Genomic DNA, 57,671 nt, shown 5'->3' on the forward strand with positions numbered 1-57,671 from the left:
AGGTCGGCTTCAATACGCAATAACTCCACGGTTTGCACCTACGTGTTCAACAGAACAATTGAATGAAGCAGGGCGTTTACTTAACGAATACCCTAGCGTTTATTTACATACACATTTGTCTGAAAATAAAAATGAAATTGAATGGGTAAAGTCATTATTCCCAGACAGTGAAAACTACCTAGACGTTTACGATAAAAGTAACTTACTCGGCAGGCGCAGCGTTTTTGCACACGGTGTACATTTACATGACGATGAATGTCAGCGTTTATCTGATACTGAATCAGCTATCGCATTTTGTCCAAGCTCAAACTTATTTTTAGGTAGTGGTTTATTCAATTTAAAACAAGCTGAAGAATTTAACGTTAACGTGGGGTTAGGTTCAGACATTGGCGCAGGTACAACTTTTTCTATGTTAAGCACCTTAAACGAAGGTTACAAAACGCAGCAATTACGTGGCGATAAACTTAGCCCGTATAAATCGTTTTATCTCGCTACTTTAGGTGGTGCAATCGCATTAGATTTAGAAGGCACCATAGGTAACTTTGTAAAAGGTGCAGAAGCCGACTTTATTGTAATAGACACAAAAGCTACACCATTAATGGAAAGACGAATGCAGCATTGCAAAACACTAACAGAAGAATTGTTTATTTTAAGTATGTTAGGCGACGAACGTCACGTAATAGCAACACACATAATGGGTGAACGAGTATGTTAATTTTTACACCACATGTTTTACTCTATTTAAGAGGAAATAGTTAATGGATCCTTATATTACGGAATGGCTGAATTTAATTATTCGTTTCGCCCATTTAATTACAGGGATAGCGTGGATAGGCGCATCTTTTTATTTTGTATGGTTAGATAATCACTTACAAAATCCACCTGAGTGGAAAAAAGAAAAAGGTATCTCTGGCGATTTATGGGCCATTCATGGCGGTGGCTTTTACGAAGTGGCTAAATACAAATTAGCACCAGAACAAATGCCAACAACATTACATTGGTTTAAGTGGGAAGCCTACACTACATGGTTAACGGGATTTTTATTACTTTCATTAATGTTTTACGTAGGTGCTGATTCATACCTTATTGATAAAAATGTGGCGGATATTAACCAAACCCAAGCAATATTATTAGGTTTAGGCTCTATCGTTATAGGCGTAGGTAGTTACGAAATATTAGTAAGAACCAAACTTAAAGATCATAGCTTAATACTTGGTGCTATTCTTATTGTTTTAGCCACCGCTTTATCTTATGGATTAACGCAAATATTTAGTGCTAGAGGCGCTTACATGCATATGGGCGCGATTATCGGCACTATTATGGCGGGTAATGTGTTTTTCGGTATTATGCCTTCACAACGTGCTTTGGTTAAAGCGGTTGAAGAGGGTAGAAAACCTGACGCTAAATATGGGCTAAACGCCAAGTTACGTTCAACACATAATACATACGTTACGCTACCTATATTATTTATTATGATCTCTAATCATTACCCTATGACCTACAACCATAGCGCTAATTGGTTAGTACTTATGGCTATTGTGTTAATTACAGCAGCAATAAGACAATACTTTGTATTAAGACATTTTGGTAAACAAAAACCAATGATTTTTGTGGGCGCTATCGTGGCTGTTATTGCCTTAGCTTACGCGATTGCACCTAAAAAAATGGAATTTACAGAAGAACAAAAAAGCACTCAAATATCAGATGCGACAATTACTCAAATAATTGAAAAACGTTGTTCTAGCTGTCATTCAGCATCACCGACAGATGATATTTTTAAAGTAGCACAAGCTGGCGTCAGTTTAGATAACATTACAGCTATAAAACAGTGGTTGCCTCGTATTAAAGCGAGAGTGGTTGACAGTAAAGACATGCCGTTTATGAATAAAACTCAGATGACAGATGAAGAAAGACAGCAACTTGCTTTATGGATTGAGCAAAGCAAATTAATAACACAGTAGAAGTTGTAACGCGTTGGTTTTAATTACATATATTAAATTTAAATCAACGCAATATGTGATATGGAATCGCTTATGTTGTATATTAAGTATTAGACAAAATAGTGAAGAATCTTAATATAAACGTAAAAATAAAGGGGAGTTAAGTGACAGATAAAAAAGCAGTTGATGGAAGCATAAGAAAAAAAAATAAAGCCATTATTTTAAATGCCGCTAAAAATGAATTTGTTGAACATGGTTTTCAAGGCGCATCTATTAAGCGTATTGCTGAAAGAGCAAATATTCCAAGAGCAAACATACATTACTATTTTGAAGACAAAACTGATATTTATAGCCAATTACTCGATAGTATTCTTGATATTTGGAACACTCATTACGACACCTTAAATGCTCAAGATGATCCTAAAACCGCGTTAACTGCTTATATTCGCTCTAAGGTTATGTATTCGAAAGAAGATCCCGATGCATCTAAAATATTTGCCAGCGAAATTATTCATGGCGCTCCGGTTTTAAACAGCTATCTTTCAGGTGTGTTCAAAACATGGGTTCAAGAAAAAGTAGAAGTTATTGAGTCGTGGATCACAAGTAAACAAATCGACCCGATAAACCCATATCATCTACTGTTTCTTATTTGGGGAGCTACACAGCATTATGCTGATTTTAATGTGCAAGTTGCTGCTGCCATGGATAAAACTGAAATATCATCTCAAGATTTTGACGAGGTTGTTGATTCATTAACTGCAATTATTTTAAAAGGCGTTGGTATAAGCGCTTAATATACCTTTGATACACCAGATGTTTTTGCTAAAATTTGTTTTTAAATATAATGTTAGCGCGAGAAAATACGTTAGTGCATATTAATAGCGCTAAACACATCGGTAAATATTAGGTAAATTATAAAAATGGCAAAGCCTAAAAGAGCAAGGATCCAAGACGTCGCAGAAAGAGCAGGCGTATCAAACATGACAGTATCTAGAGTGCTTAATGAAGACTCTAAAGTCAGTGATGCTAAAAGAGCGTTAGTACTTGATGCAGTTAAAGCTTTAAATTACCGACCTAATGTTTCAGCAAGACGATTAGCCAGTAATAAATCATTCTTTTTAGGTTTACTCTACCTTGATACGCGTAATGCTTACGTGAGTAAATTTTTATTCCAAGCATTAAAAAGCAGTAGAGCAAAAGGTTATCACATAGTAGCTGATGGTATAGATGACAACGGTGAAACAGCGCTACATTCTATACAAGAACTTATTGATGTAACTCAAGTAGATGGCGTAATACTTTTACCCCCTGTGTGTGATATGCCAGAAGTGTTGAATTTACTACAAGCGTCTAAAGTTCCTTTTGTACGTATAGCGCCAGACAGTCAACTGACCTTGTCGCCCTATATTTGTATTGACGACTATCAAGCGGCTTTTAATATAACTGAATTATTAATTAAAAAAGGCCATACAAAAATTGGTCATATTATTGGTAATGCACCTGAAGGGGTAAGTCGTTTACGTTATCAAGGCTATTTAGATGCGCTAAGATCAAATCAAATTAACGTACCACCAGAATATATTGAACAAGGTGATTTCAGTTACGACTCAGGCGTTATTGCTGCCAGAAAAATGCTGGCGTTAGAAGATAAACCCACAGCAATATTTACCAGTAACGATGAAATGGCAGCTGCCGCAATTTCTGTTGCACATATTAATGGCATTGCCGTACCTGAAGAACTTTCTATTGTAGGTTTTGATGATACGCCATTAGCAACAACAATTTCTCCTCACTTAACTACTATCAGACAACCTATCCAAGAAATGGCAGAACTTGCTATTACCATTTTAACGTCGGGTAAGTTTTCAGATTTATCTAAAGCGAATAGCCACGATTTTAGAAACGTTTTAGGTTTTGATGTGATTGAAAGAAACTCTGTTACACAATTAAAATAGGGTGTTGATCTTTCAGGATTAAAATTTGTTCAATCTAGGGAGATAACGTCTTTTAAAACACAAGATCAACCACAGAGTACACAGAGGGACTACGTCCTACACCGAGAAAAGATTAGTAAAGAAAAGGGTTTTGACCTTCTCCGTGTTCTTCTCTGTGTGTGCGAAGCACAGCTCTGTGTCCTCGGTGGTAAAATTTTTTTAGAAAACCTTGTCAGCTAATTACACGAATTCCCCTAATTAAAAGATCAACCACAGAGAGTACTAGGGGCTCCGTTCTTCACCGAGAAGACTTTTTCTTTTTTTAATCATTCGTGAAATTAGCGTAATTCGTTAATAACGTCTTTTAAAACAAAAGATTAACCACAGAGAACACAGAGGGACTAGGTTCTAAACCAAGGAACGATTAATAAAGAAAAAAGGTTTTATTGTTTTGTTCTTCTCTGTGTGTGTGAAGCACAGCTCTGTGTCCTCGGTGGTAAAATTTTTTTAGAAAACCTTGTCAGCTAATTACACGAATTCCCCTAATTAAAAGATCAACCACAGAGAGCACGAGGGGCTACGTTCTTCACCGAGAAAAGATTAAGTAAATAATTTCTCTGTGCTCTCAGTGGTAAAGTTTTTAAACTAAGCTTTCACCAAGGCGTAAACAATTTTAAAGCTTAACGGTGTTTCAGGTCCGGTTAACTCAAAAGGGAAATGTGGTTTATTTGGGCTATCAGGAAAGAACTGAGGCTCTAAACATATGCCTTGAAATGAGTTGAAAGGCGCTTCTAAATAACGCCCCGTATACACTTGAACACCCGGTAAATTAGATGAAACATGTAATGCTAATGTATTATCAGGGCTGGTTAAAACACCTTGTTTATTTAACACGTTTTCTGCGTGTGATTTATATCCGTGATCATCAATAATAAAGTTATGATCTAAATCGTCTAAGCCTACACCTAAATTTAACGCTCGTGTTTCTCTAAAATCAAAGGCTGTTCCTTCAACAGAAGCAATCTCACCTGTCGGTACATTTACCTCATCAGTAGGAGTGTAGTTCGATGCATTAACTTGCAATGAATGGGCTTGAGCCGATTGTTCAGCGCCCATTAAATTAAAGTATGGATGCGATGTTGGCCCAATAGCCGTTAGTTGCTCACTCGTCATTTTACCTGAGATAACTAAAGCACCATCATTGGTTAATTCATAGTTAATTTCAGCACTAATAGGGCCAGGGTAGCCATTAAAACCATCATCTAAATAACACGTAAGTGTCAATACTTGATCACTTTTACTGCTTACTTGCCAAAATAATTCACCAAAAGCTTTAGAACCACCATGTAATTGGTTTTTACCTTCGTTAGCTGCAAGGTGATATTTTGTATCGTTTGCAGTAAAAGATGCACCGCCAATTCTATTGGCATAAGGCCCAACAATAGCACCTAAAAAAGCATTATCGTCGAGGTATTTTGTAGGATCAGAAAACCCAAGAACAATATTACGAGTTTCACCTTTTACAATGGTATTCCATTGGGTAATTCTAGCGCCATAATTACAAAGGGTTATTTCGTCACCTTGAGTATTTGATAACTTAAATGTTTCTACTGTATTTGTTGTCATGCGTTTTCTAACCTATTCCTTAGATGATTTATAAAAATCTAATAAACCATGAGTAGAACTATCTAAATTATCACTTAATTTATCTGCCGATAATTCAGCTAATACTTTGTTAGCAAGTCCTTTACCTAATTCAACACCCCATTGGTCGAACGAACAAATTTGCAATAAAATACCTTGTACAAATATTTTGTGTTCGTATAACGCAATTAAACTTCCTAGCGTTTTTGGTGTTAATTTTTGCATTAATATAGTGTTAGAAGGGCGGTTACCCTTATGTACTTTATGCGGGGCTACTTTGTCAATTTCTTCTGCCGACATGCCTTTAGCTGTTAATTCTTCACGTACTTGCTCTTCAGTAACACCTTGCATTAAAGCTTGAGTTTGAGCAAAAAAGTTAGACATTAAAATATCGTGATGATTGTTTACTGGGATCAAGCTTTCTACAGAGCCAATAAAATCAGCAGGAACAATTGTATTACCTTGATGTAAATATTGATAAAAAGCATGTTGTCCGTTTATGCCTATTTCGCCCCAAATTGCTGGTACAGTCGTATAAGTGATTTCTTCGCCTTCCCAAGAAACTGATTTACCGTTACTTTCCATTTCGGCCTGTTGTAAATAAGCAGGTAAGCGATGTAATGATTGGTCGTAAGGTAGAATAACCTGAGATTGCGAGCCTAAGAATGTAGTATTCCATACACTTAACATAGCCATAATAACAGGTGCATTTTTTTCTAAAGGCGTATTACAAAAGTGAGCATCAATTTCGTATGCGCCTTCAAGTAATTCAACAAAATTATCAAAGCCTAAATCAATAGCAATCGGTAAGCCTATAGTCGACCATAAAGAAAAACGGCCGCCAACCCAATCCCACATATCAAATATGTTTTCTTCGTTAATACCAAAGGCTGTTGCTTTTTCTTTGTTTGAAGATACCGCAACAAAATGTTGTGCAATCACGTTTTTGTCAAATGCAGCAGCAACTAACCATTCCATTGCGGTTGTCGCATTTGTCATGGTTTCAGAGGTGGTAAATGTTTTACTTGAAACAATAAATAGCGTTGTTTCTGGATTTAGAGGGCGTAATACATTGGCAATTTGAGTACCGTCTACGTTTGACACGTAATGCATCTGAATATCTTTAGAGCCGTATTCAGTTAAAGCCTCAGTTACCATTTCAGGACCAAGATTAGAACCACCCACACCAATGCTTACAACGTCAGTAATGCATTCGCCTGAATAGCCTAGCCATTCGCCATAACGCACTTTATCGCTAAAAGCTTTAACGTGATTCAACGCTTTTTGAACATCTTCGTTTACATTTTTACCATCTACTAATATAGGTGTATTGCAGCGGTTACGTAATGCGGTATGTAAAACTGCTCTGCTTTCAGTTTTGTTAATACGTTCACCAGAAAACATTTTATTGCGCCATTCTTCAATATCACATGCCTTAACTAAATCTAGAAGTAGGCTAAACGTTTCATCAGACATTAAATTTTTAGAGTAATCAAATAAAAACGCTGGTGTTTTTATTGAATACTTAGAGAAACGTTCACTATCGTTAGCAAATAAATCAACCATATGTTGTTGTTTCATTTCTTCTGCGTGCGAGATGAGTTTTTGCCAGCTTGGGAGTGATGTTCTTGAAGTCATATTGAGTTCCTGTTATTGCAACTAACGCTAATAAATATCAATAATTAAAGAATTAACACATGAATATTAAGTGTGTATTGCAATCATTGAAATAAAATTAGGGAAGTAAGCCTATTAAACGTGTTTACAGTGATAATATTTATTTTGTTTATGTTTTAAAGTAGATAGGTATTTAAAGCATAAACAAAATAAAACCTATTACGCAAAACGTAATAGGTTAGATGTGTAGTTACTTAATTAAATCAGCAACTAGGTCTTCTAAAATGCGTTGATCAACAGCAAATTTACGAATACCTTCAGATAGTTTTTCAGATGCCATAGCGTCTTCGTTATGTTGCCAAGCAAATGTTGCTTCCGTTAATGGAACAATTTCGCTTTGCGATTTAACTTCAATACCGTCTGTAGACAGTTTAGTTTCTAAAGTACCTTCAGTATTTTGTAATTCAGTTAATAAAGCTGGAGATACCGTAAGCAAGTCACAACCTGCTAATTCAATGATCTCACCTGTATTTCTGAAGCTTGCGCCCATTACTACTGTGTTATATCCGTAAGTTTTATAGTAGTTATAAATACCTGTAACAGAAATAACGCCTGGATCTTCCGCACCAACAAAGTCTTTACCTTCGCTTGCTTTGTACCAATCTAAAATACGGCCTACAAATGGAGAAATTAAAGTCACGTTAGCTTCTGCACATGCAATGGCTTGAGCTTTACTGAATAATAGAGTTAAGTTACAAGCAATACCTTCTTTTTCTAATTGCTCAGCGGCTTTAATGCCTTGCCATGTAGAGGCTAATTTAATTAAAACACGTTCTTTAGCAATACCAGCTTCAGCATATAAAGCAATTAACTTACGGCCTTTTTCAATACTTGCTTGTGTATCGAACGACAAACGAGCATCTACTTCACTCGAAATACGACCTGGGATTATTTTTAAAATTTCACAACCAAAATTAACAATTAATTGATCACAAACGTCATCAATATTGCTACCTGCTTTTGCAATCGCATCGTCTATAAGACTTTTATATTGTGGTAATTTAGCTGCTTGTAAAATTAAAGAAGGGTTAGTTGTCGCATCTACAGGGTTCAAGGCTTTAATTGAATCAACATCGCCACTGTCTGCAACAACGGTAGTTACTTTTTTTAATTGCTCTAATAAATTCATGGGAACTCTATCTTATTTGATTATTCTGAATGCATTACGTTGTAATTCATCAGTAATACCAATTGAATTAATAAATTCATTATTTCAGTTGTAAATTGGTGAATTCATTCTTTCAATTGCTATAGTTAAGGCATAGCTGATTAGAGCTATAACCCGCGAAAATAATGAACATATATTATTGCTAATATTTTATGTATAGCAAAGACTTATTTGAACTATTTAACAATGTTTTTTTATATCAAATTTAAAAGGGCAAAGTCGTGGGAAGAATGAACAATTTTAGTGTGTTTTTATCATTTTAGTAATGTTATGAATTTAAACATGGTACTAATATTAGGTTTTGTATAAATAGTGAACTATTCAATTGTTTGTTGTTTTTTGTATGTTTTAATTATTTGCTCTATTTATTTAGTTTGTTATGGAATATCCCTATTTAATACGGATAATTACTTGTATTCACTAAAAGGGTAAAATATTATTCTGTGATTTTCGTCAGTATATTCAAATATCTCACTCATTAAAGGACTTAAAGTGCGCCAATACTTAAATAACAATGAATTAAAAGAGCCTAGTTTTCTTGAAACCAAACTTCCCGTTTTATTTTTAATTGTAAATTTATTCGTTTTTCAAATTATATTTCACATTTCAACAGCAACATTAACGTCAGTTGCCGCCAAGCAAAATTTATTATCGTTTGAAGGATTAACAGAATTTACCTTCGACATGTGGTTTGTTGTTATTTTATTCTCGATTGGGTTATTTAGTTACAGTAAAATAAAAAAACAAACCGAGTTATTATTGGTTATTTTTATTACCATTCCTAGCATCATAGTGTTGCTTTCGTTGGTACGTAATGTATCGTCAATTATTGTATTGGTTTTAGTGGGAGTTATATCTTTTCTTATCTGCCGTTTTAATTATCAAAAGCTTTCAGCTAAATATTTAGAAGATGCAGCAAACGCTAACCAAGGCCAGTATTAATTGTTATGAAACAGTTTTTGTATTTAATCATATGCATTGTTATTTTGAGCTTAGGCAGTTTATTTGTATTAAAAAAGCCTAACGGACAACCTTGGTTAAACTTATCTGATTTTTATAATCATCAAAGCGTTACACAAAAAGTAACGAATTTTAAAGATACAGTAGTTAATAAAACGAATTCGTTATTAAATCAAGAGAGTAACTTATTAAATAGTGGTGAAGATCCGACTATTTATAAATGGCAAGACGAGCAGGGCATTTGGCATTACTCAGACAAAAAAGTTGAGAATGCCAAAGCTTGGGAAAAACCAGAAAATCTAACCATAATTCCAGCCATTCAACCAATAGATAAAAACGAATACAAACGTGTTAAACCTAGCGGTAATAACGAAAATGAAACCTTAGTACCGCCACAATCAAATAAAATAAAAGACTTAATCAATAACGCAAATAATGTTCAAAATATAATGGATAACAGAACAAAAAATATTGATGAGCAACTAAAACAAATACAATGAATCATCTCAAAAATGTATTCATTGCTCTTATCTAGCATTGCTCACTTTAAATGTACCTACTAATTGCTGTAATTTATTAGCGGTTGTATCAACCATACCAGAACTAGCTGCCAGCCCTAGTATAGATTGTTCCATTTGTTGGGTTACTTCCGTTACGGTACGAGCCGTTTCTCCATTGCGCGCACTATTTTGTTCAATAATGCTAATCGTATCAAACATGTTTTCTACAATGTTGTGTAACTCTTGATTTCCGCTAGAGGCAGCTTCTGTCAATTTTAAGCTTTGGTCTACATCTTTAACGCCCGATTCCATAAAGTTTACCGCTGTTTGCGTTTCTGTTTGAAGACCTTGGATCATGTCTTTTATATTCTGTGCAGCATCAGCTGTACGACTAGCTAAACTACGTACTTCATCAGCAACTACTGAAAAACCTCTACCATGTTCACCAGCTCTAGCTGCCTCTATGGCAGCATTTAGGGCAAGTAAATTAGTTTGATTGGTGATATCGGTTATTACATTAATAATATTACCAATTTCACTCATTCGAGCATCAATAGATTGTACAGATTGAGCCGTTGTATCAACAATATCACGAATAGCATGAGTACCTGAACGCGCATCTTCGTAATCTTGTTTAGCTTTCTCAGTCACATTTACCATGCTTAATTTCATTTCTTCAGCAGTGTCTGATGCTCGTAAAATAACCTCGCGTTGACTCTCGATTAAGTTTTGCATATGTAGCATAGATTCATGTACTTGATGTGAACTATTATGTGCTTCTTCATTTTTGTGTAGCATCTGTTCGTTGGTTTCTTTAACGTTATTCGATGCATGAATAACATGACCAACAATGCCGTCTAAATTATCAATAAAGCTATTTATCCAACGACTCATATCACCAGTTTCATCGTGTTTAATATACTTAGGATCAAGGCGTTGCGTTAAATTACCTTCACCTTCAGCAATTGTTCTTAATACTTGCGTCATTTTATTTAGGCGTTTAGAAACTTTATTGGTACCACACATAGAAAAAATATAGCCGCTTAATAGTGCAGATAATCCTGTAATGGTATTAACTAGAACGGTTGAAAAATCGGTATAAGCAGACAAAACTCCATGAATAGTCACAATACTCGTTACCATGAGTAAATAGAGTTTCATTAAGCCTAAATTAATTGAACGTCGTCGGTAAACTTCTTCTAAATCGCCTTCACACATCATGCCCCAGGTATCAGGAGAACCGTGCAATTGAAAGGTAACGCCTTTTCCTATAACGGGAATATGACGATAGTCTGAATAGCCGGGGTAAGTTACAAATAAATTGTTCCCATTTTTAATGGTTTCTCTAATACCAGGATGTAGTTCTTGTGTTGAAGGATCAATAAATCTAATTTCTAATTCAGTATGTCGTTTAATTTTAACTGTACCAAACCCTGTATTAATACCAGACTTTAAATTTTCACCATGGCTAAAAGTGTTATCTTCAAAGCGAGATCGTGACAATGCAGTGCCCTGTTTAATATTAGGGTCAAACACTGAATTGACCATAAACAAGTAGTTGTCGCCAGACTCTGCGTAAATATGCCCAGCTTCACGTTGTATCAAATCACCTAAAACATCGTTGGGTACTCGGCCACCAATAAAACCTATAACTTCATCGTGTTCAATAATAGGTAAATAAAACATTAAGGTAACTTCATCATGAAATTGTGAGCTAGAAGGTCCAATTGCTAAGGTGAGGGGATCCACATAAGGCCCATGTAAAAAAGGTTTTGTTGTTATTTTTGTGAGTACGTCTTCTTGATTGTGGCGATCGCCAATCCTTTTTAAATAACTACTTGCAATAACATTATTTGTGGCATCTAAAATAAAAATTTCAGAAAAATCAGGTGCTACTTGTTGTTTTTGCAACAGCAAGTCTTGGTTGGATTCAAGTGCTTGTACGTTAATTAAGCTACTTAGAGAATTTAAATGCTCCCATTGATTATTTGTCCACATTTGAAGAAGCTTAACGCGAGTAGATGCTATACCTTCAAATGTTTGTTCTACTGCTGAATATGTACTTTTATTTATAAAACAAGACCAACCTAATGCTAACTTACCATTTGTACCGAACCAAGGTAACCAACGTTTTTCTTTTTGTGATAATTGCATTAATTGACTTTTCAATGACATATTATTTCCTTTCACATGGTGCAATCTAGATTGCTTTTTATAATATTTAATTTCTAACTAACCAAAATGAAGCAAAAATAATACCTATATTCTCATTTAGCTAGATACATTTGTGTTTAAAAAAAAGATATACAATTGTTTCAAGTGTTTGTTTCACTTTTTCTATGAATATTTTCAGGTATTTACCTTGTTAACTTAATAAATAATAGTTTTATTAACCATAAGGTAAAGGCTGGTTGCACTGCATTGGGTTGCGTTGAGTTTTGAACGCTCTTTTGTGGTGCGATTGTGGGTGTGGGACTTTATTTTATAAAAATATTGTATTTATCATATATGCAACAAGTAGTTAACTAGTAAAGCCATGTTGTAACTACTTAAAATGTTGTATTAGTGAGTATCAAAATGTGATTGGCGATATTGACGAGAGCCGTAAAAATGTAGATAAACTGTTTGATGAAATTTACCGTGTAAATCAACCTAAAATACATAATTGGCAACTCAGTTTAATAAAATAAATTGTTATATAGCTATTAAGCGCTTTTCTAGGGATCCGTTTAAATGCTTCTTGCTCATTGTTGTAATGAATTTAAACATGAAATGTCAAAGCCTCTAGCTTCATTAAGAGTAAATTTTCTCAATGAGCGGAGACATAATTAAAAGTAAAGAACAGCATAAAAATAAATAAACCAAAACCATAAAAGCGACATGTTTTAACGGGTCATGAGGTTTAGGTATTCCTGATAAATCTTTGAGTCTTGAATAATACTGGGCTGATAGTATTCCCACTAAACAAAATAGATATATGCCAAGCATAGCTAATACTAAATGACTATTTATGCGTATTAGTAATGGAACTGAAAATGGCAATACAATAACAGCACACATACAAAAAAAATAAAGCCTTAATATAGATGCATTCGAAAACCACCTAAATTTATAGGCTAAGTATTTTGGTAAATATTCCATATGTTTTTACCTTGTATTGTCTTTTTCAGCTTGTATACATTGAAAATATAGGCTTGAACTTAATGTTAATAGGTATATCTCTACAATTCCCGACAAACTCATCTAAAAGTAATGACCAATATAGCCATTAAAATGCAAGTGGTAACGGGTATATACTCAAGTGACTTGAGTATATAATACTGCTTGTCTTTTTTAGCATCTTAATTATGTGTTGTTATCGTAATGTTTAAGGAGAGTTTTGTGCAACCAAATAGCAAAATAAGTGCGTTAATATTAGGCGTTTTCATTTTTATTGGTTTATCTGCGTTAGGTTACTTATTGGGTAATGCGGCTATTGAATATAAACAGTACGAGCGTAGCGTAACAGTTAAAGGATTGTCTGAGCGTGAATATGAAGCCGACATTGTTATATGGCCAATACAATTCAGTACAGCGGGTAATAATTTAGAATCACTTTATAACGCGATTGAACAAAATACTGTAAAAATTAGAACATTTCTTGAAAGTTACGATATTAGTTTAGACGAAATATCCTTTTCATCTCCAGCGATAATAGATAAATCAGCTCAACTTTATAACAATAATCTTAAACCCGAGTTTCGTTATTCAGCTTCTCAAACCGTAACCGTATATTCTAAAAACGTACAAGCTGTTCGTAAAATAATGGGAAAACTATCAGAACTTGGCAAACAAGGTATTGTATTTACGGGAGCAAATTATCAAGCGCGCACTGAATACATGTTTACTCGATTAAACGAAGTTAAGCCTGAAATGATTGAAGAAGCGACACGTAAGGCGAGGGAAGTCGCCACAAAATTTGCGTCTGACTCTCAAAGTAAATTAGGTAAAATTAAAAGAGCGTCACAAGGTCGATTTAGTATAAGTGCACGCGATACAAATAACCCTCATATCAAAAAGGTTAGAGTGGTATCTACGGTTGAGTATTACTTGTCTGATTAAAAACTTTTTACTTTACCTAAAGATCTATTTCATTACAGGAATGGATCTCTTGAGTTTTTATCTCAAGTTAAGTACCTAAATTATTCAGGAACCCTATGAACTTTCAATCATTATCAGACCAGCAAATTTTTGATATAGCTGATCCTATTATGGATAACTTAATGGCTGCGTCTACCGAAATAAACCATACAAAACATGTTCTGCACTTTACAGAACGGATGAAAGGTATAGTTACACCTGCTTATCTTCAATCGGTTTGTGAACATTACCAAAATGAAAAAGGTGTATTTCGTGACAGAACACCTGTAGCTGTATTTAAAAGACCAAATGCAGCAGCCATTATTTGGAAGCAAACCTTCAGTAAAGCGGAAGGTGAGTTTGTAGCTGAAATGCTGTTGGTTTATGAAAATGGCCAATACCTTGTTGATCACGTAATGGTGTTTTAGTTTGTAAGCGAAGGAAAGAAAAGTATGCAACTCGTACAACCTCTTAACAAACATTTGATAGAAATGATGAGTTGGTTTTCTAATGAAAAAGACCTTACGGACTGGGCTGGCCCTAACTTTAGCTTTCCTTATAACAACACCTCTTTTGTTGATGATTTACAGCTTAATGATTTAAGTTCTTTTTCTCTTGTATCGAACGACTCTGATTTTTTAGCTTTTGGGCAATATTACCTGCGTTTAGGTAAATGTCATTTAGCTCGACTTATTGTAAATCCTAATTTTAGGGGGAAAGGTTTAGCAAAAGAGTTAATCAATCGTCTTTGTGAGTTAGGTCTTCAAGAATTAAACGTTACTCAATGTTCACTGTTTGTGTTCTCTCATAATGAAATAGCATTAAACACTTATAAGAAAATTGGTTTCGTTATTGCGAACTATCCATCTGAATTAACACTAAAAAATTGCTTATATATGGTTAAATAAGTTTTTTCGTTTGAGCTCAGCACTTATATACGGTAAGTTGACTGCACTTCAATAATCTAAAAATATGTCGTAGGGATTATGCAGCATTTACTATCTACTATTGTTCAACAAGTTGGTTCTATTGTTATCGGAAAAGAGCCTCAAATTCGCTTAGCCTTAGCGTGTTTATTTGCCAAAGGTCATATTCTTATCGAAGACTTGCCGGGTACGGGTAAAACTACCTTAGCTCAGGCGCTTTCTAAAACCTTGGGTTTGTCTTACCAGCGCACACAATTCACGAGCGACATGTTACCGTCAGATGTTGTGGGTATTTCAATATTCGATACTGCTGAAAATAAGTTCACCTTACATAAAGGGCCTATTTTTAATCAGGTTGTGCTGGCCGATGAAATTAACCGAGCTAGCCCTAAAACACAAAGTGCATTGCTTGAAGCGATGGAAAGTGCACAAGTCAGTATAGACGGAACAACTTATCCGTTAACAGAACCCTTTTTTGTAATTGCTACACAAAACCCTTTATTTCATTCAGGAACTTACCCGTTACCTGAGTCGCAATTAGATCGTTTTACCATGCGAATTTCATTGGGCTTTCCGAGTATAGAGGCCGAAAAGCGCATACTCAGTAATAGCAACAACAAGCACGACATTACTAACTTAGCTGCTTGCATAAGCCCTGAACAACTTATTGATATTCAAAAAAGTGTAGAAGACATTCACGTATCTGACGCTATTTTAGAATACGTTATAGCCTTGTGTCGTATATCTCGTAACGGTTTAGGTAATGTAAATCCATTATCGCCAAGAGCAGGTAAAGCACTGTTAGCGTCAGCTAAAGCTTGGGCGTTTATTGATAATCGAGATCATGTTTTACCGCAAGACATTCAAGCCGTTTTTGAAGCCGTTTGCGAACATCGTTTAGACACCAGCGGTACAATTTCTATGAGCAACGAAATAAGCGCAGCAAAAAATATACTGCAGCAAGTTGACCCAACTAACCCATTGTAAATAGTTCGCTGTAATCAATTTTTGTAAATAACTCTTGGCTATTATGTTTAAACAACTAAAACCATTTTTTAAAAAGCGCTTTAATACTTTTTTGAAAAAAAGAATGCCAGCGGCAGCTAAGCAAAACTTAAGTAATAAAAATATTTTTATATTACCCACTAAGTTTGGCTTGGCTTACGTGCTGTCGGTATTCGTTTTATTTTTATTAGGTACTAACTACCAAAACAACTTAATTATTTTAATGAGCTACTTATTTGCTAGCGTGTTTTTAACCACTATGCTGTATAGCTTTTTAAATATGTTTGGTTTGCAGTTTTTATTTAAAAGCCAAGTAAGCGCGTATGCGACACAAACCGTTTCGGTTCCTTTAACCATTATTAGCAACAAGCCACGTTTTGATATTAATTTTGAGTTTGAGAACAACCAACAAACCACTGAAGTAGCGATAAAAGAGGGTGAGTCTGCTACTAAAATACCGTTTCACGCACTAAAGCGTGGTGTAAATAATCCGGGTCGCTTAAAAATATTAAGTGAATATCCTTTGGGTTTATTTGTATGTTGGACACATTTAGATTTTGATTGTGAAGTAATCACCTATCCCGCTAAAAATACCTTTCATCATATAAAGCAAGACTCGTCGCAACAGCATGAAGAAATAAACGGTAATAATGTTGTTGAAGGTGGGGAAGACTTTGGCGAATTACGTGAATACAAACAGGGTGAGTCGAACGCTAAAATTGCATGGAAACAACTTGCTCGCGGCCAAGGCTGGTTAACTAAAACCACACAAATAGAGCTAGGCCATAAAGTTTGGTTAAGCTTAAAGCAACTGCCATCTGCACCTATTGAAACAAAATTAGAAATGCTGTGCTTTTTAATACTCGATCATCATAAAAACAATATTCCGTTCGGGCTAGATTTAGACGCTATTCAAATTTCACCATCAACGGGTAATAAGCATATCAATAAATGTTTAACCGCTTTAGCTTTTTACGGCAAACCACAACATAGCGCCGCGTTGTCTGCATTAAATAGTCATGCTGAATCTGAGGTGGCGCTTAATGTTTAATAAAAAAGCTAAAAATAAAAAAACTCAATTAGCTAATACAAGGCAACAAAACTTTAAACTACGCGCTAACAGCATTTTGTTACTGATTGCTTGTCAGTTTTTTAACTTAATCACCTTGTCGTTAGAATTGTCGTGGTGGATGTTATCTATTATTGGTATTTGTTTAGTTTGGCAAATACTCATCACCAAAAATAAAACGCCACAACCCAGCAAAATATTAATAGGTGTACTCTCAGTAATTGGTTGTTTGTTATTAGCTTTTACGGCAAAAAGCTTAGGTTTGCTATCAACCATGCTGCATTTACTGTGTTTATCGTATATTTTAAAAAGCTTTGAACAAAACAAACGAGCCGACTTTTATCAAATTGTTTTATTAGGATTGTTTGTTGCGGTATCGTCGTTAATTTTTCAGCAATCTTTGTACTTTTCTCTTATTATATTTTGTATTCTTATTGTTAACTTTACGCTTATCATTGGATATTTTGCGCCAACTAAAAACTATATAAATACCCTTAAGCTTTCAAGCAAAGTGTTTATGCAAAGTATTCCTTTAGCTGTTTTTCTGTTTGTTGTATTTCCTAAACTCTCGCCATTATGGGCAGTGCCTACGGCAAAAAGTGCTAAAACAGGGTTGTCTGATTCTGTACAAGTGGGCGATATAGCTAACTTAGCATTGTCTGACGAATTGGCGTTTAGAGTTAAGTTTGAGCAAACCGTACCTAATTATTCACAATTGTATTGGCGTACTATAGTGATGGAAAATTTTGACGGACGCTCATGGAAAACCAACATAAACCCAAGTGTTATTTATCAATACCCATTTGATCAAGCTAGCGCGAAGGGTAAACGTGTAAATTACCAAGTTATAGCCTCGCCTACGTATCAAAACTGGCTGTTCGGGTTAGATCTTGCGCGTATCGACAGCACTAAACCGCAAAGTACCAATATTGTGTACCGACAAGATTATTCGCTGTATAGCAAAAAAGAACTCACACAAAACACCAGCTATAATGTAACCAGCTATGTAGAAGCGCCGCTAGCGTTAAATATTAGCCAACGCTCTTACCAAAGAAACTTAGCAGTACCCGAACAAAGCAATCCAAAACTGGTTGAAAAGGCAAAAGAATTACGTGCAAAGTATCAAAATAACGAAACCTTAATTAACGCCGTTCTTGCTACTTTTAATCAAGATACTTATCGTTACACCCTAAATCCACCGCGATTAACGAATAATAGTTTGGATCAATTTTATTTTGAAACCAAAGCCGGATTTTGTGAACATTTTGCGAGCAGCTTTACCTTTTTAATGCGAGCTGCAGGTATACCTGCTCGACTTGTTACCGGTTACATGGGCGGAGAATATAACGCCCAAGCCGACTACTACAGCATTTACCAACGCGATGCTCACGCATGGAGCGAAGTATGGTTACAAGGCAAAGGCTGGACAAGAGTCGACCCAACCGCTGCTATAAACCCTGAACGAGTAGAACGTGGATTTTCAGAACAACTATTGCGAGAACAAGCCGCCACCTCAGAAAACTTTTCGCTATTACGTTTTAGCAACAACAACGCTTTTATTAACAGCATTCGATTACAACTTGAAGCCATTGACTATAACTGGACACGTTGGGTAATAGGCTACACCGCCGACAAGCAAAACAAGTTTTTACAAAACATAGCACTCGCTTTTAAATCAATGCTCGACCTACATTGGCTGACCTTAATTTATTACGCACTGGTATTAATAAGCGCCATTGTTTTATGGTGGGTAGTACGCCAAATAAACCAAGCACGTAAACCACAAAATATTAATTACTACTACCAACAAATACTTGAACACTTAGCTAAACAGGGCATACAAAAACCAACAGACATGACCCCGAAAGACTTTGTCTTAGTGATCAAAAATGAATGGCCAACACTCGCCATTGAATTTGCTAAATTTACCCAACTGTATACCTCGCTTCAATATCAGCAGTTAAACGAAAAGCAGCAGGCATCAGTGGTTAAAGCATTGAAGAAGAGCTATCGAGAGATAAAGGGTGAGGTGACATAGTTGAGTAACTATGAATTTAAATAAATGAAAGCCAAACATAAAAGGATTGTTTGGCTTTCGCTGTAGGGTTTTTAACTTAAGGCTTCACGCGCTAAACGGCTAACGACTTCAAGCGTTTTTTTAAATACCCAGCTTATAAATTCAAAACTGAGTTCTTTCACTTCGCGACCAATCTGGCCTGAAAACACTAGCATATGAGCTAATAAACCTTGTAATTGTCCTGTAGACGTTGCGTTATGTATACTTACGTCAGATAGTACCATCGCGATTTGATCGTAAAAATTTAGACCATTTGATATACCACTTTGAATGCGGTTTGCGATGCCACCACCTAATTGTCTTAATAAAGTGAGTAAAGCTTCACTCAGGCGGTTCATCCAAAATAAGTCTCTACTGACTTGGTGACTAAAGCGAGCATCTAATGTGACTCTTTTAAAGCTATTAAAACTCACTATTCGTTGATAACTTCCCCAATCATTGCCAAGCATGTTTTGTTTGTAATATTTTACACGATGTTTTAAAGGGTTGATAAAACCGCTATTATCAACCCTATACTCATAACCATTATATGGTGCGTGAACAAAAGGCCATACAGGTACCATAGGGACAGGATCACAGCCTTTAGTACAGCGAAAAATGTTTTCTTGGCCTAGGGAATTTGTATTTTTAAGTGCAAAGTCAGCAAATCCTACTTTGGGCGCTCCTATTGTATAAAGCTTAACGTTCGCAAGTTTTTGTTTTGCCCAATCAGCTATAAGGTTTGCAATGGCACCACCTAAACTATGGCCTACGCAATGTAGTGTAGCACCTGCCGGAACTAGGTTAATATAGTGAGATAATTCGTTTTTCATTGATTCAAAAACAGAATTAAACCCTGCGTGGACTAATGAACCCCGCTCAGTAGAACTTGTGGCAGCACGAGCGTCGGTAGATAAGTCATTTAAACTAGTAAAGTTAGTGCCACGAACAGCGATAACAATATCATTTTTGTATTGTACGCTTTTACCTTGACCAATTAATGCAAAACCAGTTTGTTGACCTTTAGCATGGGCTACATAACCTCCAGAAGTTCCAGCTACGGGTTTAGAGGATAAATCAAAATTAAAATGGTTTGCTAGATTTTTACTTACAGCTATTTCAAAAACGCCTACTGAATTAGCTTTTGTAATTTGGTAGGAAACATCAGATAACTCTACTGCTAAATTTGGTGTTAATAAACTCATTTTACTTCCTTATAATTTTTACCATCTACAGATAGAATGAATTTGATATGATTGTGTGGGATCTTTAATGTCATCAATCCAAAAGCTTTCTTTTTCATTTGAAATGTCAGCATTAAGGTTGTTTAGATAGCTACAATATAAAGGATTTATGTGTAAACCATCTTGGTTTGAAAACCAAATTAAATAGACTTTTTCTTCAACTTCCATGCAAACTATTTGTTGCACTTTTGGCTCGTGAAGTGGATTTCCAGGTAATCTTGATTTTATATTTTTTGAGGGAAATTGAAACTTACCGTAAAAATCGGTAATTGCTTCATCAATATACTCCTCATCACCATAGATAAGGCAACGTTTTATTTTATGGTTTGATATAGGTGTTTTATTATTTGATAATCGCCCATGTACTTCGGGACTCAATTCGACGGTGTGTTTTTTTAGCATTCCTAGCATATGTATAGCTCCAAGCAAGTCAGAATAGAATTATAAGTTTAGATAGATTATCTGTAAACTTATTAATATTCATAATCCCGTTAATTATATTTGTTGGGGCCCATTTTATTTTTAAGCAAAGCTAGCTTTTAGAATGTTTTACCTTGTTAATAATGGTTATAGGTTACATGGGAAGGGAATCTAACGCATAAAGCTCTTTACATTATCGCTTACTCTCGAATGAGATATCTTGTTGATATGAGTCTTAAATGAGACTTGTGTTGCTTAATATATTCACAATTACATCCTTGTTCATATTTACCAGTTACAAATAGAAAATATTTTATAACTTTTATTGTTGTTAGATTGACTTGTAATTCTAAAGTCTTTTTCCGGAGTGCTAATATCAGCGATAAGGTTTTTTAATTTAGGTTGGAACTCTACAATTATTTCTATTCCATCTTGAAATGCATGCCATAAGAGATAATTCTTACCTTCGAAGTCGACATAAATGGCCTGACGAACAATAGGTTCATGTAAAACATTTCCTGGTAAGCGTGATTTTATTGTTTTTAGGTTAAAACTAAATTCACCATTGGAATCTGTTTCACAGCTATCTATATATTCTTCGTCAGCATAAGTTAAACTGCGTTCAATTATTTGGTTTTTGATCGGAATTCCTTGGTTAGTTAATCTTCCAAATACTTCGGGACTCAATTCGACGGTGTGTTTTTTTAGCATTCCTAGCATATGTATAGCTCCAAGCAAGTCAGAATAGAATTATAAGTTTAGATAGATTATCTGTAAACTCATTAATATTCATAACCCTGTTAATTATATTTGTTGGGACACATTTTATTTTTAAACCAAAGCTAGGTTTTAGAATGTTTTACTTTGTTAACACTAGTTATAGGCTACATGGGTAGGGAATCTAACGCATAACGCTCTTTACATTATAGCTTACTCCCGAATAAGACACCTTGTTGACATAAGTCCTAAATGAGACTAATCTAATGTTATCGTCTAATTTGGGAGTAAAGCAATGGCAACGATAGCAGAAGCTCAATATGCACCAAGTATCAATCATAGTGCAGCTTTTACCATGGGTAACAATATTCTTGATAAATGGGGATGCTCTGCAGCTCAAAAACAAGCGATTTTAGGGATCCCAAAAAGTACTTTTCACCGTTATCAAAAAGATCCTAGCTCTGCCTCTTTAAGCAGCGATCAGCTTGAGCGTTTAAGCTATCTTGCTAATATTCATCAGGCATTAAGAATCATATTCTCAAACCCTGATAACGTATATGGCTTTATGAGTATGGCTAATAACAACCCATACTTTAATGGGAAAAGTCCGCTATCTATTATTAGCACCGGAAACTTTGGCGCTTTATATGAAGTATTTAAGCGAATCGACAGCATGAGAAGCGGACAATGGTAGAGCAGAAGCGCGTATCTTTCTCTAAACAAGCCTCTTATCGCATGGTTAACTCAAAGTTTCCGCCAATTACCTTGTTCGACGATGTAATAGACGAAACCGACTTTGAAACGGCATACGCTCTGCAAGCATTAACCAATCCCAGACATCTTGATGAACTTGGTGATCTAAACCTTATTCCAACCAATGAAATACCTTTTGGTATAACAGGGGTAAACTATGTTACGGCGCCATTTACCCATGTTACCCCCGACGGCTCTCGTTTTAGTGATGGCTCATTCGGTGTCTTGTATCTTGCTGATACTGCGGAAACCGCGATAGCAGAAACTCGATACCACCAAGAAAAGTATTTTCGTAATGTTGAAGGGCTCCACTACGACACTGTTGATATGCGATGCCTTAAAGTAAAGTTCTCAGCAGAACTTATTGATGCTGTTTCACTTGATGATATTCATACACCTGATGATTACACCGCCTCTAGAATTTTTGGCGCTAAAGTAAAAAAAGCAGAAGAAGCAGGTATTCAATATCGTTCAGTTAGACATAAAGGCGCTGTTTGTTGGGGACTCATGTCTCCCGTACATGTTGAGTCAGCGGTTCAAACGCAACACTTTGAATTTGTATTTGATGGTAAAGGTATTTCAAAGGTTCGTGAACTGACTATGGAGTGTTAACGGTTGGGGTTGATTAATCAGAACTACCAGTCATTATCATTCAACATTGCTATATAACAAGACATGTAAGATCACTTTGTGCACATTGAAGACATTAGACTAAAATTTTTAGCTATATATTTTCTAATGAGTTGTAAAACGTATTTATGACCCAATAGTGATATTAATGTGTATCTGCCCCCTTTTACTTTAATGATATGCGTTATAGGGAAAGTGAGCATGATCGAAATATTTAACTCAAATCTTAAAAATTACATAGCAAGCGAGTTGGAAAAGCAGTGTATTCATTATTCTGAAGAATTAGGTCTTCGGAGTAATTTTATGCTCCTCATTAACCGTCTTCGTAGAACTCCAATCGCTCAAAAGCGAAATGTAATTGAGTCATCGGTATTTAACTGCCCTCAAGAACATATGATCGAATATCAAAAGTTTATCCATCTAGTTGAATCTGGCAGCCCTCTTTTAAAATTTTGCAGTAGAAAAAACTTTAAAAAATCTGGCGGAGGAAATGATCCATTATTTGATGATTGGGGTATCGTTCATTTTCACTTTGTCGAAGGTGGAACTAAAGAGTTAATGTTTGCAATAATAGAGCCAGAAACTATATATTTGTTGGCAGTCTTACCCCACAATGACGTATGGCATAATACGCAATTAGTTGAAATTGTTCATAATGACTTTCCCTTTCTGATTGCTCACTTGAAGCTAAGTGACCAAAAAGAAGTAACTACAGCTGAAGATCATAAACAGGCTCGTAAATTAGGGATAAACCATCCTATCGTACTTAGTGATGGTTCCTCATATTACCCTCCAGGGCTAGGTGTTTTGACTAAAAAAGAGTCAAGCCATGACACTATGGCTTGGATGGGTCTTTCGAGACAAATAAAAGCGTATGCTCAATATATTAACATTACATATGGTCATGATGTTGAAAGTCACAAGTTAAGTTTTGCTTTAGGTTTTTCTTACGATCAACACCAACAACTGTTTCTTGTACAGTGCAAGACGAGCTGCGGTATGATAATTCCGTTTCAAGGTTTTTAACGGAACAAAACCTAATCCACATATCAAGTTTATAAATGGCTAATGTCTTGTTTGTGGCGTTAGTTACAAGGAATAAATATAAAGCGAATGAGTAATATTAATCTAATTGATTTGCGAATTGATATAATGCGAGAAGTTTTAAGTTTATGCGCAATAAACACTTCAGATGATTTCGATTATCAAGTTATTTCAATATTCGAATTAGAAAATATACGTGACTATGGATTTGTAATAGATTCTTTGTATTTGCTCGAAGACACTCAACTAGCTAAGGATGACTTCTACAAAAATGGAATTAATGTACATGAATCGAGAAACGCAAAATTTGGTGAAGCATATTTGCGTATGTACGGAATATTCAATGCTTGTTATCTACAGCTACAGGCTTTAATAGCACTAACTTCTAAATTGAAAATACCATTTTCAAAGAGTGAAGCAAACCAGTTACCAATTTTTCAATTTAGGACATATTACGCTTCACATACTGTAAACACAGGATATAGCTCTGACAGACGTTCTTATATTATTAACCGAGATGCTCTATTGGGTGGTTCTGTTGAAGGGTATTCGTCAAATACAAATGGCGAAGATCATTTTGCAAAGGCAAACATTCTCGAACTCTTACATGAGTGGGATCAATTCTTAGCCAAAAATCTTAAATCCATTTCATCAAAGTTTACTGATAAAATCGAATTGATTCCTCACGATGAATTCGATTTATCAGAGGTCATAAAGCTTATAAAGTTAGAAGCTGAAACAGAATCAAAATACACCTAGGAACTTCAAACTGAAAAATACAGTTGGCTTTTGCTCCTGCAATAGCTTATTTTAATAAGCTATTATTTATCTCTTAGTAAGGCGCTATCGATACAAAACCTAATCCAAATTAACGCTACAGATTAAATGATAATGTCTCAAAAATGATAAAAATCACTCTGGGACGATCCTTATTTAGTCGAAATTCCTGCTAATACGAGCGATGAACCGCGCTTTGTTATTATTGCATTTTATAATGGTAAGCACTGGTCAGCTGTTATTACATATCGAGATAATAATATCCGCATAATTTCAGTTAGGCGTTCTAGAACAAACGAGGTGAAATTTTATGAAAGCTTCTGATTTCGATAAAGAGTTTGATGATGGTAATGATGTGCTTGCCAACTTAGATTTATCTAAAGCTAAACGAACAACGCAAGTGACCAAAAGGGTAAATGTTGATTTTCCTGAATGGATGTTAGATTCACTCGATCGTGAAGCAAGCCGTGTTGGCGTCACCAGACAATCAATTATTAAAGTGTGGTTGGCTGAACGTATTGAGAGTTTAAATAAGCATCAATTTAAGCATGAGTAATGAGTGCTATTTATCAAGTAAAACGACTTGGTTAAGAGTGAGGTTATTGTTAAAGCCTCCTCTTAATCAAAAAACATACAACGCCTTTAAACTATCCTCAATAAATCCTTATTTTAACTCGTATTATCCCTATGCTTATGGTTAAATTTACTTAATTAAAATCCATAAGAAAGGTATCGTGTGATCTATCTTTATCCCGCTAATAAAATGGAAAATTTGTTAGTACTTTTAGATAAAATCCAACAGGTTTCACCACTTCCTATTTTCTCCAAAGACGTTATTGTTGTGCAAAATGCGGGTATGCAGCATTGGCTTAACATGTCGTTGGCAAAACAACGTGGTATCAGTATGAATATTGGTTACGCGTTACCGTCTCAGTTTTTATGGAAGCTAGTCAGGTCAATAGCTAGCGAAGAAGATGTGCCTGATCAATCGCCTTTCTCTCGTGAAGTACTCGCATGGCGAATTTTTACGTTATTTGCTCAGCCAGAAGTGATGAATGATGCTGATTTTGATACAGCAACTCAGTATTGGCGATCGCACACTTCACCTTCAAAAAAACAGTCATCGAACAATCAAGTAAACGCCAGTTCAACTACTGATGTAGAACAGGGCGTAGATTTGCCACCTGAGTTTGCAGACAAAATAACAAATACAGAACAATTAAAGCGTTATCAGCTTGCTTGCCAAATGGCCGATTTGTTTGAACAATATTTAATCTTTAGACCTACCTGGATTGATGCTTGGGAAAACGGAAACTTTACTGAGGGTTTTGTGCAAGGCGAACAATCAGACGCGGCTGAAATTGCTCAATGGCAAGGTAAGTTGTGGCACTTGTTAACACGCGAGCAATCGTATAATCCTATTACCTTAATTGAACAAGCCATTACTCAACTTAATGCGGGCTGTTTTGATCAACAACAGTTAAAAAACAGCTTACCTAAACGTATTTCGTTTTTTGGTATTAATATTATGGCGCCTATGTGGTTGTCGTTTGTTAATGAACTTAGCGAATATGTTGATGTACACTTTTTTCATTTAAACCCGTGTTATGCCTATTGGGGCGATGTAATTACTGAAAAACAAGCGATTAAGTCTATTCAACAATGGGTAGACGGTTTCGACGATATTACTCAGTCGGTGGGTAATCCGCTATTGGCTAATTTAGGTCAGCAAGGCCGCGAGTTTATGGCCTTGTTGCACGGTTACAGTACAATTAATATTGATGCTTTTGAGGATATTCACGACGAGTTAAATAATGAATCGAGTGATACCTCAGATAATACATCAAGTAATAACACCCCAACACAAGCCAGTGTTTTACAGCAAGTACAGCACGACATTTTAACGCTAACAGATGCGCGTAATGCACCCGTTGAACAACGCGATAACTCTATTGTATTTACCAGTTGTCATAGTGCTTTAAGAGAAGTACAAGGGTTGCACGATTGGTTGTTGCATCAATTTAATAACGACAGCACGTTAACACCCAAAGACATTTTAGTTATGTGTCCGCAGGTAGAAGAATACGCACCTTATGTAAATGCTGTTTTTGCCCGAGGTTGGCAAGACTTTGACGATAAAGTACCGCCGTTGCCTTGTTCAATTGCTGATCGTGTTAGTAAAGATTCAGAACCTGTTGTTGCTGCGTTTTCAGACTTGCTTACTTTGCCTGATAGCCGATTTCAGGTGTCGCAGTTGTTATCGTTTCTTCGTATTCCGGCTATGCAAACCAAGTTTGATTTAAGTATTGAAGACATTGATAAAATTTCAGTGTGGTTAGATCACGCCTCTATTCATTGGGGGCTTGATGAAGAGCATAAACAGCACACCCTTAAAACCCATGCCGTTTCAAATAACTTTACATGGCAGCAAGGTTTATCACGTTTATTGCGTGGCTTTGCGTTTGGCGATGTCGAAACCATTTACGATGAGCAATTATTATTACCCACAGTAGAAGGCAACGATGCCGAGTTACTTGGGCAGTTAATGCTGATATTAGAGCAACTGCAACAGTTTTCGTTTAGCTTAACTAAAGAACGTACCGCAACTGAATGGCAAACTTTTTTAACTACCCTGATTAACGAGTTATTTGATACCAGCAATGACGACGGTTTTACCATTGTGACTCATGCGATTGAGTCGTTAATTGATTATTGCTTACACGCTAAATTTGAAGAGAAAATTGATTTACTGATAGTGCGCGATTTTTTAAATCAGCATTTTAGCCAACCAGATCCCGGCAAGCAGTTTATTGTGGGCCAAGTAACGTTTTGTTCTATGTTACCTATGCGCAGTATTCCTTTTAAAGTGATTGCGATATTGGGCTTAAACGATGGTTTATTTCCAAGGCAACGTCAGCCATTAAGTTTCGATTTAATGTCGATAACGCCTGCTATGTTAGGTGATAGATCGCGACGTGGCGACGATAGGTATTTATTTTTAGAAGCAATTATTTCTGCCAGGCAATCCCTTTACTTAAGTTATCAAGGTAAAAACATTAAAAACAACGCGCCTAAACAAGCGTCGTTAGTATTAAAAGAATTAATGGAGTATTTAACTTTAGGTTACGGTTGGGCTTTATCTGAAGAGGGTGCAGAAGACGCTGACGTAAGCGATAATACGTCTCCCGATGGTAAGTTAAGGCATTTACCTATGCAGCCTTTTAGTCATAAAAATTACCAAGGTTTGTTAAAAAGCTTTGATAACCATTGGCTAAACTTAGCGCGACTATCAAGCAAAGAGAATGCAGCGCAAGGTCATAACTTATCATCAGGCATTGATATTCCTTTACCCGAATCAGACTTAATAGAATATTCAGCTGCCGATGCTTGTTATGTTATGCATGTTGAGTTGTCGCAGCTTATTGCCTTTTTTCAACATCCTTCAAGATACTTTGCTAGAAAACAGCTCAACCTGAATTTTGATCATTATTCGTTAGAGTTAGACGATGTAGAGCCGTTTGAGTTTGACCGATTACAAAGCTATTTATTACGTGAACAATTAATAAAAGCTCAACTTACCGATGATGAAAGCACAATAGAAGCCGCAGAGCAGGCGGTTCAACAATGCTTAAAAGCGGCAGCACTTTCGGGTAAATTTCCTGAAGCGGCAACCCGAGATATAACCTTTGAAAGTTGGAAGTTAGACAGCGAAAATTTTAGTCAAACCATTACAGAGCATAACGGTAAAATTAAACATAAAGAAGACTGTGCAATAACATTCGATTTAGATGCACAAACCTCGCAATTGCTAATACAAAAGTTAACAGGTAACAGTAGTTCAGCGGGTGTTAAAGTAAAAATATCGACTAAGTTACCTATAAGTGACGACAAGTTAGTGTTTTATCGCAGCAGTTCGCCTAAGTTTAAAGATTTTATCACCTTGTATTTTCATCAATGTGTGTTGGCTATTGCGAAAGAGCAATTAGCTGAAAAAGCATCACTTATTGAAGGTGTTACCGCCACACATGGTTTTTACTTTGATACCAAGAGTCAGAAAGTAACGCAGTTTAAATATGGCGAAATAGTAGACCCTAAAGCTCAGTTACTTAAGTTTATTCAACAATATATTGTCGGTTTGCAACAGCCGTTATTAGTGAATGGTGAAATTGCTGAAAAAGCCTTTAAAGCTAAAGTGTTTGAACAAGCGCAATTCGAACTTTATTGGAGCGATCCTAATTCGATGATGTCGTTAGGTGACGATCCTTATATTCATTACTTTTGGCCACAATGCCCTAACTACGAAGAGGTTCAACCTAACATTGAGTATTTATACCTTGATGTTTTTAACGCAAGGGAGCAAATAAAGTAATGGCTAATACGATGATTCAAAACCTAAGTGCTCATACTATTCCTTTGCAGGGTAAACATTTAATTGAAGCCAGCGCAGGAACAGGTAAAACCTTTAATATAACGCGCATTTATTTACGCTTACTGTTAGAGAAAAACCTAACGGTTGAACAAATATTAGTGATGACCTTCACTAAAGACGCAACTGAAGAACTACGCGGCCGAATAGACGCTTTTATCAGACAAGCTCTAAACGAGTGGGATACGTTATCAGTAGAAGATGAATATTTTATTGCCATAGCAAAACACGTTGAAGCCGCTGACGCCAAAATACGCTTAAAACAAGCGTTATTGTATTTAGATGAAGCGTCTATTTTTACCATTCATGGTTTTTGTAAAAGGGTGCTTACTCAACATGCTTTTACCAGCGGACAATCATTTAACTTAGCGATGGAGTCAGATTGTAACGATGTGCTGCTAGAAAGCACGCAAGATTGGTACAGAGTGTTAGCAAAGCAATCGTCAGAGCAATTTTTATTAATATCTGAGTTTTGGCCAACACCGCATGTATTTGTTAATCAGTTTGCTAAAGCAATCAATCAGGGGAATTCGAGTACATTAGATTTAATTGATGAAATTTCAGTTATTGAAAACTTTATTGATATTGTTGTGCAAGCAAGAACCTCGTTACAAAATAATAACGCTGAATTAGTCGCGTATTTGGTTGATGTTAAAAAGGGCGCAGACAGAGAAGTTAGACTACAAGAACTGAACGAATTAATTGATTGGCTGATTAAATTAGAAGAAGAACTGAAAACCAATATTCAATCAGCTTTGGTGTTAGCGAATGGCAAAATGCCTGATGCTTTTATTGATGGAAAACGCTATTCACGTTCAGCCAATAAAGAAACATTACTCGCAATATTCGAACCCGTAAAACAAGTAAAAACGTTATGTAAAAGCTTGAACAAAAGCATTAATCGCGCGAAAGCTTTATCTGTTGTGAGAGACGGTATTTACTCTATACGTAAAGATGTAAACGATAAAAAGCTCACACGTGATTTAGTGAGCTTTGACGATTTAATTAGTCGCTTAGCTAATCAGTTAAGTGTAACGCGTAACGACAATACTATTGAATTTAAAGAAAATAATTTAAACGTAGATGATGAGGCGAATAATAAGAATAACTCACTCGCAGAGTTGTTATTTAAGCAATATCCCGTTGCATTAGTGGATGAATTTCAAGATACCGACCCTCAACAATTTACTATTTTACAAGCGATATATTATCAACAACCTACAGCTGCTCTTTATATGATTGGCGATCCTAAACAAGCCATTTATGGATTCAGAGGCGGCGATGTATTTGCCTATTTAGCTGCACGTTCTGGTTGCGATTACCAATGGATAATGGACACCAATTGGCGTTCAAGCGAGTCGATGATTCAAGGTTACAATCGCTTATTTTATGGCAATAATTTAGACCAAGGCGCTACCGATGTTTTTAAATACAACATTGAATATATACCGGTAAAAGCATCGCCTAAAGCGGCCGAAAAACAATTAGCCGATGCGACTTTTAAAGCATTGCAGTTTGTGCATTTTACGCCAGAAAAAACTAGAGGTTCTGTTAATCAAGCTTTTAGACCCACCATGGCCAAGTGGTGTGCACATGAAATTATTCGTTTACTGGGCTTAAATAACACAAGTAAGCATACAAGTGAGAACATTCAACCGCAAAATATCGCCATTCTAGTGCGCGACGGTGCCGAGGCGAGTGTAATAAAACAAGCATTAGATGATGCGGGTTTGGCCTCTGTATTTATGAGTAATCGTTCAAACTTATTAAAAAGTGCGCAAACACAACAATTGGTACAAGTACTTAAAGGTATTTTGTTTGTTGAAAACGACCGCTATTTTTCTGCGGCTTTAGCGTCTGACTTATTAGGTTTTACCGCGAATAAACTGTATGCACTTCAACAAGACGAACTTGCTTGGCAAAATCTTAAATTGTCTTTTGCTGCTTTAAAACAAGAGTGGGAAAGTAAAGGTTTTATCGGTATGGCGTTAAAGTTAATGCACGAACACTTTACTGCATTTATGCATGACAAAGACCGCGTATTAACTAACTTACTGCATTTGTTTGAACTATTGCAATCAGCTAGTCAACGTCATAAACAACCGCAAGAGTTATTATATTGGTTTGAACAACAAACCCTACAAGACAACCCCGACATTGAAGCCGAGCTACGATTAGAAAGTGACGATGACTTGATCCGAATTGTGACTCAGCATGGCGCAAAAGGTTTGGAATATCCTATTGTATTTGTGCCTTTTGCTACACGTTTTAAAGATCCCCTTAAATTCGGTGCACGTGCGGTAACCTTTATTGAATATCATAACGAGCAAGGGCAACTAGCGTTAAGCTTAGATGGCACCGAAAAAGCCAAACAAGCCATGGCAGACGAAGCTTATGCTGAAGCAGTTCGACTTTTATACGTAGCGGTAACAAGAGCAGAGCAACGCTGTTATATGTTAACGGTTGAATTTGATAAATGCGAAAACTCGCCATTAGGACAAGCCTTACATTGGCAAAAAGGTTGTGATATTGAGCAAAGTATTCTGCAATTAGTGGCTGATAACCCCGATGATATTGCGCTTCTTACGATTAACGACATAGAAGCATTACAAAACGAAAATCTAACTTATATTGGTGAAGACTCAGCATTACAAGTGCAAAATATGCAAATGTTAGCTGCCGAAACTTTTCGTGGAAAAATTGAACGCGACTGGTGGCTAAGTTCTTTTTCAGCCTTGAGTAGAAACCTAAAACATAAAGGTGTATCAAGCCCTGATCGAGATAATGAGCTTAATAATCAAGAAGACGCTAGTTTAGCGCTGATGTTAAATGTTGCTCATAATTTGGTAGATATTCAACCGCCGAGCTTAGCTAATCAGTTACGTTTTGTGATTGAAAAGGGCGCTCGTACCGGTAATTTATTACATAACATTCTTGAGCTCTTACAGTTTGATGATCCTAATTGGGAGCTTGCGCTTGAACGCCCACTAACCCGTTATGGCGAGTTCACTATAGGTTACACAGAACATGATCTTCAGCATTGGCTTGAGCAAGCATTATTAGCACCTTTAAATATTGATGATTCAGATACCTTTTGTTTGCAAGATTTGTCTTTAAATCACTGCATTAAGGAAAGTGAATTTTATTTCCCGATGAATGCAAATAGCGCTAACGAGTTAACTAACTTACTCACTGAACATCGTAAAGGCGGTAATACTCATAACAATATGATTGAAGCGTTATCAAGCTCGGTACAATTACCTTATTACCAAAAATTTAAAGGTATGATGCACGGTTTTATTGATTTGATTTTTGAAAAAAATGGCAAGTTTTATGTGTGCGATTATAAGTCGACCTTTTTAGGTGAAGACTTTAGTTTTTACACACAAGAAGCCATGAGAGCCGATATTGAACATAACCATTACGACTTACAGTATTTAATTTATTCGTTGGCATTGCATCGTTACTTGGCATTTTCATTACCTGATTATGATCCCGAGCAACATTTTGGTGGTATTTATTACTTGTATTTAAGAGGTCTAACTAACGATCCTACTTATAAAGGAGCAGGCGTGTATCACCGTGCTATTAACATAGACGAGCTTGAATTACTCGATGCACTTTTTACTGGCGAGCATGTAACAGCAGAACATATTGCTAGAGAAAATGGTACAAGGGAGCAAGCTGATGTTTGATGAAACAGAGGGTAAAACTTTTAATAAGACTTTTAACAAGCCAGCATACGCAAGCTATGCGCTAGCGAAAAAAGAAATAGCGTCTATAGCGCCTATTGATTATTTTTTTGCGAAAGACTTAGTTCAGCTATTCAATCTTAATGAAACACAGCGTACAGAGCTCTTTCATTTGTTAATGGCATTAAGTCAAAGCTTGAGAGAAGGGCATGTTTGTTTGCCGATTAGCGCAATCGCTAATACACAGTATGGCTATTTAAGTGACGATTTTGGTTTAGTGCAACACCATGGGTATGTTTTTTCAGATGTGGCATCTTTACACCAATTACTCGACATGATGAATATTGGAGCTGAGGCAGAGCAGCCGATTGTTTATCATAATAATAATGTTTATATGCGCCGTTATTTTCAGTTTGAGCAAGACTTGTTTAAGTCGATTGCTGAAAAGAATACAGTTGAACCCGATGAGCTTTCACAAGCAGATATCAATCTAAACATTAATATAAATAATAAACAGTGTATTGATATGTTATTTCCTGAAACGGATGCAGCAAACACTGAAATAGATTGGCAAAAAGTTGCGGTAGCAAACGCGTTAAATAAAAACTTTAGTGTAATAGCCGGTGGGCCAGGCACAGGAAAAACCTATACGGTAACTAAATTATTGGCCGCTTTAGTGTATTTACATCAACAAAAGCAAAGCGTTAACTTAAATGCTCAACAAGCTGCATCGCTTAACATAGCGTTAGTTGCGCCAACAGGTAAAGCCGCTCAACGTTTATCTGAATCTATCGTAAATGCTATAACAGGATTTAGAGGCACTATTGCGGATGACATTTTAAATGAAATACCAAGCGATACACACACTATTCATCGTTTATTAGGTGTTATTCCGAATAGCCCTAACTTTCGATTTAATGAGGAAAACCCTTTAAATATTGATGTATTGTTGATTGATGAAGTGTCGATGGTTGATCTTGCAATGATGAACCGCGTGTTTAAAGCATTACCCTTACGTTGCAAAGTGATTTTATTGGGCGATGCTGATCAACTCCCGTCTGTAGCAGCTGGAAGTGTTTTAAGTGATGTAGCGCCTCGACCTTTTTTAGGTTATAGCCAAGAAAACGCTCACTATTTAAAACAGGTAACAGGTTTTAATGTACCTCAAATATCGAAAAAATCAGAAAATAAACAAGTACTCAACCAAGCATCAAACCTATTTAATAGCTGCGATAACGTAACTTTTTTAACTAAAAGTAGACGCTTTGACGGACAAGGGGGGATTGGGCAATTATCTCAAGCCGTTATTGCAGGTAATTACGATCAAAGCTGGGCTTTATTAAATCAAGCTACAGGCGAAAATCAAATAACACATTTACAAGGCGAACTGGTTGAATGGTTATGGCCTTTAGTTAAACAGTATTATCTTCCTATTTTTAAGTGCGTAAGTGTGGGCGATGCGTTTGCGCTATTTAATCAATTCAGAGTGTTATGTGCCACGCGCGTTGGTGAGCAAGGTGTCGACTTTTTAAATGAGTTAATTACGTCGTTACTGATCAATAAAGGGGTTATTCGATCAGATAAAGCGCTTTATCAGGGGCGACCTATCATGATTTCAGAGAATAATTATCATCAAGGTTTGTATAACGGCGATATAGGCTTTTTATGGAAAAATGATGCAGGGCATTTAATGGCAGTGTTTGAAGATGTTGATGATACTTACCGTTGGATCATGACCAGTAAATTACCACATTATGAAACGGTGTATGCAATGACCATCCATAAAACACAAGGGAGTGAGTTTTCTCATGTTGCTATGATTTTACCCAATCAAAAAGACAATCGACTATTATCGCAAGAATTGTTATATACTGGCATCACAAGAGCAAAAACTCATATTAGTATTGCTTCAAATGCAAGAGTATGGAGACAGGGTGTAGAAACAAAAGTTAAGCGCTATTCAGGTTATTTTAATAACTTAGAAATTTTTAATTAAACAAATTATCAAGAAGAATATACATTTTTTATGCAATTAATAGATATAGACAAATCACTGTACCGAAAGCGATTAAATATTGTTATTGGTCTTTCCATCGTATGCTTAACCTTTTTTTCCATTAGTTATGGCGCTATCCTCATTCAATTATTCGGACATGCATTACCTGCTACTCATCCCGAAACCGGTGAGCCATTAAGTAATTTCAGGTTTAATTTTGTTGGTGTAATTTTAGGTTTACTCACTTGTATAAGTATTTTACAACAATTAAAAAATCATCCATTTTGTTATGAAATTCATTATGTTATGAAATTAAAACAAATTCATAACATAATATATAGACGCTTGAAAAATATTAAAAAAGCGGCTGAAAATTATGAAACAGAAGGCGATATTAATGCCTTTATTGTGTTGAATTATTATTATACTAGCTTAAAGCAAGTGTACTTACTCGATAACAACACATTAACGCTCTCTTCTTTAGCAAGAGACATGGAAGCCTTACAAGAACGGATGAAAGCGCTTAATGTTGAGGTGAATACTGATCAATTTGAAAGAGTTATGTTAATTGATTATCGCTAATATCAATACTAGGCCGAATTTTAAAATTTACAGAGTAGATTAATAATGAAAAAAATTAAAAATGAAGCAGAACTTCTTAAAAAAGCCATTGAAGTAGGTGAAAAATACGCTAAAAATCGTGGTTATAAAGGTTTTGCTGCAACAAATTCGGCAAAAGATAAAGTAGAGGCTCTTTACCGTTTATTGGTAAACGATAAGCTGGTTCAACCTTTAGCTGTTGCTGATGAAGACCAACCTCATATGAAACATAAACTCGCGTTATGGATATCGAAACAGTTACCAGCTGATCATCCATTGAATCAATAAATTTTATAAACGATAGAATTAACTAATGAATCGTAAAAAGAAAATTAACCAAGTGTTAAAAAGCAAAGTTAAAAAAGCCAATGCCAAGCTACAGAAAAGCAATAAACCTAAATACATCTCGAAAGCTGAACGTGAAAAAATTGCGTTAGCAGCAGAGCAAGCAGAAGAATAATCTTCAAGACAGATTTTATACTAAGCGACCAACTGTTAAGGTATTTTTCTTTCTGAAGTTTGTGCTGTTATTTGGCTTTCTCTAAATTGTGAAGGCAGTTGATCAAACATTTTTTTGAATTGCTTGCTAAAGTAACTATGGTCGCTAAATCCCGTTGCGTTCGCAATATCAGAAATAGAACGGTTGCTTTCTACGAGTAAGCGTCTGGCGTTTTCTAATCTAATTTCATTTAGAAATTGTTTAGGCGTTTTTGCTAAATACTTTTTAAAGCGGCGCTCTAGCGCGCTTACCGATAAATGTGCAACGCCGGCAAGTTCGTTAATACAGATATCATTCATATAATTATTTTTTATATATTCTACTGGAGATTGTACTGCGTTAAGGCCCGACAATACTTCTGAAGTTTTGTTTAAATGTCGAGTAATTCCGTAAGTACCAACAACTTCACCCGATTGATTACGCAATGCCCGTTTAGATGTTGTAAACCATGACAACTTGCCATTTTTAATACTATTCATTTCTAAACGATCATTTACTACATGACCTTGTATAACTTTTTTATCGTCGACTATAAATTGTTCCGCAATATGTGCAGCGGCAATATGATTATCATTATAGCCAATAATATTACTTAATGAGCGGATACCTGAATGCTCTAAAAAATACTTATTTACGTGGACAAAGTTACCTTCTAGATCTTTGATCCAAAATTTAGTGTCTGGCATTAAATCAAATACTTCAATAACTTGCTTAATACTTAAATCATTGAGCAAGTGCTGACCTTTTATGTTTTTATCATTATTTTTAAGCACTTTTATACCTTGTATATTTATTGTTTTTTTTGAAAGGCTTTATCAATACGCCGAATTTATCATATAAAAAAACGAATTTATCTTAACATCATTCTGTCTTTAACTTTAATATCAATGGTCAGTTTATTTCTATTTAGTACAAGTGCTATATAACAATAAAACTAAAATAATAATTATAGAGGAAACAAAATGACTGAAGATAATCAAAACAGCTCTCGTCTGTTTTTAATCAGCTGTATAGCATTAACGGTTACAGCAATGACATTTGCAATAAGAGCGGGGATTCTTGGGCAATTAGGTGTTCAATTTCAATTAAACTCAGAAGAATTAGGCTGGGTTAATTCCATGGCCTTTTTAGGTTTTCCGTTAGCGATGATGTTTGGTGGTGGTTTATATAATGCTCTAGGCGCTAAAAATTTACTTATTATTGCTTTTGTTGGGCATCTATTAGGTTTAGTTCTCACCATAACCGCTGGTGGTTTCTGGGGGTTGTTTATTTCGAGTTTATTCATTGGTTTTGCCAATGGCTCAGTTGAAGCGGCATGTAATCCTTTAATTTCAGAAAGCTACCCAACTAAGAAAACCGCTATGTTGAACCGTTTTCATGTCTGGTTTCCAGGGGGGATTGTTATTGGTTCGTTAATCTCTAAGTTTATGACTGATGCAGGTTTAGGTTGGCAAATGCAAATAGGTGTTATGTTGTTACCTACACTGGTTTATGGCGTGATGACGTTTAGCCAACAATTTCCTAAATTTGAAAATGTTAAATTGTCTACTGCCAGTAACTTTAAGGCATTGTTCTCACCTTTATTTTTGTTTATGGCGTTTTGTATGACATTAACAGCAACCTCAGAACTCGCAACAGGACAATGGATTAATACTATTTTAGGTGCGTCTGGTGCATCACCAATGATCATATTAGCTATGATCACAGGTTTAATGGCGGTAGGACGTTACTTTGCAGGGCCTATTGTACATCGTTTAAATCCAGCAGGTGTTTTACTTTGTTCTGCTATTTTAACCACTCTGGGTTTATATTTATTAAGTACCAGTACAGGTGGTTTAGTATATGTGGCGGCAATCGTTTTTGCTTTAGGTGTGACTTATTTTTGGCCAACTATGATTGGCTTTATTGCCGAAAATGTTCCACAAAGTGGTGCCTTAGGTATGTCTATTATTGGTGGCGCGGGTATGTTTGCGGTAAGTATGTGGAATCCTGTTATTGGTCAGTGGATAGACGAAGCTAAAGCTAAAGCCTTACTTAAAGTAACTGAAGGTGTGAATCCTGAATTAGTCGCAGGGCAAGAAGTGCTTTCAACGATGATTGTATTTCCTGCTATTCTTATCGTGGCTTTTAGCTTGTTATACGTATACATGAAAAAGAAGAAAGCAGAGTAAATTTATACCGTTATCATGCTGCACTCTGAAATACGCATCTTGATTGGTAACGGGTATATATAGCAGTTTTCTAAGCATAAAAAAAACCAGTCAATAGACTGGTTTTTTAGTTTAAAGCAGGGCTTCAAATATTAGTTTTTGTAGCTATCGTTATGAACACTCATAACAGCACGGCCAGATGGATCAGCGTTGTTCGTAAAGCTTTCATCCCACGCTAGTGCTTCTTGAGTACTACAAGCAACAGACTTACCACCAATTACACAATCTGCAGCAGACGGTAATGGGTACTTGTCTTCAAAAATACAACGGTAGTAATAAGCTTCTTTACTGTCTGGTGTATTTACAGGAAATCTGTATTCAGCACTTTCTAATTCGTGATCAGTTACTTGTGTTTCAATAAACTCTTTTAAGCTATCGATCCAAGAGTAACCTACACCATCAGAAAATTGCTCTTTTTGACGCCATAAAATTTCTTTTGGTAAATAACCTTCGAAAGATTCACGTAAAATCGCTTTTTCCATTTTACCGTTACCACATAACTTATCTTCTGGGTTGATGCGCATAGCAACATCCATAAAGTTTTTGTCTAAGAATGGTACACGTGCTTCAATACCCCAAGCCGACATAGACTTGTTAGCACGAAGACAATCGAATTTATGTAAACGGTCAAGCTTACGGTTAAGCTCTTCATGAAACTCTTTAGCATTTGGTGCTTTATGGAAATATAAGTAACCACCAAAAATTTCATCAGCGCCTTCACCAGAAAGTACCATTTTAATACCCATAGCTTTAATTTTACGCGCCATTAAATACATTGGGGTAGAAGCACGAATCGTTGTAACATCGTAAGTTTCTAAATGGTAAATAACTTCTTTAAGTGCATCGATACCTTCTTGCTCAGTAAAAATAACTGAGTGATGAATAGTACCAATAGCATCAGCTACAGTTTGTGCTGCAACTAAATCTGGAGAACCCGCTAAACCACAGGCAAAAGAGTGAACTTTTGGCCACCAAGCTTCAGATAAATCATTTTCTTCAATACGACGAGCTGCAAATTTTTGTGTAATAGCAGAAATAAGTGATGAATCTAAACCACCAGAAAGTAACACACCGTAAGGTACGTCAGTCATAAGGTGACTTTTAACTGATTCTTCTAATGCTTCACGAATTTTAGTTGTGCTAGTTGTATTATCTTTTATCGCATCATACTTGTGCCAGTTACGGTTGTAGTATTTTTGCAACTCACCAACACGGCTATCCAAAATATGACCAGGAGGAAATTCGCTCACTGTTTTACAAATAGGCATTAATGCTTTCATTTCTGAAGCAACATAAAAGTTACCTTCGGCATCGTAGCCAGTGTAAAGCGGGATAATACCAATATGATCACGTGCTATTAGGTAAGAGTTGTCTGTTTCGTTATATAAACAAAATGCAAACATACCTTGAAGTTTATCAACAAACTCAACACCAAACTCTTCATATAAAGGCAGTATTACTTCACAGTCAGAACCTGTTTTAAATGTGTAATCAACGTTTAAGTTTTTAGCCAGTTCTTTATGGTTATATATTTCACCATTAACAGCTAATACGTGAGTTTTATCTTGATTGTATAGTGGTTGTGCGCCATTTTCTGTATCTACAATTGAAAGACGTTCATGAACAAGAATGGCGTGGTCATTACTGTAAACACCTGACCAATCTGGTCCACGGTGACGTAAAAGGCGAGAAAGTTCTATTGCTTTTGGGCGTAATTCATCAGCCCCGTTTTTTATATCTAATATACCAAAGATCGAACACATTGAAGCGCTACTCCTTTATAGTTAAGTTATACAATCGTTTATTTTTTGAAATACGTTATGACATTTTCTTGAGGTGTTATGAGAGAAATAAACAGGAAACAAGTCGTCAGAACGACACTTTGCCATTTTTGTAGGAAAAATCAATATAAATATGGTGATGATCTTCAATTATTTTATGTGTAGTATGTCGGCATTAAATATAATAATAAGTAATACCTAGGGAGTTTATTCTTACTAGGTGATTAATAAACTAATCTGATTGTATAAAAACAGGGTCGTTTTATTCATGTTATTTACTAACAAGTTGGCTTGTTCTATAGCCATCGCAGTTTCTGTATGTAGTTTTAACGCTCAATCAATAACGGTTGAAGAAGAAAGAATACAAAAAGCAATTAAAGTGATGCCATCTGTTTCATTGGCATTATCTGATCGTGTTAATTTGTTTAAAGAACAAGTGAACAAAGCACGCAATTTAACGGTACTAAGTCAGTTATCGATTCGACACGGGAAAGGTGTATGGAATGATGCTAAACAGTACTTTAAAAATACGAATAGTTATGACGATAGACCTTTGTATTGGGCTCGACTGCAAATGTCTAAAGCGCTTAAAGACACTAAAGCGTTTAAAGAATCGTTGCCCGATCAGCAAAATAAGTTACTTTGGCACTTTGAATTATATTCACGCGGACAAACGGATATAAAATTCGACAAAAATACCAGTAAAAAAATCTTAATTACTGGCTTTGATCCCTTTTTACTTGACCGAAATATCAAGCAAAGTAATCCATCAGGTATTAGTGCACTTGTTTTAGATGATTTAGTGATTAGTACTGAAGGTAAAAGTGCCGAAATAGAAACGTTAATTTTACCTGTTAGATTTGCTGATTTTGATCAAGGTATTGTTGAAGAATTATTAACACCGTATTTTAGAGCGAATGCGGTTGATATGATCATAACCGTAAGTATGGGACGAAATAGTTTCGAGTTAGAACGCTTTCCTGGCTTACGACGAAGTTCATTAGTGCCTGATAATTTAAATGTATTAACTGGAGCAACTAAAGATAATCCGTTAATTCCTATGTTAAATGATAAAAAACTAAGTGGGCCTGAATATTTAGAATTTACCTTACCATCTGAGCAAATGAAGAATGCAGGAGGGTTATATCCGGTTCAAGATAACCGTATTGTTACAACGAAAAATACCACTTTAGAGGTTCAAGCATTAACCGAATTAATCAATGAAATTTCGGTACAAGGTTCTGGTGGTGGCTATTTATCAAATGAAGTGTCGTATCGTAGTTTATTATTACGAGACTTATACAGCCCCGTATTACCTGTAGGGCATATTCATACTCCAAGTATTAAAGAACATGATGACAATAAACTAGAGCTTATTGTCACTCAACTTAAAGGTATGTTAACGCAGGCGTTAAAAACGTTGTAGATGTTAAAAATATCATATTTAATCTGTTAAAAGCTTTTATAATCTATATGATAGCATTCAAATCTTATGTTTTAAGTTAAGGATACGGATGTTATCTCATTTCAGTAGTTCACGTGTTTGGACTATTACTCTTTTTGAATTAGCTCGTCTATTCGCGTCTAAGCGCGGGCTGATTGTTCTTGCTGCTTTTTCATGTCTTTGGTTTTTGATCTTTACTTATATTATAGGGTCTGCGGCTGAGTTTATAACATCTGAAAGCTTTAAAGCTCTTGCTCAACAAGCTTTTGGTAAACTTAACTTATTAGCGCTCTTGGAGTGGGAATTACCTGAATTAAGTGTTTATTGGATTATTTCAGCTTATTTATTGCCTACATTTGCGATTTTATTTTCATGTGATCAAACTTGTTCTGATCGTGAGCGCGGTACGCTACGCTTTATTTTATTAAGAACCAGTCGACCAGAATTACTTTATGGTCGATTTTTAGGGCAAGTACTGATCCTCGCTATTCTTATATTTATTACATTAATTGCTAGCTTACTTTTTTCATTACTCAATGAACAAACGGTGAGTTTTGGTTCATTAAGTTTGTCTTTTAGTATTTTATTAAAACTTATTATTATTAGCTTACCTTTTATTGCGGGAATGACGCTGATTAATGTGTTTGTTAAATCAGCTAAAATGTCATTAATAGTGTATTTTTTAATTTATATAGGCTCTGCGATAATCATTAATTTAATGACTCGTTTTGTTATGGATTTATCGTTCTTGTTTTATTTATTTCCAGGTGAACAAATTGAATCTGTTGTAGGTTTTGAAAGTAATTACGTTAATAATTATATTATTCCTTTAACACAAACTGTTGTTTATTTGGCATTAGCGCAATTTATTTTTAAAAGGTCATCACTATGAGTTTATTAATTAAAGTTGAAGGCTTAAATAAAAGGTATGGCAACAAACATGCGTTGAAAAATGTAAACTTTGAAATAAATAAAGGTGACCCTGTTGCGTTAGTTGGCCCTAATGGAGCTGGTAAAACCACACTTTTTAGTATTTTATGTGGTTATATTCCTTATGATAGCGGCAATGTATCTATTCTGGGGGAGTCGCCTAGTATTGCCGCGGTTAACCAAACATTTAGTGCATTACCGCAAGATGCTCAATTAGACCCCAAATATTCAATAGAAAGCCAATTAAAATTTTATGCTCAGCTGCAAGGCTTTAGTACTAAACAAAGTGTTATTGAAGCCCATAAAGTACTTGATATGGTAGGTCTTGAAGACAACTACAAAGTAAAACCTTTAGAGCTTTCTCATGGGATGCGTAAACGTGCCGCCATAGCGCAATCACTTATCGGATCGCCTCAATTAGTTATTTTAGATGAAGCGACTGCGGGCTTAGATCCTAAACATGCTAAAGACATTCGTGAGATTATCTCTAATCTATCAAACGAAATTACTTTTGTGCTAAGTTCGCACGACTTAAGTGAATTAGAACGTTTATGTGATCAAGTTTTGTATCTTGAAAATGGTGAACTAAAAGAGCATCAAACATTAACGTCAAAAGATGATTTTAATTATTTAACGCTACGTATGAAACAGCACTCAGATAGCTTTGTAAAAGAAGTATCCATGTTGCCGTCTGTACAAAACGTATCTCAACTTCAAGGTAAAGAATATCTTATTAGCTACACCCAATTAGACAATACTGAACCTTTTGATATTACCTTTTTAAAATATTGCCACAAACAAAACTGGATTTATTCACAGTTAGTTAACGGTAAAACCCTTGAAAATCAATTGTTCTAAAAACAAATATACATAAAAAATATGAAACCTAATACCCAAAAACTTTATGAGCTAATTGCAGAAGCCACAGACTTGTTTATTCAAAAAAACACGGGCATAAATACATCGGTTGGATTAATGGATAAAGCCCTTAGAAATAAAGGCTTAGAAGCCGATGCTGTAACTGTAGATGCTATAGCCTCTAAGAATCGATTAATATTTGTTTTACTTGATGCCAATACTGACATAGTTGGTATTGGCTTAGGCAATATTATTGAAGATAATATTGATCTGGTTGATCAAATAGCCCTTAACGAACTTAATCCTAAAGTTGCCGCTGAATTATTGGTTAAGTATTTGAAATAGCGATATTACCTTGTTAAAGGTAATAACTGTAACTTGTAGAATTGTAACTAAAAAAAGAAATTAATTATGAATAGTCTTGAATTATTATTGAATCGCCAATCTAATCCTCACCTTTGTGAACCCGCACCAGTAGGTGATGATTTACATCATATATTAAGTGCTGGTATGAGAGTGCCTGATCATGGCTGTTTAACACCATGGCACTTTACCGTTATCCAAGGTGAAGGCTTAAACACATTGAGCCAACACTTTGTAAACGCGGTAAAAATTGATACTGACGACGCTGCTAAAATAGAAAAAACCAGCAAAATGCCATTTAGAGCACCTATGATTATCGTAGTTAGCACGCAATATAAAGAACATAAAGTGCCGCAGCAAGAACAGCTTGTTGCAGCAGGTTGCAGCGTACATGCCATGCAAATGATGGCTTATAGCTTGGGCTTTGGTGCGGTATGGCGAACAGGAGAGTTAAGTTACAATAATTCGGTTAAATACGCGTTAAACATCAACAGACAAGACGATATTGTTGGTTTTTTATATATAGGTACAGAGAAAAAACAATTACCCACAAAACCAGTAAAACCTTACGAAAGTCATGTAACCTACTTAAGCTAATTTTCTCGTTATTTCTTAAGTTTAAGTAGCTAATTTAACTTTAGTTGGTTACTTAAACCGCTTAAATCATTTAATTTAACATTAATTCTTCTACAATTTGCTAATCGTCAAATCTCTCACCTAAACTCAGTGTTAACTCTTACAAAATATTGTAGCTTTGTTTTATCTATTTAGATCATAGCGTTTCATGATCACCACACATATAAAAATATAGGATATAACAATGAGTGCCTATCTAATAATAAAAGCAAGACTTACCGATAGAGAAAAATTTCAAGCCTACGCTAATGCTGTTCCTGAAGTAGTAAAAGCCTTTGGTGGTGTTTATATTGCGATAGATTCATCCCCTGAAGTTTTTGAAGGCGAAACCGAAATTGGCAGTGTTGTTATCTCAAAGTGGCCATCTAAACAAGCAGGACAAGATTTTTGGAATTCAGACGAATATAAAAAAATAATCCCGTTGCGCGCAGGTACTGGCGACTTTCACGTAATGTTAGTAGAAGGCGTATAAACGAATGACCATTCCCTACACAGCGGTAGCGCTGCAAACACGATGTTTTGCTATTAATAAACTAAATGTGCAAGACGCTCGCGCAAAAATGTTAACGAATATTGAACGTATTTCAGGGCAAGTAAGAGGTACTAAAGGTTTTGTTGGTCCACAGGTTAAGTTAGTCGTTTTACCTGAATATTTTATGACAAGTTTTCCGATGGGAGAGTCGTTACCTGAATGGAAGGCGAAAGGCGCTATTGCTAAAAATGGTCCTGAATACGATGCACTGTCGAAAATAGCGCAAGATAATGGCATTTATTTATCAGGCAATGTGTATGAGCTTGACGAACATTTTCCTGATTTGTATTTTCAAACCTCTTTTATTTTAAATCCTAGCGGCGACTGTATATTACGTTATCGTCGTTTAGTTTCCATGTTTGCTCCTACACCCCACGATGTGCTGGATAAGTATTTAGATATTTATGGTTACGAAGGCTTGTTTCCGGTAGCCAAAACAGAGTTAGGTAATTTAGCTACCGTAGCTTCTGAAGAAATTTTATACCCTGAAATCGCTCGTTCTTTAGCGATGCAAGGAGCCGAAGTATTTTTGCATAGTTCTTCTGAAGTGGGGTCTACCCAATTAACGCCTAAAGATATCGCCAAACGTGCAAGAGCGATTGAAAATTTAGCCTATGTAGTATCAGCTAATTCAGCCGGTATTGCCGACATTGATTTTCCCGCAGAGTCTACTGATGGCTTGTCAAAAATTGTTGACTACAAAGGCTTAGTTTTAGCAGAAGCAGGTATGGGAGAGAGTATGGTGGCAAATGTAGAAATAGATATTAATGCGTTAAGACGTTATAGAAATAAACCCGGTATGGGCAATATTTTATCTCGACAACGCAATGAATTATTTGCACCTATGTATCAAAAATCTGTGTATCCAGCCAATAATATGTTAACGGCTACAGGTGAAAACAAGCCGATTGAACGAAGCCATTTTATGAATACTCAAATGGAAACAATCGCTCAACTGAAAAAGTCCGGCATTATCGGTGATGTAAAGTAACTGTGAGAAAATCCAATGAAATCAATAGATATACGTAATGTTAGAACTGGTGTATACGATTACGCGTTACCATTGTGTGATGCTAATACGGTAAACTCAGCCGTAGCACAGTTAAGAACCCATCAAAAAGCATGGCAAAACACATCACTTGAACAGCGAGTGAAAGTAGTAAAACAGTTAGCTCATAAATTGAATGAAAATAAAACCGAGCTCGTTAGCGCATTAATTGCCGATACGGGTCGTTATAAAGAATCGATATTAGAAGTTGATGTAGTAATAAAAGGCATAGAGCGTTGGTGTGAACAAGCTCCTGCTGTATTGCAAAGCAAAGAAGAAAAGCAGGCAGAAGTTCCATTTCTTAAAATTAAGCAAACCATTATACCTTATCAAGTGGTTGGTGTTATCAGCCCTTGGAATTTTCCATTATTACTTTCAATGGTTGATGCTATACCAGCTTTAATTGCGGGTTGCTCGATCATACTAAAACCCAGTGAAGTAACCTCTAAATTTGTAACCCCTTTTCAAAAAGTATTAGATCAAGTACCTGAGCTATCTAAGGTGTTTTCAGTTGTTACTGGCGCAGGAGAAACTGGGCAAGCGGTTATTGAGTCAGTTGACTCACTTTGTTTTACAGGCAGTGTCGCAACGGGTCAAAAAGTGGCTGCAGCTTGTGCTCAACGTTTTATTCCAGCGTTTTTAGAATTAGGGGGTAAAGATCCCGCCATTGTTTGCCATGATGCGGATCCCATTATTGCGGCTAAAGCGTTATGTTGGGGAAGTATGGTTAACGCAGGGCAGTCATGTATGTCTTTAGAACGAGTATATGTTCATAAAGATATCGCTGAAGCGTTTATTACCGAACTAACGAATAACGTCGCTAAACTCACGCATAACTACCCAGACGTAACACAAGGTGATATCGGGCCTATTATTTCAGATAAACAAGTTCAAATTGTGCAAACACAACTGCAAGATGCAAAAGACAAAGGCGCTGAAATTTTATGTGGCGGTAATGTCGTTGAGCTTGGTGGAGGTAGCTATTGTCAGCCCACGGTAATTACTAATACGTCACCCGACATGTTAGTCGTTAAAGACGAAACCTTTGCCGCTATTTTACCGGTTGTTATTGTTGACTCTGATCAGCATGCAATTGAGTTAGCAAATGATACTGTTTATGGCTTATCAGCAGCCGTTTTTAGCCAAAATATAGACTATGCTCACCAAGTTGCTAGTGAACTCGATGCTGGAGCTGTCAGTATTAATGACGCTTCTTTAACCGCTTTAGTTCATGAAATGGAAAAACAATCCTTTAAGCTATCAGGCCTTGGTGGCTCACGCATGGGTAAAGAATCTATTTTTAGATTTGTTCGTAAAAAAGCGCACATCAGGAATGTTGGAGTTGAATCTCCTTGGTGGTTTTAAACTAAAAACCATTTAAACCCCTCCCATTTGTCATTTGTCAAAGCGCAGGGCTAGTAATTAGCCCTTGTGTCTACCATAATTATTTCAACTTAAATTTGTCCGGACAAATTATCTAGAGGAATAATCATGACTACAATCGTTGTTTTATTTAACTTAAAAAAAGACGTTAGCGTATCTGAATACGAACAGTGGGCAAAAGAAACTGATTTACCTACAGCTAGTGGTTTACCGTCGGTTGATCAATTTGAAGTGCTAAGAGCTGAAGGCTTACTTATGTCAGAAGACAATGCACCTTATCAATACATCGAAATATTAAAAATCAACAGTATGGAACAGTTTGGTACTGATGTAAGCAGTGAAGTGATGCAAAAGGTTGCACAAGAATTCCAAAGCTTTGCTGATAACCCATTATTCATTTCAACGTCAAACTTATAGAGAACAGTTATGGCTATTTATTCTGAACTTAAAAATAAAGTTGTTGTTATTACCGGTGCTGGTCGTCCTAAAGGTTTAGGTGAAGCAATGGCGAAACGCCTAGCTGAAGAAGGCTGTAAAGTTGTTATTACTGATATAGGCCAAGCCGCAGGTGAACATATGCCTGAGTCAGCGATTGGTACATCTTCTGAAATGCAAACTATAGTTGATGATATAAAAAACGCAGGCGGTGAAGCCAGTTACTTTATTTGTAATGTACTACACGCAGAAGAAGTGCAAGCAGCGGTTCAATTTGCCGTAGACACCTACGGAAAACTCGATATCTGGATAAACAATGCCGGTATCGGATATTTAATGAAGCCGATTTTAGACATGGAAGTCTCCGAATGGGATTCAGTACTCAATGTAAATTTAAGAGGTACTTTCCTCGGTATTAAGTTTGCAGCAGAGCAAATGGTTAAGCAGGGCGTTGGTGGAAAAATTATAAATATTGGCTCGCAAGCATCTAAATCAGCTTTTGCTCATGCCTCAGCTTATACAACGTCTAAACACGGTATGAACGGTATTACTCGAGTTGCTGCCCAAGAGCTGGGGCAATACCAAATTAACGTCAACCAAATTTGCCCTAACCATATCACTACTGGATTAGGCGCATGGCAAAACGAACATTTTTCTGAAGTAACAGGAAAAGGGCATGAACAATACATGAAAGACATGCGAGATCGTATTCCTATGGGACGCCCCGGTTTACAAGATGATATTGCCAAAGCATGCGCTTTTTTATGTTCAGACCAAGCGGTTTATATAACAGGCGAATGTATGAATGTATCGGGTGGCGAAGAATACCATTAGATTAACTTGTTTAAACACATCATAAAAGTTGAAGAATATGTCGAATAATTATCAATGGCCAAAAGGCGCACGTTTAGCAATGTCTGTTGTTGTTAACGTAGAAGAAGGTTCTGAATACACAGTAAAAGATGGCGATAAAGGCATGGAGCCGGTAGATGAATTAAGCGTTCATTTAAAAAAGCCTATGCGTAATTACGGTAACGAATCTAACTATCAATACGGTATTAACGAAGGCGGTCCACGCATTATTAAACTGCTTGATAAATATGATATTCGTGCTACTTGGACAGCTGCAGCATTAAGTTTAGAACGCGCACCTTATTTAGCCCAAGCGATTGCTCGACGCAACGATGAAACTTGTTCGCATGGTTACCGTTGGATCCATCAATTTAGAATGGACGAAACCGAAGAGCGTGCCTTTATTCGTAACGCTGTTGAAAGCATTAAAAAAACTACAGGTAAACGACCTCTAGGTTGGTTGTCACGCTACCTTTTAACTGAAAACACCCGCCGTTTATTACAAGAAGAAGGCTTTTTGTATCACATGGACGACTACAGTGCCGATGCGCCGTTTTGGGATGAAGTGCAAGGTTCAGACAAACCTATGGTGATTGTACCTTACGCACTTGATTCAAACGATATGAAAATGTGGGTAGCTCCTTCTTATACGCCTGAAGCATGGTTGAAATACGCGAAAGACACTTTTGATGTTTTATACGCAGAAGGTGAAGAACAACCTCGTATGATGAGCATAGGCTTACATTTACGCATTATTGGCCGTCCGGGCCGTATTTGGGCGCTAGAAGAATTTTTGAAATATGTGAGTAGCAAAGACGGTGTTTGGTTTGCAACACGGCAAGACATTGCCGAGCATTTTCAAACACATGTAAGCGTATAGCTCTTTGGTTAAAAAGCGCTTATTAACGGCGTAATAAAATATGGGAAGCATAATGAAAATTTTACGTTCACTTTTATTTGTACCCGGTTCTCGACCTGACCGTTTTGAAAAAGCCCTTGCGGCAGGTGCAGACCTTATTTGTATCGATTTAGAAGATGCGGTATTGCCTGAAAATAAATTAGAAGCCCGCCAAGCGGTAATCGACTTTATTACTCAAGGTAATCACAATATTTGTGTACGTATAAACCCGTTATCAACTCCTTTAGGTGTAGACGACTTTAATGCTTTAGCGCAAGTTAATCCCGCTTTTATTATGCTAGCCAAGTGCAGTAACCAACAAGAAATTGAACAAGCAGAACATATTTTAGCAACAACCAGAACCAATAGTTCAAATGGTTTAAACGACACTAAACTCATAGGTTTAATTGAAACGATTGAAGGCTTAGAAAACGCTAAACACATTGCACAGGGGAACCGTGTAAGCGCATTAATGTTTGGTGGGGCTGATATGTCGGCAGAGCTACGTTGCGATTTTACTTACGACGCTTTGTTATTTGTACGTAGCCAACTGGTTGTTGCCGCTGCGAGTGCTAATGTCGACATGATAGACGTACCACACATTAATTTAAAAGATACTGAAGATTTACTTGATGAAACACGCAAAGTACGCGCGTTAGGTTATACCGCAAAAGCGGCTATTCATCCTAATCAAGTTAGCATTATTCACCAAGCTTTTATGCCTAACGAGCAACAAATTGCTTTTGCACAAGACGTCATGAAAGCGGTAGATGGCCCAGATGTTGGTGCTGTTGTTGTAAACGGTCGTATGGTTGATAGACCCATTATTTTAGCCTCGCAACGTATATTACAACTTGTTGAAGCAGCATCTTAATTTGAATTGAACCTTTTTTATTTAACAAACATTTACTTAAACATCAGCGTCATTGTGGCAAGTAACAATTAAAACAACCACTTAAAATGACCTAGGAGATATCATGGTACAAAACGTAAAAAAAATCAGTGAAAACCGTTACAGAGAAACTTTTGGTCGTTACTTAGAAGAGTTTCATGTGGGAGATATTTACGAACATCGTCCGGGTAAAACGATTACTGAAAATGATAACCACATGTTCACGTTAATGACGATGAATACACATCCAATGCATTTCGATAATGAGTTTGCTAAAAAAAGTGAATTTGGAAAATGCATTGTTTGTTCTCCGCTAACGGTTGCGTTAATGGTAGGTATGAGTGTTACCGACGTAAGTCAAAAAGCTATTGCTAACTTAGGTTGGGAGAGCATTAACCTTGTTCATCCAATGTTTGTAGGCGACACGTTATATGCTGAATCTGAAGTATTAGAAAAACGTGAATCTAAATCTCGTCCTACGCAAGGTATTGTAAAAGTGTCAACTCGCGGCTTTAACCAAGACGGCGTAGAAGTATGTAACTTTATTCGTAAAATGCTTATTCCAAAAATTGGTTATGCAGTAGAAGATAAAGAATAAGTCTTAACCCAATGAGGAGAAAATTATGTCAGAAGTTTGGTCAAAAGAAGATGAGTTAGCCATTTTAGATATGATTAACAAATGGGTTGAAAACGAAGTAAGACCCATAGCAAAAGAACACGATCAAGAAGATAAATATCCACATGCACTTGTTGAACAAATGAAAGATTTAGGTTTATTTGGCGCAACAATAGGGCAAGAATTTGGTGGTTTAGGTTTACCGGCATCAATTTATGCCAAAATCGTGATCAAAGTCGCTTCAGCATGGATGGCCCCCAGCGGCATTTTTAACTCACACTTAATTCAAGCTTCTGCTATTGAACGTTGTGGTACGGCTGAGCAAAAAGAAAAGTTTTTACCACGCATGGTTACTGGAGAGTTACGTGGTGGTGTAGCGTTAACAGAACCTAACGCAGGTAGCGATTTACAGGCTATACGTACTACCGCAGTAAAAGATGGCGACGACTATATTATTAATGGCGCTAAAACGTGGATCACAAACTCCCTTAACGGTAATTCACTATTAGTGTTAGTAAAAACTGACACAGATATTAAACCACGCCACAAAGGCACCAGTTTATTTGTTGTAGAAACTAAAGATGCTGACGGTAATTTTTTACCGGGTATTGAAGTAATAAAAATGAAAAAGTTGGGATACAAAGCCATAGATACCTGCGAAGTGGTATTTACGCAATTTAGAGTATCAGCCAGTAATTTAGTAGGTGGTGTGGAAGGTAAAGGTTTTGTACAAACGGTTGGAGGCTTAGAACTTGGTCGAATTAACGTAGCAGCACGTGGAGCCGGTATTGGTTTAGGTGCAATGGAGCTTGCCGTACGTTACGCACAAGAGCGTGAAGCGTTTGGTACACCAATATGTAATCATCAAGCTATTCAATTAAAACTGGGTGAAATGGCTGCAAAAGTTGAAGCCTCGCGTTTATTAATAGAACAAGCCGCAGCTAAATATGACGCAGAAGAGCGTTGTGATATGGAAGCCGGAATGGCCAAATATTTCGCATCAGAAACGGGTGTATTTTGTGCCAGCGAAGCTATGCGTATTTTTGGTGGTTATAGCTACTCGGTTGAATACGATATTGAACGTTATTATCGTGACGCTATGCTGATGTGTATTGGCGAAGGTACTAACGAAATGCAACGTATTATTATCGCTAAACAGTTAATTGAAAAATACAAAATTTAGTTGTTAGCCATCACTCTGTATGAAATGGAATAAATTTTCCAACAGCCTGTGTTAAGCATTCAATCAATAGAATTGAAGTTAACTGCAGGCTCTTATTATAAGGTCTTTTCAAATGAAGCCAACACTCCCGCTTGAAGGTGTAAGAATTATTGCTGTAGAACAATACGGCGCAGGTCCCTATGGTTCAATGTTTTTATCAGATATGGGCGCTGAAGTGATCAAAATTGAAAACCCTAAAATAGGTGGTGATGTTTCTAGACAAACAGGGCCGTTTTTTCTGGGAGAAAACGACAGTTACTTTTTTCAAACCTTTAACTTAAACAAAAAAAGCCTTTCGTTAAACCTTAAAACTGAAGAAGGCCGTAAGGTATTTGAAGCATTAGTTAAAACTGCAGACGCGGTAACTAATAACTTACGTGGCGATCAACCTGAAAAACTAGGTATTACCTACGATGCGTTAAAACATATTAATCCTAAAATTGTTTGTGGCCATTTATCGGCTTACGGACGAGATAACGACCGTGCAAATTGGCCAGGTTACGACTATTTAATGCAAGCAGAAGCAGGTTTAATGTCGTTAACGGGCGAACCCGGACAAGCACCCGCACGCTTTGGTGTGTCTATGGTTGATTTTATGACCGGTGCAGTCGCTTCATTAGGACTAACTGCCGGCTTATTAGGCGCATATAAAACAGGTCAAGGTCGCGATGTAGATGTTTCGTTATTTGACGTAGCGCTACATCAATTGTCTTATCCTGCAACGTGGTATTTAAACGAAGGCCACGTTACTGAACGTGTTGCGCGTTCGGCTCATCCGGCAACGGTACCGTGTCAGCTTTATAAAACTCAAGACAGTTTTATATTTTTAATGGCGATGACCGATAAGTTTTGGGATATTTTAATGGGGTTATTAAACGATAGCGTATTAAGCGAAGATCGTTTTAAAGCCGTTGCTCAACGTCGTGAAAATCGTGATGTACTTACTCAAGAAATTGATCGTGTGCTATCAAGCCACACTACAGAATACTGGCTTGAACTATTAGCAGGAAAAATTCCTTGTGCGCCAGTATACGATTTACCGCAAGCGATGAATAACCCATACATTCGCGATATTGGTATGGTACGTAAAGTGCCTCATGGTGAAAACCCTGATATGGAAATTTTAGGTAATCCAATTAAAATTGATGGACAACGTTTATCAGGTAAAGCCGCAGTAGCTATGGGCGATACAACAAACGAGCTTTTAACTGAACTCGGTTATAGTGCTGAAAAAATTGCAACATTAAAAAGCCAAGGCGCGATTTAACTTATGAAACTTGATGGTATTAAAGTACTCGATTTATCCTTATTTTTACCGGGCCCTCATTTTACCATGATGATGGCCGATCACGGTGCTGAAGTGATTAGTCTTGAGCCCACAGGTGGTGAGCCAGTGAGGCAAGTAGGTTTAACACAAAACGGACAATCAGTTTGGTTTCGAAATGTTTTTCGAGGTAAAAAAAGCATTAACTTAAACCTTAAAACAGAAGAAGGTAAACAAGCTTTTTATCGACTGTGTGAAACCGTTGATGTGGTTGTAGAAGCTTTTCGTCCCGGTGTAGTAAAGCGTTTAGGCATTGACTACGACACCATCAAAAAAATTAATCCGCGTATTGTTTATTGTTCTATTTCTGCTTACGGGCAAACGGGGCCTAAAGCCTTATCTCCCGCACACGACTTAAGCATACAAGCCGATTCAGGCGCATTGTCTATTAACGAAGGTCAAGACGGAAAACCCGCACAACCTGCAATGCCTGTAGCTGATATGGCAGGGAGCTTAATGGCATTTTCAGGCGTGTTAATGGCTATTATTCGTCAACAACAAACGGGCGAGGGGGACTATTTAGATATTTCAATGCAAGACTCACTTGTTGCTTGGTACGCCAATGTAATGGGTCCTCCTTTTGCTGAAAACAGATCGCCTACTCCTAAACAAGAACGCAGCTGGGGCGGAGCTGCTCTGTATAATATTTATAAAACGTTAGATGAGAAATATCTTACTTTAGGTGGCTCTGAAATTAAGTTTGCTTATAACTTACTCATCGCTTTTGATCGTGAAGACTTATTCGAGTTATGTAAATTACCACCTGGTGTTGCACAAGATCCTGTAAAAGCGTTTTTAAGTGAAACCTTTGCTGAGCAACCTTTAGCTCATTGGGAAACATTTTTAAATAATATAGATGTATGTTGGGCACCTGTAAGAGAGTTGAATGATGCCATTAGAGATGAGCATTTAGCTCATAGAGACATGTTACTTACCGACAATAAAGGTAACTACCATTTAGGTGTGCCCATTAAATATCAAAATGAACCAGCACAGCCTAACTTCTCATTGCCTGAATTCAGTCAAGATACTAAAAACGTTTTACAATCGTTAGGTTATAGCGATGAGGAAATAAAAGTATTTCAAAATAATAAAGTGTTTTTATAAAAGCATGATTAATGATACTGACTTATTGATAATGATCATTTGTTTTTATGTTATCAATCAACAATATGGTTTGGGTATAGACAAAACTAATGAATACGTAATTTAGGGAAATAAAATGAATAACTTTTTTATTAACATACGATCTAAGGCTCTTTGTACAGTATTAAGTACCTTGTTATTTACAGGCTGTGTAACAACTACGGTTAAAAATAGTCAAAACATAAGTGACGCATCAATCGTTAAAGAAGATCCATTAAAAGAAGCTCTTTTTCACCAATGGTTTGCTGGCGAGTTTGATAATTACGAACAAAATTGGCAAGACAAAATAAATGCCGAAAAAGACAGCACCATTCAATTACATGATCATATTCATCATATATTTGCACCAATCTCTATGCCTGCATTAACGGGCGAAACCTATTTTGTAAAACAGTACATGGACGGAGATAAAACTAAAGTTTATCGCCAACGTTTGTATCAGTTTGTACGCAATGAAGAAAAGGGTGTATTACAACTTAATATTTACCGTTTTAAAGATGAAGCAAAGTATGCATTTTCTCATTTAAAACCTGAATTATTTGCCCATTTAACCACAGACGAATTATCAACCTATCCAGGCTGTGAAGTGTACTGGAAATTTACTGGTGAGTATTTTGACGGTTACATGGATCATAACGCGTGCTCGATAGTATCGAGTAGAAGTGGTAAAAAACTGTTTTTTAACGACAAACTTCGTTTATTAGACGGTGAAATATGGATTGATGATTCAGCTATTGATGAAGATGGAAAACATATTTTTGGTAACAAGCAAGGCATAGCGCATAAAAACCGTAAAGTGACTTATTTCACTGGGTGGGGTGGTAATAGAATTGGTGGTAAAGATGCTGCCGAAGACGCTAAATGGCACTTTACTAGCAAAATATTAATTCATAACGAAGGGCAAATATTCCCTCTTATTGATGATAAAACCGGAGAAAAGTCTGAATATTCAGTACAACTAGCTAAATTAACTTACCAAAACACAAAAGATCCTATTTTAAAGTTTGGTTTAATAGATAACAAAACAGGTAAAACCATAACCTACATTTGGAGCGAACAAGATAATAAAAAAATAGGAATGAACTTAAGATGGATGCAGTCAGGAATTAAAGTTAAAGAAACTCGACCGCATTTTAGCTTTTAACTTGTAATATTCTTCTAAGCATATAGGAGGCAATATGACCCGTGAATTTGTAATTCTTACTACTTTACTTGTGTATAAATTGCTTCTTATTGGTATTGGCCTTTGGGCCAGTAAACGCACAAAATCTACAGAAGACTTTTTTATTGGCGGTAAAACTTTAGGGCCTTGGGTTGCCGCTATTAGCTCATCAGCGAGTGCATCATCTGCATGGAGTTTATTAGGTGTAAGTGGAGCCGCGTATACCATGGGGTATTCCGCTATTTGGTTGTTTCCTGCTGTTGTGGGGGGCTATATTTTTAATTGGTTTTGGCTAGCCCCTAAAGTTTATAAACTCAGTATTAAAACAAACGCCGTCACATTAACCGAATTATTAGCAGGTAAGGGAAGCTGGGCAAAACCTATTGTGTGGTTATGTAGCTTCGCTATTATTTTTTCTTTCTCGTTTTATATTGCAGCTCAATTTCAAGCTGCTGGTGGAACATTTGCGAGTAGTTTTAATATGGATGCCAGCCAAGCCATTATTCTTGGCACACTTATTATTTTAATTTATACCTTACTCGGCGGGTTTTGGGCGGTAAGTGTGACTGATACATTACAAGGATCACTTATGGCACTAACAGCTATCGTTTTACCTACTGCAGCTGTAATTCAGGTTGGTGGTTTTAGCGAAATTTATAGTGGTTTACATACACAATTTACACCGCAACAACTTTCTTTTACTGGGGTACATTCAGGCTGGATGGCTTTTGCGTTTGTATTAGGTATGTTAGGTATTGGTTTGGGTAACCCAGGGCAACCCCACGTGATTAATCGATTTATGGCGCTAAAAGATAAACAATCTATTAAAACAGCCACTTATATTGGCATAGGTTGGCCTGTTATTGTTTACGGTGGCATGCTTATTTTAGGATTATGTGCACGTATATTAGTGCCTAATGCTGAAAATAACGAACAAATACTTTTTGGTGTTACTGCCTTATTATTTCATCCTGTTGTTGCAGGTATTATTATAGCTGCTGTGTTATCAGCAATTATGTCTACTGCAGATAGTCAATTATTAGTAGCAGCGTCATCACTTTCTTACGACATTAAAAAAGACTTATCAGCTAAAGCGAGTTTATTACTTTCTCGTTTAGCTGTGTTTGTTATGTGTGTTGTGTCAATGTTAATTGCTTTATATGCCCCTGAAGCTATATTTTCACGCGTACTCTTTGCCTGGGCTGCCATAGGCTCAGCTTTTGCGCCATTGCTGGTTGTATTATTAGGTACCCCGATAAAAGGGCCTTATCGATTTTTTGCTATTTTCAGTGGGTTTACTTTAACGGTTTATCTTAGCTGGCAAGAAAATACTCCCGGCGACATTGTTGAGCGCGTATTACCTTTTATTCTTGCTTTTAGTATCGCCTATTTAGGGCGTGAAAACGTTACTCGTTAATTCATCGATGAAAAACACATAATTTGTATATGTGTCGTAGAAATCATAAATATCCATTCAAATATAGAAATACATACCGTTATGCTAAGTTTGTCGCTTAGTTCCCATTGAAACTAGAATCTTGAATGATAATGAGTATAGGTATGTCGATTACATTGCAGGATTTATTTTTGCTTTAATATCGATGACTAAAATAGATAAACTTGAGAGCACTTAATGTTTTAAATCAGGATTATACATCAAGTTTAATTTTATAAAACATCAACTGTGCTTGTATACAGTTGTGGTTATTTCTCGCTTTCTACAACAAAGCAGGTTTTTTTCCTCCTTTCACGCAGCTGCTAGCATAGGTAAAAAAGTTATATTGTTGATATTTCGATTAAAGTGACTTAGTCTAGGTTTTTAAAGTTGTTTGTAAATGTTTTGTGGAAAGCAGGGTTTTTGCAAACTAATAAGCTGTTATAAACCTAAAGTTAGAAACTCCTATGTCACCTATTGAAATCGCATACACAGTCAGTATTTTTATAATATCTTTTGGATTCATTTTTATTATTAAAATGGCATTCTCGGCTATTAAAAAAATTAATACTTTCTGGCTCACCGTTACTGCTCAAAACAAAATGACTTGTTTCAAATTCTACCAAGCGTTATATGTTTCAAACGTATTTGACGAGAATGCCGAGCTTCAATTAGTTAAACGTAAGCTAATGAAATCCCTTTTATTTT

At 36.3% G+C, this 57,671-nt stretch carries 52 protein-coding genes and 1 pseudogene (2 of these 53 only partly in view); 44 read left to right on the top strand and 9 right to left on the bottom strand.

What is annotated here, in order from left to right:
- The 4 genes from guaD to B0X80_RS15545 all read left to right on the top strand — a co-directional run.
- A protein-coding gene (gene guaD / locus B0X80_RS15530; RefSeq protein ID WP_077341902.1) for a guanine deaminase crosses the window boundary here: on the top strand, positions 1–715 show its 3' portion. The gene continues 575 nt to the left of window position 1, outside the view; 715 of the gene's 1,290 nt are visible here — the last part of the coding sequence; its start codon lies off the left edge, out of view; it ends in the stop codon at positions 713–715.
- Between the two features lie 43 nt (positions 716–758).
- Complete coding sequence (locus tag B0X80_RS15535; RefSeq protein ID WP_077341904.1) at positions 759–1,961, top strand: urate hydroxylase PuuD; 1,203 nt, start codon at positions 759–761, stop codon at positions 1,959–1,961.
- 143 nt (positions 1,962–2,104) lie between these two features.
- Positions 2,105–2,734, top strand: coding sequence for a TetR/AcrR family transcriptional regulator (locus tag B0X80_RS15540; RefSeq protein ID WP_077341906.1), 630 nt, complete (start codon positions 2,105–2,107; stop codon positions 2,732–2,734).
- Between the two features lie 126 nt (positions 2,735–2,860).
- The gene (locus tag B0X80_RS15545; RefSeq protein WP_077341908.1) at positions 2,861–3,895 is read left to right on the top strand and encodes a LacI family DNA-binding transcriptional regulator; all 1,035 of its coding nucleotides are present in this window, start codon (positions 2,861–2,863) and stop codon (positions 3,893–3,895) included.
- Between the two features lie 624 nt (positions 3,896–4,519).
- Here the strand turns inward: B0X80_RS15545 and B0X80_RS15550 are convergent.
- From B0X80_RS15550 to tal, 3 genes are all read right to left on the bottom strand, one after another.
- Positions 4,520–5,500, bottom strand: coding sequence for an aldose epimerase family protein (locus B0X80_RS15550; RefSeq protein WP_077341910.1), 981 nt, complete (start codon positions 5,498–5,500; stop codon positions 4,520–4,522).
- 12 nt (positions 5,501–5,512) lie between these two features.
- The gene (gene pgi / locus B0X80_RS15555; RefSeq protein WP_077341912.1) at positions 5,513–7,156 is read right to left on the bottom strand and encodes a glucose-6-phosphate isomerase; all 1,644 of its coding nucleotides are present in this window, start codon (positions 7,154–7,156) and stop codon (positions 5,513–5,515) included.
- A 229-nt stretch (positions 7,157–7,385) separates the two neighbouring features.
- The gene (gene tal, locus B0X80_RS15560; RefSeq protein ID WP_076419946.1) at positions 7,386–8,324 is read right to left on the bottom strand and encodes a transaldolase; all 939 of its coding nucleotides are present in this window, start codon (positions 8,322–8,324) and stop codon (positions 7,386–7,388) included.
- A gap of 531 nt (positions 8,325–8,855) precedes the next feature.
- Here tal and B0X80_RS15565 point away from each other — a divergent pair.
- Together B0X80_RS15565 and B0X80_RS15570 are read left to right on the top strand one after the other, a co-directional pair.
- Entirely contained in the window at positions 8,856–9,305 is a 450-nt protein-coding gene (locus B0X80_RS15565) for a hypothetical protein (RefSeq protein WP_077341914.1), read from the top strand.
- Between the two features lie 5 nt (positions 9,306–9,310).
- Positions 9,311–9,823 carry a DUF4124 domain-containing protein gene (locus tag B0X80_RS15570; protein WP_077341916.1) on the top strand — a complete coding sequence of 171 codons (513 nt, stop codon included), beginning with the start codon at positions 9,311–9,313 and terminating at the stop codon, positions 9,821–9,823.
- Positions 9,824–9,850: 27 nt separating this feature from the next.
- Here B0X80_RS15570 and B0X80_RS15575 read toward each other — a convergent pair whose 3' ends face one another.
- Positions 9,851–11,998, bottom strand: coding sequence for a methyl-accepting chemotaxis protein (locus B0X80_RS15575; RefSeq protein WP_077341918.1), 2,148 nt, complete (start codon positions 11,996–11,998; stop codon positions 9,851–9,853).
- A 1,206-nt stretch (positions 11,999–13,204) separates the two neighbouring features.
- Between B0X80_RS15575 and B0X80_RS15580 the strand changes: the two genes are divergently transcribed.
- From B0X80_RS15580 to B0X80_RS15605, 6 genes are all read left to right on the top strand, one after another.
- Positions 13,205–13,924, top strand: coding sequence for an SIMPL domain-containing protein (locus B0X80_RS15580; RefSeq protein ID WP_139345332.1), 720 nt, complete (start codon positions 13,205–13,207; stop codon positions 13,922–13,924).
- Between the two features lie 95 nt (positions 13,925–14,019).
- On the top strand, positions 14,020–14,370 hold the full coding sequence (locus B0X80_RS15585) for a hypothetical protein (protein ID WP_077341922.1): 351 nt from the start codon (positions 14,020–14,022) through the stop codon (positions 14,368–14,370).
- A 24-nt stretch (positions 14,371–14,394) separates the two neighbouring features.
- On the top strand, positions 14,395–14,850 hold the full coding sequence (locus B0X80_RS15590) for a GNAT family N-acetyltransferase (protein WP_077341923.1): 456 nt from the start codon (positions 14,395–14,397) through the stop codon (positions 14,848–14,850).
- Positions 14,851–14,928: 78 nt separating this feature from the next.
- On the top strand, positions 14,929–15,855 hold the full coding sequence (locus tag B0X80_RS15595) for an AAA family ATPase (protein WP_077341925.1): 927 nt from the start codon (positions 14,929–14,931) through the stop codon (positions 15,853–15,855).
- A 43-nt stretch (positions 15,856–15,898) separates the two neighbouring features.
- Complete coding sequence (locus B0X80_RS15600) at positions 15,899–16,924, top strand: DUF58 domain-containing protein (RefSeq protein WP_077341927.1); 1,026 nt, start codon at positions 15,899–15,901, stop codon at positions 16,922–16,924.
- On the top strand, positions 16,917–18,980 hold the full coding sequence (locus tag B0X80_RS15605; protein ID WP_175623961.1) for a transglutaminase TgpA family protein: 2,064 nt from the start codon (positions 16,917–16,919) through the stop codon (positions 18,978–18,980). The genes B0X80_RS15600 and B0X80_RS15605 overlap by 8 nt, the downstream gene beginning before the upstream one ends.
- A gap of 71 nt (positions 18,981–19,051) precedes the next feature.
- Here B0X80_RS15605 and B0X80_RS15610 read toward each other — a convergent pair whose 3' ends face one another.
- The 3 genes from B0X80_RS15610 to B0X80_RS15620 form a co-directional block, all read right to left on the bottom strand.
- Positions 19,052–20,203 (bottom strand): lipase family protein, encoded by a 1,152-nt coding sequence (locus tag B0X80_RS15610; protein WP_077341931.1) that lies wholly within the window; start codon positions 20,201–20,203, stop codon positions 19,052–19,054.
- Between the two features lie 18 nt (positions 20,204–20,221).
- Positions 20,222–20,653, bottom strand: coding sequence for a DUF6795 domain-containing protein (locus B0X80_RS15615; protein ID WP_077341933.1), 432 nt, complete (start codon positions 20,651–20,653; stop codon positions 20,222–20,224).
- 297 nt (positions 20,654–20,950) lie between these two features.
- Positions 20,951–21,382, bottom strand: coding sequence for a DUF6795 domain-containing protein (locus B0X80_RS15620; protein WP_077341935.1), 432 nt, complete (start codon positions 21,380–21,382; stop codon positions 20,951–20,953).
- Positions 21,383–21,674: 292 nt separating this feature from the next.
- Between B0X80_RS15620 and B0X80_RS15625 the strand changes: the two genes are divergently transcribed.
- From B0X80_RS15625 to B0X80_RS15680, 12 genes and pseudogenes are all read left to right on the top strand, one after another.
- Positions 21,675–22,073 (top strand): MbcA/ParS/Xre antitoxin family protein, encoded by a 399-nt coding sequence (locus B0X80_RS15625; RefSeq protein WP_077341937.1) that lies wholly within the window; start codon positions 21,675–21,677, stop codon positions 22,071–22,073.
- Positions 22,067–22,744: an RES family NAD+ phosphorylase gene (locus B0X80_RS15630; RefSeq protein WP_077341939.1), complete on the top strand. Its 678-nt coding sequence runs from the start codon at positions 22,067–22,069 to the stop codon at positions 22,742–22,744. The genes B0X80_RS15625 and B0X80_RS15630 overlap by 7 nt, the downstream gene beginning before the upstream one ends.
- Before the next feature lie 219 nt (positions 22,745–22,963).
- On the top strand, positions 22,964–23,788 hold the full coding sequence (locus B0X80_RS15635; RefSeq protein WP_077341941.1) for a hypothetical protein: 825 nt from the start codon (positions 22,964–22,966) through the stop codon (positions 23,786–23,788).
- Between the two features lie 87 nt (positions 23,789–23,875).
- Entirely contained in the window at positions 23,876–24,565 is a 690-nt protein-coding gene (locus tag B0X80_RS15640; RefSeq protein ID WP_077341943.1) for a hypothetical protein, read from the top strand.
- A gap of 165 nt (positions 24,566–24,730) precedes the next feature.
- A pseudogene (locus B0X80_RS15645) lies at positions 24,731–24,907 on the top strand (BrnT family toxin); the annotation flags it as partial.
- Positions 24,894–25,139: a type II toxin-antitoxin system BrnA family antitoxin gene (brnA, locus tag B0X80_RS15650; protein WP_077341945.1), complete on the top strand. Its 246-nt coding sequence runs from the start codon at positions 24,894–24,896 to the stop codon at positions 25,137–25,139. The pseudogene B0X80_RS15645 and the gene brnA, both read left to right, overlap by 14 nt.
- Positions 25,140–25,319: 180 nt before the next feature.
- Positions 25,320–28,952: an exodeoxyribonuclease V subunit gamma gene (recC, locus tag B0X80_RS15655; protein WP_139345333.1), complete on the top strand. Its 3,633-nt coding sequence runs from the start codon at positions 25,320–25,322 to the stop codon at positions 28,950–28,952.
- On the top strand, positions 28,952–32,704 hold the full coding sequence (gene recB, locus B0X80_RS15660; RefSeq protein ID WP_077341949.1) for an exodeoxyribonuclease V subunit beta: 3,753 nt from the start codon (positions 28,952–28,954) through the stop codon (positions 32,702–32,704). Before recC ends, recB begins: the two co-directional genes overlap by 1 nt.
- Positions 32,697–34,697 carry an exodeoxyribonuclease V subunit alpha gene (gene recD, locus B0X80_RS15665; protein ID WP_077341951.1) on the top strand — a complete coding sequence of 667 codons (2,001 nt, stop codon included), beginning with the start codon at positions 32,697–32,699 and terminating at the stop codon, positions 34,695–34,697. Before recB ends, recD begins: the two co-directional genes overlap by 8 nt.
- A gap of 30 nt (positions 34,698–34,727) precedes the next feature.
- Positions 34,728–35,279, top strand: coding sequence for a DUF3087 family protein (locus tag B0X80_RS15670; protein WP_077341953.1), 552 nt, complete (start codon positions 34,728–34,730; stop codon positions 35,277–35,279).
- Positions 35,280–35,324: 45 nt separating this feature from the next.
- Entirely contained in the window at positions 35,325–35,585 is a 261-nt protein-coding gene (locus B0X80_RS15675; protein WP_077341955.1) for a DUF5062 family protein, read from the top strand.
- A gap of 25 nt (positions 35,586–35,610) precedes the next feature.
- On the top strand, positions 35,611–35,757 hold the full coding sequence (locus tag B0X80_RS15680; protein ID WP_077341957.1) for a DUF2986 domain-containing protein: 147 nt from the start codon (positions 35,611–35,613) through the stop codon (positions 35,755–35,757).
- Between the two features lie 35 nt (positions 35,758–35,792).
- Here B0X80_RS15680 and B0X80_RS15685 read toward each other — a convergent pair whose 3' ends face one another.
- Positions 35,793–36,569, bottom strand: coding sequence for a helix-turn-helix domain-containing protein (locus B0X80_RS15685; protein ID WP_245825477.1), 777 nt, complete (start codon positions 36,567–36,569; stop codon positions 35,793–35,795).
- Positions 36,570–36,758: 189 nt separating this feature from the next.
- Between B0X80_RS15685 and B0X80_RS15690 the strand changes: the two genes are divergently transcribed.
- Complete coding sequence (locus B0X80_RS15690) at positions 36,759–37,967, top strand: MFS transporter (RefSeq protein WP_077341959.1); 1,209 nt, start codon at positions 36,759–36,761, stop codon at positions 37,965–37,967.
- Positions 37,968–38,098: 131 nt separating this feature from the next.
- Here the strand turns inward: B0X80_RS15690 and asnB are convergent, their stop codons facing one another.
- Complete coding sequence (gene asnB / locus B0X80_RS15695) at positions 38,099–39,769, bottom strand: asparagine synthase B (RefSeq protein ID WP_077341961.1); 1,671 nt, start codon at positions 39,767–39,769, stop codon at positions 38,099–38,101.
- Between the two features lie 286 nt (positions 39,770–40,055).
- On the opposite strand from asnB, the gene B0X80_RS15700 reads away from it, so the two are divergent.
- The 19 genes from B0X80_RS15700 to B0X80_RS15790 all read left to right on the top strand — a co-directional run.
- On the top strand, positions 40,056–41,213 hold the full coding sequence (locus B0X80_RS15700) for a pyroglutamyl-peptidase I (protein ID WP_077341963.1): 1,158 nt from the start codon (positions 40,056–40,058) through the stop codon (positions 41,211–41,213).
- Positions 41,214–41,301: 88 nt separating this feature from the next.
- Complete coding sequence (locus B0X80_RS15705) at positions 41,302–42,123, top strand: ABC transporter permease subunit (RefSeq protein ID WP_077341965.1); 822 nt, start codon at positions 41,302–41,304, stop codon at positions 42,121–42,123.
- Positions 42,120–43,019, top strand: coding sequence for an ABC transporter ATP-binding protein (locus B0X80_RS15710; RefSeq protein WP_077341967.1), 900 nt, complete (start codon positions 42,120–42,122; stop codon positions 43,017–43,019). Before B0X80_RS15705 ends, B0X80_RS15710 begins: the two co-directional genes overlap by 4 nt.
- Before the next feature lie 21 nt (positions 43,020–43,040).
- Positions 43,041–43,364 carry a hypothetical protein gene (locus B0X80_RS15715; protein ID WP_077341969.1) on the top strand — a complete coding sequence of 108 codons (324 nt, stop codon included), beginning with the start codon at positions 43,041–43,043 and terminating at the stop codon, positions 43,362–43,364.
- Between the two features lie 66 nt (positions 43,365–43,430).
- Positions 43,431–43,979 carry an NAD(P)H nitroreductase gene (locus tag B0X80_RS15720; protein ID WP_077341971.1) on the top strand — a complete coding sequence of 183 codons (549 nt, stop codon included), beginning with the start codon at positions 43,431–43,433 and terminating at the stop codon, positions 43,977–43,979.
- 223 nt (positions 43,980–44,202) lie between these two features.
- Complete coding sequence (locus tag B0X80_RS15725; protein WP_076420029.1) at positions 44,203–44,490, top strand: DUF1330 domain-containing protein; 288 nt, start codon at positions 44,203–44,205, stop codon at positions 44,488–44,490.
- A gap of 4 nt (positions 44,491–44,494) precedes the next feature.
- Positions 44,495–45,541 carry a nitrilase-related carbon-nitrogen hydrolase gene (locus B0X80_RS15730; protein ID WP_077341973.1) on the top strand — a complete coding sequence of 349 codons (1,047 nt, stop codon included), beginning with the start codon at positions 44,495–44,497 and terminating at the stop codon, positions 45,539–45,541.
- A 15-nt stretch (positions 45,542–45,556) separates the two neighbouring features.
- Positions 45,557–46,963 carry an aldehyde dehydrogenase family protein gene (locus B0X80_RS15735; RefSeq protein ID WP_077341975.1) on the top strand — a complete coding sequence of 469 codons (1,407 nt, stop codon included), beginning with the start codon at positions 45,557–45,559 and terminating at the stop codon, positions 46,961–46,963.
- Between the two features lie 126 nt (positions 46,964–47,089).
- Positions 47,090–47,398 (top strand): REDY-like protein HapK, encoded by a 309-nt coding sequence (locus B0X80_RS15740; RefSeq protein ID WP_077341977.1) that lies wholly within the window; start codon positions 47,090–47,092, stop codon positions 47,396–47,398.
- 9 nt (positions 47,399–47,407) lie between these two features.
- Positions 47,408–48,250 (top strand): SDR family NAD(P)-dependent oxidoreductase, encoded by an 843-nt coding sequence (locus B0X80_RS15745; protein WP_077341979.1) that lies wholly within the window; start codon positions 47,408–47,410, stop codon positions 48,248–48,250.
- 37 nt (positions 48,251–48,287) lie between these two features.
- Positions 48,288–49,148: a polysaccharide deacetylase family protein gene (locus B0X80_RS15750; RefSeq protein WP_077341980.1), complete on the top strand. Its 861-nt coding sequence runs from the start codon at positions 48,288–48,290 to the stop codon at positions 49,146–49,148.
- Positions 49,149–49,200: 52 nt separating this feature from the next.
- Entirely contained in the window at positions 49,201–50,040 is an 840-nt protein-coding gene (locus B0X80_RS15755; protein WP_077341982.1) for an HpcH/HpaI aldolase/citrate lyase family protein, read from the top strand.
- A gap of 103 nt (positions 50,041–50,143) precedes the next feature.
- The gene (locus tag B0X80_RS15760; protein ID WP_077341984.1) at positions 50,144–50,656 is read left to right on the top strand and encodes a MaoC family dehydratase; all 513 of its coding nucleotides are present in this window, start codon (positions 50,144–50,146) and stop codon (positions 50,654–50,656) included.
- 25 nt (positions 50,657–50,681) lie between these two features.
- Complete coding sequence (locus B0X80_RS15765) at positions 50,682–51,857, top strand: acyl-CoA dehydrogenase family protein (RefSeq protein ID WP_077341986.1); 1,176 nt, start codon at positions 50,682–50,684, stop codon at positions 51,855–51,857.
- Positions 51,858–51,969: 112 nt separating this feature from the next.
- A complete protein-coding gene (locus B0X80_RS15770) occupies positions 51,970–53,163 on the top strand; it encodes a CaiB/BaiF CoA transferase family protein (RefSeq protein ID WP_077341988.1) in 1,194 nt (397 codons plus the stop codon).
- Between the two features lie 3 nt (positions 53,164–53,166).
- Positions 53,167–54,327, top strand: coding sequence for a CaiB/BaiF CoA transferase family protein (locus B0X80_RS15775; protein ID WP_077341990.1), 1,161 nt, complete (start codon positions 53,167–53,169; stop codon positions 54,325–54,327).
- Positions 54,328–54,442: 115 nt separating this feature from the next.
- Complete coding sequence (locus B0X80_RS15780; protein ID WP_077341992.1) at positions 54,443–55,510, top strand: chromophore lyase CpcT/CpeT; 1,068 nt, start codon at positions 54,443–54,445, stop codon at positions 55,508–55,510.
- Positions 55,511–55,544: 34 nt separating this feature from the next.
- A complete protein-coding gene (locus tag B0X80_RS15785; RefSeq protein ID WP_077341994.1) occupies positions 55,545–56,945 on the top strand; it encodes a sodium/proline symporter in 1,401 nt (466 codons plus the stop codon).
- 485 nt (positions 56,946–57,430) lie between these two features.
- Positions 57,431–57,671, top strand: the 5' portion of a protein-coding gene (locus B0X80_RS15790) for a hypothetical protein (RefSeq protein ID WP_077341996.1). 77 nt of this gene lie beyond the right edge of the window; 241 of the gene's 318 nt are visible here — the first part of the coding sequence; the start codon lies at positions 57,431–57,433; its stop codon lies off the right edge, out of view.

Source organism: Pseudocolwellia agarivorans (assembly GCF_002000085.1).
Taxonomy (GTDB): domain Bacteria; phylum Pseudomonadota; class Gammaproteobacteria; order Enterobacterales; family Alteromonadaceae; genus Pseudocolwellia; species Pseudocolwellia agarivorans.

Coding starts and splice junctions, on each gene's coding strand:
- B0X80_RS15535 (WP_077341904.1), top strand. CDS start 759: ATGGATCCTTATATTACGGAATGGCTGAATTTAATTATTCGTTTCGCC.
- B0X80_RS15545 (WP_077341908.1), top strand. CDS start 2,861: ATGGCAAAGCCTAAAAGAGCAAGGATCCAAGACGTCGCAGAAAGAGCA.
- B0X80_RS15550 (WP_077341910.1), bottom strand. CDS start 5,500: ATGACAACAAATACAGTAGAAACATTTAAGTTATCAAATACTCAAGGT.
- pgi (WP_077341912.1), bottom strand. CDS start 7,156: ATGACTTCAAGAACATCACTCCCAAGCTGGCAAAAACTCATCTCGCAC.
- tal (WP_076419946.1), bottom strand. CDS start 8,324: ATGAATTTATTAGAGCAATTAAAAAAAGTAACTACCGTTGTTGCAGAC.
- B0X80_RS15570 (WP_077341916.1), top strand. CDS start 9,311: ATGAAACAGTTTTTGTATTTAATCATATGCATTGTTATTTTGAGCTTA.
- B0X80_RS15575 (WP_077341918.1), bottom strand. CDS start 11,998: ATGTCATTGAAAAGTCAATTAATGCAATTATCACAAAAAGAAAAACGT.
- B0X80_RS15585 (WP_077341922.1), top strand. CDS start 14,020: ATGAACTTTCAATCATTATCAGACCAGCAAATTTTTGATATAGCTGAT.
- B0X80_RS15590 (WP_077341923.1), top strand. CDS start 14,395: ATGCAACTCGTACAACCTCTTAACAAACATTTGATAGAAATGATGAGT.
- B0X80_RS15595 (WP_077341925.1), top strand. CDS start 14,929: ATGCAGCATTTACTATCTACTATTGTTCAACAAGTTGGTTCTATTGTT.
- B0X80_RS15600 (WP_077341927.1), top strand. CDS start 15,899: ATGTTTAAACAACTAAAACCATTTTTTAAAAAGCGCTTTAATACTTTT.
- B0X80_RS15605 (WP_175623961.1), top strand. CDS start 16,917: ATGTTTAATAAAAAAGCTAAAAATAAAAAAACTCAATTAGCTAATACA.
- B0X80_RS15610 (WP_077341931.1), bottom strand. CDS start 20,203: ATGAGTTTATTAACACCAAATTTAGCAGTAGAGTTATCTGATGTTTCC.
- B0X80_RS15615 (WP_077341933.1), bottom strand. CDS start 20,653: ATGCTAGGAATGCTAAAAAAACACACCGTCGAATTGAGTCCCGAAGTA.
- B0X80_RS15620 (WP_077341935.1), bottom strand. CDS start 21,382: ATGCTAGGAATGCTAAAAAAACACACCGTCGAATTGAGTCCCGAAGTA.
- B0X80_RS15625 (WP_077341937.1), top strand. CDS start 21,675: ATGGCAACGATAGCAGAAGCTCAATATGCACCAAGTATCAATCATAGT.
- B0X80_RS15630 (WP_077341939.1), top strand. CDS start 22,067: ATGGTAGAGCAGAAGCGCGTATCTTTCTCTAAACAAGCCTCTTATCGC.
- B0X80_RS15635 (WP_077341941.1), top strand. CDS start 22,964: ATGATCGAAATATTTAACTCAAATCTTAAAAATTACATAGCAAGCGAG.
- B0X80_RS15640 (WP_077341943.1), top strand. CDS start 23,876: ATGAGTAATATTAATCTAATTGATTTGCGAATTGATATAATGCGAGAA.
- brnA (WP_077341945.1), top strand. CDS start 24,894: ATGAAAGCTTCTGATTTCGATAAAGAGTTTGATGATGGTAATGATGTG.
- recB (WP_077341949.1), top strand. CDS start 28,952: ATGGCTAATACGATGATTCAAAACCTAAGTGCTCATACTATTCCTTTG.
- recD (WP_077341951.1), top strand. CDS start 32,697: ATGTTTGATGAAACAGAGGGTAAAACTTTTAATAAGACTTTTAACAAG.
- B0X80_RS15670 (WP_077341953.1), top strand. CDS start 34,728: ATGCAATTAATAGATATAGACAAATCACTGTACCGAAAGCGATTAAAT.
- B0X80_RS15675 (WP_077341955.1), top strand. CDS start 35,325: ATGAAAAAAATTAAAAATGAAGCAGAACTTCTTAAAAAAGCCATTGAA.
- B0X80_RS15680 (WP_077341957.1), top strand. CDS start 35,611: ATGAATCGTAAAAAGAAAATTAACCAAGTGTTAAAAAGCAAAGTTAAA.
- B0X80_RS15690 (WP_077341959.1), top strand. CDS start 36,759: ATGACTGAAGATAATCAAAACAGCTCTCGTCTGTTTTTAATCAGCTGT.
- asnB (WP_077341961.1), bottom strand. CDS start 39,769: ATGTGTTCGATCTTTGGTATATTAGATATAAAAAACGGGGCTGATGAA.
- B0X80_RS15700 (WP_077341963.1), top strand. CDS start 40,056: ATGTTATTTACTAACAAGTTGGCTTGTTCTATAGCCATCGCAGTTTCT.
- B0X80_RS15705 (WP_077341965.1), top strand. CDS start 41,302: ATGTTATCTCATTTCAGTAGTTCACGTGTTTGGACTATTACTCTTTTT.
- B0X80_RS15710 (WP_077341967.1), top strand. CDS start 42,120: ATGAGTTTATTAATTAAAGTTGAAGGCTTAAATAAAAGGTATGGCAAC.
- B0X80_RS15715 (WP_077341969.1), top strand. CDS start 43,041: ATGAAACCTAATACCCAAAAACTTTATGAGCTAATTGCAGAAGCCACA.
- B0X80_RS15720 (WP_077341971.1), top strand. CDS start 43,431: ATGAATAGTCTTGAATTATTATTGAATCGCCAATCTAATCCTCACCTT.
- B0X80_RS15725 (WP_076420029.1), top strand. CDS start 44,203: ATGAGTGCCTATCTAATAATAAAAGCAAGACTTACCGATAGAGAAAAA.
- B0X80_RS15730 (WP_077341973.1), top strand. CDS start 44,495: ATGACCATTCCCTACACAGCGGTAGCGCTGCAAACACGATGTTTTGCT.
- B0X80_RS15735 (WP_077341975.1), top strand. CDS start 45,557: ATGAAATCAATAGATATACGTAATGTTAGAACTGGTGTATACGATTAC.
- B0X80_RS15740 (WP_077341977.1), top strand. CDS start 47,090: ATGACTACAATCGTTGTTTTATTTAACTTAAAAAAAGACGTTAGCGTA.
- B0X80_RS15745 (WP_077341979.1), top strand. CDS start 47,408: ATGGCTATTTATTCTGAACTTAAAAATAAAGTTGTTGTTATTACCGGT.
- B0X80_RS15750 (WP_077341980.1), top strand. CDS start 48,288: ATGTCGAATAATTATCAATGGCCAAAAGGCGCACGTTTAGCAATGTCT.
- B0X80_RS15755 (WP_077341982.1), top strand. CDS start 49,201: ATGAAAATTTTACGTTCACTTTTATTTGTACCCGGTTCTCGACCTGAC.
- B0X80_RS15760 (WP_077341984.1), top strand. CDS start 50,144: ATGGTACAAAACGTAAAAAAAATCAGTGAAAACCGTTACAGAGAAACT.
- B0X80_RS15765 (WP_077341986.1), top strand. CDS start 50,682: ATGTCAGAAGTTTGGTCAAAAGAAGATGAGTTAGCCATTTTAGATATG.
- B0X80_RS15770 (WP_077341988.1), top strand. CDS start 51,970: ATGAAGCCAACACTCCCGCTTGAAGGTGTAAGAATTATTGCTGTAGAA.
- B0X80_RS15775 (WP_077341990.1), top strand. CDS start 53,167: ATGAAACTTGATGGTATTAAAGTACTCGATTTATCCTTATTTTTACCG.
- B0X80_RS15780 (WP_077341992.1), top strand. CDS start 54,443: ATGAATAACTTTTTTATTAACATACGATCTAAGGCTCTTTGTACAGTA.
- B0X80_RS15785 (WP_077341994.1), top strand. CDS start 55,545: ATGACCCGTGAATTTGTAATTCTTACTACTTTACTTGTGTATAAATTG.